General features: G+C 66.2%; 51 protein-coding genes and 1 tRNA gene. 34 read left to right on the top strand and 18 right to left on the bottom strand.

Features of this window, described 5'->3' with window-relative positions:
* Window positions 1-99 precede the first annotated feature (99 nt).
* Together ABE483_RS00260 and ABE483_RS00255 are read right to left on the bottom strand one after the other, a co-directional pair.
* Window positions 100-1137 carry a hypothetical protein gene (locus ABE483_RS00260; protein WP_346480811.1) on the bottom strand — a complete coding sequence of 346 codons (1038 nt, stop codon included), beginning with the start codon at window positions 1135-1137 and terminating at the stop codon, window positions 100-102.
* A gap of 116 nt (window positions 1138-1253) precedes the next feature.
* Window positions 1254-1769, bottom strand: a complete 516-nt coding sequence (locus ABE483_RS00255; RefSeq protein WP_346480810.1) for a hypothetical protein — start codon at window positions 1767-1769, stop codon at window positions 1254-1256.
* 466 nt (window positions 1770-2235) lie between these two features.
* Here ABE483_RS00255 and ABE483_RS00250 point away from each other — a divergent pair, with 466 nt between their 5' ends.
* The 10 genes from ABE483_RS00250 (at window position 2236) to ABE483_RS00205 (ending at window position 14810) form a co-directional block, all read left to right on the top strand.
* Window positions 2236-3585: a TlpA disulfide reductase family protein gene (locus tag ABE483_RS00250; protein ID WP_346480809.1), complete on the top strand. Its 1350-nt coding sequence runs from the start codon at window positions 2236-2238 to the stop codon at window positions 3583-3585.
* 116 nt (window positions 3586-3701) lie between these two features.
* Complete coding sequence (locus tag ABE483_RS00245; RefSeq protein ID WP_346462628.1) at window positions 3702-4283, top strand: YceI family protein; 582 nt, start codon at window positions 3702-3704, stop codon at window positions 4281-4283.
* Entirely contained in the window at window positions 4280-4729 is a 450-nt protein-coding gene (locus tag ABE483_RS00240; protein WP_346480808.1) for a protein-disulfide reductase DsbD domain-containing protein, read from the top strand. The genes ABE483_RS00245 and ABE483_RS00240 overlap by 4 nt, the downstream gene beginning before the upstream one ends.
* 13 nt (window positions 4730-4742) lie before the next feature.
* Entirely contained in the window at window positions 4743-5744 is a 1002-nt protein-coding gene (locus tag ABE483_RS00235) for a cytochrome c peroxidase (RefSeq protein WP_346462630.1), read from the top strand.
* Window positions 5741-6277 (top strand): TlpA disulfide reductase family protein, encoded by a 537-nt coding sequence (locus ABE483_RS00230; protein ID WP_313212658.1) that lies wholly within the window; start codon window positions 5741-5743, stop codon window positions 6275-6277. Before ABE483_RS00235 ends, ABE483_RS00230 begins: the two co-directional genes overlap by 4 nt.
* Before the next feature lie 144 nt (window positions 6278-6421).
* A complete protein-coding gene (locus tag ABE483_RS00225; RefSeq protein ID WP_346480807.1) occupies window positions 6422-8986 on the top strand; it encodes a TonB-dependent receptor in 2565 nt (854 codons plus the stop codon).
* 176 nt (window positions 8987-9162) lie between these two features.
* Window positions 9163-11400 (top strand): ATP-binding protein, encoded by a 2238-nt coding sequence (locus ABE483_RS00220; protein WP_346480806.1) that lies wholly within the window; start codon window positions 9163-9165, stop codon window positions 11398-11400.
* Window positions 11397-11870 carry a response regulator gene (locus tag ABE483_RS00215; RefSeq protein ID WP_346480805.1) on the top strand — a complete coding sequence of 158 codons (474 nt, stop codon included), beginning with the start codon at window positions 11397-11399 and terminating at the stop codon, window positions 11868-11870. Before ABE483_RS00220 ends, ABE483_RS00215 begins: the two co-directional genes overlap by 4 nt.
* Window positions 11863-14286, top strand: a complete 2424-nt coding sequence (locus ABE483_RS00210) for a PAS domain-containing protein (protein WP_346480804.1) — start codon at window positions 11863-11865, stop codon at window positions 14284-14286. Before ABE483_RS00215 ends, ABE483_RS00210 begins: the two co-directional genes overlap by 8 nt.
* Window positions 14287-14498: 212 nt before the next feature.
* Window positions 14499-14810 (top strand): response regulator, encoded by a 312-nt coding sequence (locus tag ABE483_RS00205; protein WP_346480803.1) that lies wholly within the window; start codon window positions 14499-14501, stop codon window positions 14808-14810.
* Window positions 14811-14825: 15 nt separating this feature from the next.
* Here ABE483_RS00205 and ABE483_RS00200 read toward each other — a convergent pair whose 3' ends face one another.
* Window positions 14826-17705: a PAS domain-containing protein gene (locus tag ABE483_RS00200; RefSeq protein ID WP_346465937.1), complete on the bottom strand. Its 2880-nt coding sequence runs from the start codon at window positions 17703-17705 to the stop codon at window positions 14826-14828.
* Between the two features lie 283 nt (window positions 17706-17988).
* Here ABE483_RS00200 and ABE483_RS00195 point away from each other — a divergent pair, with 283 nt between their 5' ends.
* From ABE483_RS00195 to ABE483_RS00185, 3 genes are all read left to right on the top strand, one after another.
* Entirely contained in the window at window positions 17989-18948 is a 960-nt protein-coding gene (locus tag ABE483_RS00195) for a cation diffusion facilitator family transporter (protein WP_313212511.1), read from the top strand.
* Window positions 18949-19023: 75 nt separating this feature from the next.
* Window positions 19024-19767 carry an SOS response-associated peptidase family protein gene (locus ABE483_RS00190; protein ID WP_313212510.1) on the top strand — a complete coding sequence of 248 codons (744 nt, stop codon included), beginning with the start codon at window positions 19024-19026 and terminating at the stop codon, window positions 19765-19767.
* A 147-nt stretch (window positions 19768-19914) separates the two neighbouring features.
* A complete protein-coding gene (locus tag ABE483_RS00185; RefSeq protein WP_019184192.1) occupies window positions 19915-20085 on the top strand; it encodes a CsbD family protein in 171 nt (56 codons plus the stop codon).
* Between the two features lie 51 nt (window positions 20086-20136).
* Here ABE483_RS00185 and ABE483_RS00180 read toward each other — a convergent pair whose 3' ends face one another.
* On the bottom strand, window positions 20137-20823 hold the full coding sequence (locus ABE483_RS00180; protein ID WP_346480802.1) for a class I SAM-dependent methyltransferase: 687 nt from the start codon (window positions 20821-20823) through the stop codon (window positions 20137-20139).
* A 60-nt stretch (window positions 20824-20883) separates the two neighbouring features.
* Complete coding sequence (locus ABE483_RS00175) at window positions 20884-21795, bottom strand: NAD(P)/FAD-dependent oxidoreductase (protein WP_346480801.1); 912 nt, start codon at window positions 21793-21795, stop codon at window positions 20884-20886.
* Window positions 21796-21961: 166 nt separating this feature from the next.
* On the opposite strand from ABE483_RS00175, the gene ABE483_RS00170 reads away from it, so the two are divergent.
* The 6 genes from ABE483_RS00170 to ABE483_RS00145 all read left to right on the top strand — a co-directional run bounded on the left by ABE483_RS00170 (window position 21962) and on the right by ABE483_RS00145 (window position 26839).
* Entirely contained in the window at window positions 21962-22510 is a 549-nt protein-coding gene (locus ABE483_RS00170; RefSeq protein ID WP_313218726.1) for a DUF805 domain-containing protein, read from the top strand.
* 145 nt (window positions 22511-22655) lie between these two features.
* Window positions 22656-22916, top strand: coding sequence for a DUF6624 domain-containing protein (locus tag ABE483_RS00165; RefSeq protein ID WP_346480800.1), 261 nt, complete (start codon window positions 22656-22658; stop codon window positions 22914-22916).
* Window positions 22917-23010: 94 nt separating this feature from the next.
* Window positions 23011-25161: a TonB-dependent siderophore receptor gene (locus tag ABE483_RS00160; protein WP_346480799.1), complete on the top strand. Its 2151-nt coding sequence runs from the start codon at window positions 23011-23013 to the stop codon at window positions 25159-25161.
* An 8-nt stretch (window positions 25162-25169) separates the two neighbouring features.
* Window positions 25170-26300 carry a PepSY-associated TM helix domain-containing protein gene (locus tag ABE483_RS00155; RefSeq protein ID WP_346480798.1) on the top strand — a complete coding sequence of 377 codons (1131 nt, stop codon included), beginning with the start codon at window positions 25170-25172 and terminating at the stop codon, window positions 26298-26300.
* Complete coding sequence (locus ABE483_RS00150) at window positions 26297-26422, top strand: hypothetical protein (protein WP_256774474.1); 126 nt, start codon at window positions 26297-26299, stop codon at window positions 26420-26422. Before ABE483_RS00155 ends, ABE483_RS00150 begins: the two co-directional genes overlap by 4 nt.
* A 54-nt stretch (window positions 26423-26476) precedes the next feature.
* Window positions 26477-26839: a hypothetical protein gene (locus tag ABE483_RS00145; RefSeq protein ID WP_346480797.1), complete on the top strand. Its 363-nt coding sequence runs from the start codon at window positions 26477-26479 to the stop codon at window positions 26837-26839.
* A 5-nt stretch (window positions 26840-26844) separates the two neighbouring features.
* Here ABE483_RS00145 and ABE483_RS00140 read toward each other — a convergent pair whose 3' ends face one another.
* Together ABE483_RS00140 and ABE483_RS00135 are read right to left on the bottom strand one after the other, a co-directional pair.
* The gene (locus tag ABE483_RS00140) at window positions 26845-27528 is read right to left on the bottom strand and encodes a thermonuclease family protein (RefSeq protein WP_346462702.1); all 684 of its coding nucleotides are present in this window, start codon (window positions 27526-27528) and stop codon (window positions 26845-26847) included.
* A 139-nt stretch (window positions 27529-27667) separates the two neighbouring features.
* Window positions 27668-28912, bottom strand: coding sequence for an MFS transporter (locus tag ABE483_RS00135; RefSeq protein ID WP_346480796.1), 1245 nt, complete (start codon window positions 28910-28912; stop codon window positions 27668-27670).
* A gap of 104 nt (window positions 28913-29016) precedes the next feature.
* On the opposite strand from ABE483_RS00135, the gene ABE483_RS00130 reads away from it, so the two are divergent.
* Complete coding sequence (locus ABE483_RS00130) at window positions 29017-30045, top strand: AraC family transcriptional regulator (RefSeq protein ID WP_346480795.1); 1029 nt, start codon at window positions 29017-29019, stop codon at window positions 30043-30045.
* Between the two features lie 834 nt (window positions 30046-30879).
* Here ABE483_RS00130 and ABE483_RS00125 read toward each other — a convergent pair.
* Window positions 30880-31746, bottom strand: a complete 867-nt coding sequence (locus ABE483_RS00125; RefSeq protein WP_313212499.1) for a hypothetical protein — start codon at window positions 31744-31746, stop codon at window positions 30880-30882.
* A gap of 527 nt (window positions 31747-32273) precedes the next feature.
* Between ABE483_RS00125 and ABE483_RS00120 the strand changes: the two genes are divergently transcribed.
* Together ABE483_RS00120 and ABE483_RS00115 are read left to right on the top strand one after the other, a co-directional pair.
* Window positions 32274-33014 carry a hypothetical protein gene (locus ABE483_RS00120; RefSeq protein WP_346480794.1) on the top strand — a complete coding sequence of 247 codons (741 nt, stop codon included), beginning with the start codon at window positions 32274-32276 and terminating at the stop codon, window positions 33012-33014.
* A 189-nt stretch (window positions 33015-33203) separates the two neighbouring features.
* Window positions 33204-34070 (top strand): HNH endonuclease, encoded by an 867-nt coding sequence (locus ABE483_RS00115; RefSeq protein WP_346480793.1) that lies wholly within the window; start codon window positions 33204-33206, stop codon window positions 34068-34070.
* A 125-nt stretch (window positions 34071-34195) separates the two neighbouring features.
* Here the strand turns inward: ABE483_RS00115 and ABE483_RS00110 are convergent.
* A tRNA-Ser gene (locus ABE483_RS00110) sits at window positions 34196-34285 on the bottom strand.
* Window positions 34286-34439: 154 nt separating this feature from the next.
* A complete protein-coding gene (locus tag ABE483_RS00105; RefSeq protein WP_019184298.1) occupies window positions 34440-35432 on the bottom strand; it encodes a LysR substrate-binding domain-containing protein in 993 nt (330 codons plus the stop codon).
* A 123-nt stretch (window positions 35433-35555) separates the two neighbouring features.
* On the opposite strand from ABE483_RS00105, the gene ABE483_RS00100 reads away from it, so the two are divergent.
* Complete coding sequence (locus ABE483_RS00100) at window positions 35556-36137, top strand: NAD(P)H-dependent oxidoreductase (RefSeq protein ID WP_346462644.1); 582 nt, start codon at window positions 35556-35558, stop codon at window positions 36135-36137.
* 103 nt (window positions 36138-36240) lie between these two features.
* Here the strand turns inward: ABE483_RS00100 and ABE483_RS00095 are convergent, their stop codons facing one another.
* On the bottom strand, window positions 36241-36834 hold the full coding sequence (locus ABE483_RS00095) for a hypothetical protein (RefSeq protein WP_346480792.1): 594 nt from the start codon (window positions 36832-36834) through the stop codon (window positions 36241-36243).
* A gap of 381 nt (window positions 36835-37215) precedes the next feature.
* On the opposite strand from ABE483_RS00095, the gene ABE483_RS00090 reads away from it, so the two are divergent.
* Window positions 37216-37575, top strand: a complete 360-nt coding sequence (locus ABE483_RS00090) for an SH3 domain-containing protein (protein ID WP_346462646.1) — start codon at window positions 37216-37218, stop codon at window positions 37573-37575.
* A gap of 126 nt (window positions 37576-37701) precedes the next feature.
* Here the strand turns inward: ABE483_RS00090 and serS are convergent, their stop codons facing one another.
* Entirely contained in the window at window positions 37702-38982 is a 1281-nt protein-coding gene (serS, locus tag ABE483_RS00085; RefSeq protein WP_346480791.1) for a serine--tRNA ligase, read from the bottom strand.
* Between the two features lie 112 nt (window positions 38983-39094).
* Here serS and ABE483_RS00080 point away from each other — a divergent pair, with 112 nt between their 5' ends.
* On the top strand, window positions 39095-39730 hold the full coding sequence (locus tag ABE483_RS00080) for an energy transducer TonB (RefSeq protein ID WP_346480790.1): 636 nt from the start codon (window positions 39095-39097) through the stop codon (window positions 39728-39730).
* 148 nt (window positions 39731-39878) lie between these two features.
* Window positions 39879-40457: an energy transducer TonB gene (locus tag ABE483_RS00075; RefSeq protein WP_346480789.1), complete on the top strand. Its 579-nt coding sequence runs from the start codon at window positions 39879-39881 to the stop codon at window positions 40455-40457.
* A gap of 164 nt (window positions 40458-40621) precedes the next feature.
* Here the strand turns inward: ABE483_RS00075 and aroA are convergent, their stop codons facing one another.
* From aroA to ABE483_RS00055, 4 genes are all read right to left on the bottom strand, one after another.
* Window positions 40622-41935 (bottom strand): 3-phosphoshikimate 1-carboxyvinyltransferase, encoded by a 1314-nt coding sequence (gene aroA / locus ABE483_RS00070; RefSeq protein ID WP_346480788.1) that lies wholly within the window; start codon window positions 41933-41935, stop codon window positions 40622-40624.
* Between the two features lie 117 nt (window positions 41936-42052).
* On the bottom strand, window positions 42053-43249 hold the full coding sequence (gene pheA, locus ABE483_RS00065) for a prephenate dehydratase (RefSeq protein ID WP_102787963.1): 1197 nt from the start codon (window positions 43247-43249) through the stop codon (window positions 42053-42055).
* A gap of 51 nt (window positions 43250-43300) precedes the next feature.
* Complete coding sequence (serC, locus tag ABE483_RS00060) at window positions 43301-44386, bottom strand: 3-phosphoserine/phosphohydroxythreonine transaminase (RefSeq protein ID WP_346480787.1); 1086 nt, start codon at window positions 44384-44386, stop codon at window positions 43301-43303.
* A 251-nt stretch (window positions 44387-44637) separates the two neighbouring features.
* On the bottom strand, window positions 44638-45438 hold the full coding sequence (locus tag ABE483_RS00055; protein WP_346480786.1) for an FHA domain-containing protein: 801 nt from the start codon (window positions 45436-45438) through the stop codon (window positions 44638-44640).
* A gap of 121 nt (window positions 45439-45559) precedes the next feature.
* On the opposite strand from ABE483_RS00055, the gene ABE483_RS00050 reads away from it, so the two are divergent.
* From ABE483_RS00050 to ABE483_RS00040, 3 genes are all read left to right on the top strand, one after another.
* Complete coding sequence (locus ABE483_RS00050; RefSeq protein ID WP_313210757.1) at window positions 45560-45835, top strand: polyhydroxyalkanoic acid system family protein; 276 nt, start codon at window positions 45560-45562, stop codon at window positions 45833-45835.
* A gap of 98 nt (window positions 45836-45933) precedes the next feature.
* Entirely contained in the window at window positions 45934-46428 is a 495-nt protein-coding gene (locus tag ABE483_RS00045; RefSeq protein ID WP_313210755.1) for a phasin family protein, read from the top strand.
* A 274-nt stretch (window positions 46429-46702) separates the two neighbouring features.
* Window positions 46703-47716 (top strand): restriction endonuclease, encoded by a 1014-nt coding sequence (locus tag ABE483_RS00040; RefSeq protein ID WP_346480785.1) that lies wholly within the window; start codon window positions 46703-46705, stop codon window positions 47714-47716.
* A gap of 3 nt (window positions 47717-47719) precedes the next feature.
* Here ABE483_RS00040 and hutC read toward each other — a convergent pair whose 3' ends face one another.
* Window positions 47720-48448 (bottom strand): histidine utilization repressor, encoded by a 729-nt coding sequence (gene hutC / locus ABE483_RS00035; RefSeq protein ID WP_313210751.1) that lies wholly within the window; start codon window positions 48446-48448, stop codon window positions 47720-47722.
* Between the two features lie 27 nt (window positions 48449-48475).
* Complete coding sequence (locus ABE483_RS00030) at window positions 48476-49852, bottom strand: formimidoylglutamate deiminase (RefSeq protein WP_346465929.1); 1377 nt, start codon at window positions 49850-49852, stop codon at window positions 48476-48478.
* Window positions 49853-49915: 63 nt separating this feature from the next.
* Between ABE483_RS00030 and hutI the strand changes: the two genes are divergently transcribed.
* From hutI to ABE483_RS00005, 5 genes are all read left to right on the top strand, one after another.
* Window positions 49916-51115, top strand: coding sequence for an imidazolonepropionase (gene hutI / locus ABE483_RS00025; protein ID WP_313218757.1), 1200 nt, complete (start codon window positions 49916-49918; stop codon window positions 51113-51115).
* A 23-nt stretch (window positions 51116-51138) separates the two neighbouring features.
* Entirely contained in the window at window positions 51139-52680 is a 1542-nt protein-coding gene (gene hutH, locus ABE483_RS00020; RefSeq protein ID WP_346465927.1) for a histidine ammonia-lyase, read from the top strand.
* Window positions 52677-53510: an N-formylglutamate deformylase gene (gene hutG, locus ABE483_RS00015; RefSeq protein WP_313218760.1), complete on the top strand. Its 834-nt coding sequence runs from the start codon at window positions 52677-52679 to the stop codon at window positions 53508-53510. The genes hutH and hutG overlap by 4 nt, the downstream gene beginning before the upstream one ends.
* Window positions 53507-55174: a urocanate hydratase gene (hutU, locus tag ABE483_RS00010; protein WP_346465926.1), complete on the top strand. Its 1668-nt coding sequence runs from the start codon at window positions 53507-53509 to the stop codon at window positions 55172-55174. Before hutG ends, hutU begins: the two co-directional genes overlap by 4 nt.
* 116 nt (window positions 55175-55290) lie before the next feature.
* Complete coding sequence (locus ABE483_RS00005) at window positions 55291-56721, top strand: serine hydrolase domain-containing protein (protein ID WP_346480784.1); 1431 nt, start codon at window positions 55291-55293, stop codon at window positions 56719-56721.
* Window positions 56722-56898 lie beyond the last annotated feature (177 nt).

Genomic DNA, 56898 nt, shown 5'->3' with positions numbered 1-56898 from the left:
CAGCGCAGCAGCGCGAACAACAGCAGCAGCGGAATCGGAATCCCGAGCATCCACAGCAGAATGTACTTCATGGTGTTTCCTCCCTTGAGGTGGTCAGGATCACAGGTCGCGGCGACGGCCGCCCCAGGTGGCGCTCAGGCTGGCGATGAACGCACCGATGAGCAGCGTGATGAACAGCCACAACGCGGCGTAGGCGGTTGCCTTGCGGGCATCGTCAGCCGCCTGCTTGGCCTGCACCTTGGCGTTGTCCAGCGCCGCACGCAGGCGGGTCTGCACATCGGTGACGCGGGCCTGTGCTTCGGCCTGGCTCATGCCGGTCTGCGCCGCCACCAGCTGCCCCAGATACTGGGTGTCGGCCGGGTCCATGGTGTCGGACTTCAGGCTGTTGAGGATGATGCGGTTGACCTCGGTACGCACTTCACCGCTGTCCGGACGACGGTCGGCACCCGGCATCGGGCGCGGCGGCGGCGGTGCACCGTTGGCGACCGGTGCCGGTGCCGACGCGTCGGCCGGGCCGGCCGGCGGCGCGGGCTGCGCAGCGGTCGGGTTGGCACGGAAGAGTGAATCCACCCAGTACTGCACGTCACCCTGGTCGCTGCCCATCGCAGCCGAGCCTGCACCGGCGGCAGCGATACCGCCTGCCGTCGAGGCGGCGGCACCGGCAGTTGCGCCGGCAACCTTGGCACCGGCGCCCAGGATGCCGCCGATGGCCGAGGTCAGCAGTGCGGCAGTGAGCAACGTGGCCACCGCCCAGGAGACGAACCCATGCGCGGTGTCGCGGAAGTAGGTCTCATCCCCGTGGATGTTGCTCCACTTCGTGCGCAGGCGGCCAGCCAGATAGCCACCCAGACCGGACGCGGCGATGGCGGTAAAGGTCAGCCACGCGATGCTGGACCAGCCAAACGTTTCTGCCGTCACGCCTTCAAACGACCACGGCGACACCGACGACAGGCCCAGGCCCACGCCGAGAATCACCAGAATCAGTGACAGCGCAGCGGCGGCAATGGCACCGGCCAGAATCGCGCCCCATGACACCGCGCTATCGCGCGGCAGGTCCACCACGGGCGGTGGGGTGACCACGGCGACGGTCGCCGCAGCGACGGGTTCGGGGTGGGCGTAATCGCCTCGGGTATTCATAGCGTATGGCACTCCTTTTCATGCGCTGCGGATGCAGCTCGCATCGGCAGGCTGCGCTTGAGCTCGTGAAATACGCGAGACGCTGAAAACAAGACCGTGTGGACGCGTTGCCCGGCTCAGACCCGTCGGCCGAGCAGCATGAACATCCCGAACAGCCCACCGAGCGCGCCAACGATCGCCAGCTCGATGGATGGCTCACGCAAGCGCAGCGCCATGACAATGCACACCGCTCCCAGCGCCATGATCACCGCACCGATGGCAGCGGCACGCGCGGAGCCGTAGAAGTGTGTGCGGCGGATCGGCTTACTCAGTGCCGGCTGTTTCCGCTGCCAGGCATCCAACGCCTGCTGGAACTCGCGCAGCAAGCGCTCCCGGCTCTGCAGATCGGCAGCGCTGACCATCAGCGTCGCCCGGCCGGGACGCACCAGCTTCAGATAATCATCGGTGCCCCAGCTGGAGAGCGCATCGAATGGCACCGCGTCGCGGCGCGAGAACATCAGGCCGTCGGGCATGATCATGACCTCGTTGCGGGTAGGGAATCCCTGGAAGGCCAGCAACGGCGGAATCACCAGGCACGCCATGGCGACCACGATCGCGACGCCTACCGGCCCACGATTGAGCGCGATGAACATGAAACTGCCGGCAGCAAGTACGAATGCCAGCGGCACCGCCAACTGGTGCCAACGGGTGTAGACCGACACCTGGATACCTTCCCTGGGCTTCACGATGACTTGCTCCTCTATCGGCACGCGGCGGCGGTGCTACTCGGCCTGCCTGCGGCATTGCGCCCGGCCAGTGGGCGCTTCAGGCCGCCATGGTCTTCGATGTGGCGGGCGGCGGCAAATACGCAACCCGGCAGCACCGGCGCGTGCTGATATCAAAACGGTTATCAGCCTGCCATCGTCGCGCCGCTGAATATGCTGATGAACATGCGTACCAAGCGGCGATGAACTTTTACGACATTCACGTGGCAATAATCCAGTCACGCCAGGGATGGCACGTGACCGGCCAGGGATGGCCTTTCAGCGGATGCAGTGGAACGGGGGCTGCATCGCCGGCGACTTGGCGCGACCAAGGGGATTATCTGGAAGCACTCTCATGACACTGGCATTATCCGGTCGCGTCGTCGCGACCCTGTTGTTCGCTACAAGCCTGGCCTTCGCCCTGCCTGCCGCGGCCGCCGCCAAAGCACCGTTTCCTGCCGAAGGCGTGTGGCGTGGCGAATTCACCATCGATGGCGACCCCATCCCCTTCAACTTCGAAGTAAAGGGCAAGCGCGCGCAGGACGCGACCTTCACCCTGCTCAACGGCACGCGCACGGACAAATTCAAGGTCACCCCGCGCGATGACGGGACATTTTCGGTGCGGATGAACACCTACGATGCCGTCCTGGAAGGCAAGGTCTCCGAGGATGGCAGGCACCTCGTTGGCCAGTACAAGGACCTGGTGCCCAGCCGCAACGGGGCGCGCAACCTTGCCTTCACCGCCGAACAGGGCGCGGCATGGCGCTTCGTCAAGCCAGGCCAGGACGAGGCGCCCGCGGCGGACCTCAGCGGCAAGTGGGCCGTGCAGACCATCGACAAGGCGGCCCGCCAGGACAAGCGCAACCAGGTGGCCCTGCTCAAGCAGGAAGGAAACCGCCTCTCCGGCGTGTTCATGACCGTCGTTGGCGACACCCGCGAGCTGGAAGGCACCGTACAGGGCAACCGCTTCTATCTGTCCGGCTTCAGCGGGCCGAGCCCGTTGCTGATCCGCGGCACGATCGATGAGGACGGCAACATCCAGGGCGCGTTCGGCAGCGGCATTTACAACGTGGTCAAGTTCGAGGCCGAGAAGAGCGACAAGGTGGAGCTGCCCGATCCGTACAAGCTCACCTTCCTCAAGGATGGCCAGGATCGCATTGATTTCAGCTTCCCCGATCTGCAGGGCAAGCCGGTCACGCTTCAGGACGACAAGTACCGCGGCAAGGTGGTGATCGTTGAAGTGATCGGCACCTGGTGCCCCAACTGCACCGACCAGACCTACTTCCTGGCGCCGTGGTTCAAGCAGAACCAGCACCGTGGGGTGGAAGCGGTGGCCGTCGCCTTCGAGCAGGAAGACAACTTCGATTATTTCCAGAAGACCCTGACCACCTTCAAAGATTATTTCGACATCCGTTACGACATCGTGTTCGGCGGTATCGCCGACAAGAAAGTCGCCACCGAGAAACTGAAGGGGCTCAATTACATGGCCGCCTTCCCGACCACGATCATCATCGGCCGCGACGGCAAGGTCCGCGAGATCTATACCGGCTACACCGGCACGGTCACCGGTGAGTATCACCAGGACTACGTGACCCGCTTCAACAGCCTGCTTGATGGGCTGATCGCCGAACCGGATCCGTACGCGGCCAGCGCCGCTGCTCCCGCCGCCCCGGCGACGACCGCATCACTGGCGATCGCCCCGTAACCCGCTGCAGCGGCCAGCGCGTCTGGCCGTTGCTCACCCGCTCCTGCGCTGCCTGCCCGGCACGGCCTCTTCGTGATGCCGCGGGCGGCTGCGCGCCACTGCCCAGAGAACCTCACATGCGTACTGCCCTCCTGTTGGCCCTGTTCACCGCGGCCGCCGTGCCCGCCGTGGCGACCGCCGCACCGGTGACCTATCAGCTCGACCCCACCCACACCGATGTGCTGTTCACCTGGAACCACAACGGCTTCTCCTTCCCGACCGGCCGCGCGGCGATCAGCAGCGGCACGCTCATCTACGATGCGGCCAAGCCCGCTGCGTCGCAGGTGCAGGTGGAGCTGCCGCTGGCCGAGCTGGCCACCCACGTCCCGAAACTGGACGAGATCGTCAAGGGCGACAAGCTGTTCGATGTCGCCAAGCACCCGCAGGCCAGCTTCCGCAGTACCTCGGTCGTGCCGCAAGGCACCGGCCGCCTGAAAATCACCGGTGATCTGACGCTGCATGGGGTGACCCGTCCGGTCGTACTCGACGCCACCCTCAACAAGGTGGGTGAGCATCCCAGCCGCAAGGTGCCCACGATCGGCTTCAACGCCACCGCCGTCATCCGCCGCAGCGAGTTCGGCCTGACCGGGTTCCTGCCCAATATCGCCGACGAGGTGCAGCTGCGCATCACCACCGAGGGCCAGGGGGCGAAGGAGTGAGTCGCAGCCTTTCCCCGTGGGTTGCCGCGTTGCTGCTCATCCCGTTCGGCGCGGCCGCCGCCGACACCCCGAAAGTCGCACTCGATCCGCGCGTGGAAGCGCGCCCCGACGGCACCCGTGAGCTGGTGATCGACGCCCGCATCGAACCGGGTTGGATTCTGTATGCCTCCGATTTCGAGCAACCGCAGATCGGCCCGCGGGCGGCGCGGGTGACCCTGGCCGGTGGCGAACAGGCGCAGGGACCGCTGCACTCGGTCGCGCCGCGCGAAGGGCACGGCCGCAGTTTCGCCGGCGAGTATCGCTATACCTACTTCAGCGAACGCGGTCAGCTGCGCCTGCCGGTCGCCGCCGGCACCGGACCGGTAAACGGCACCCTGCGTGCCCAGGTGTGCTTCGAAGACAGTGGGCTGTGCGAGCTGGTCCAGCAGGAGATCGCCGCGCGTTGAGCGCGGCGCCACCATGCCCCGCCCTGTCCGCTCCCTTGCCCTGCTGGCCGCGCTGATCGGCGTTGCGGTACTGGCGCCGGTGTTCTCCGCCGATGCCCCGACCTACGACGGCGATCTCTCCGACAACCCACGCGCCCAGCTGGGCCGCCAGTTGTTCTTCGATCCCATCCTGTCGCGCGACCGCACGGTGTCGTGCGCCAGCTGCCACCAGCCCGCCCGCGCATTCGCCGATGACCGTGCGCTCAGCCTGGGCGTGGAAGGCCGTGTGGGCACCCGCAATACCCCCAGCGTGATGAACAGTGCCGGGCGGACCCGCTTCTTCTGGGATGGCCGCAGCGAAACCCTGGAAGAGCAGGCCCTGGCGCCGATCGCCAATCCGCTGGAAATGGATCTGCCGGTGGATCAGGCAGTGGCCCGGCTGCTTGCAGACCCGGCGTGGGTCGCGCGCTTCCAGGCGACCTACAACGCCGCACCCAGCCCGCGGACGCTGGGCCGGGCGCTGGGCGCCTACCAGAAGACCCTCAATACCGTGGACAGTCCCTACGACCGCTATGCGCTCGGCCAGGAAGACGCGATCAGCGACGCGGCCAAGCGCGGCCGCCTGCTGTTCATCACCAAGGCCCAGTGCGTGAGCTGCCACGCCGGCGAGGATTTCACCTCGGACCGTTTCAAGAACATCGGCATCTACAACGGCCGCGAGTTCAATGACGAAGGCCGCGGCGGCATCACCGGCGATCCCACGCAGAAGGGCGAGTTCAAGGTACCCGGCCTGCGCAACGTCGCACTGACCGCGCCGTACATGCACAACGGCATGTTCAAGACCCTGCGCGAGGTGATCGTGTACTACGACGACCCCGGCAAGGTGATCCCCGATTCGATCGGCCGTGATGCACAGCTGCGCGATCCGCTGCACCTGACCGAAGCGGAGATCGACGATATCGAACAGTTCCTGCACACCCTGACCGATGACCGCTTCGCGTCGCGTGCTACGTCTTCGACGGCCTCCCCTCCATGACTTCTCCTGCTTCGCATCTGCCGGCGCTGCTGGCCACCGCACTGATGCTCGCGCTGCCCCTGGCATCGCACGCCGCCCCGCCAACACCCCCCGCCCCTGCCGGCCAGGCGGCACCTGCCCTGCACTGGACCGATCTGGACGGCGCCCCGGCGGCGCTGGCGCAATGGCGCGGCCGCCCGGTGCTGCTCAATTACTGGGCCAGCTGGTGCGGGCCCTGCCTGAAGGAGCTGCCGGACCTGCAGCATTTCTCGCAGGCGCAGGCACCGCTGCCGAACGGCGTGCAGGTGGTCGGCATCGCACTGGACGACATCGAGGCTGCCAACGCCCTGCGCGACCAGCTTCAGCTCACCTATCCGCAACTGGTGGAGAGCGACGGCCCCCCCGGCACCGCCGCCTCGTTCGGCAACCGCATCGGCACGCTGCCCTTCTCGGTGTTGATCGATGCGCAGGGCACGGTGCTGCAGGTCCACAACGGACCGCTGCATCCGGCCGATCTCGAGCGCTGGGCCGCTGCCGCGAGGGGCGCGCCGTGATCCACGCCCGGCGCATCGCCGCCGCGGCCGAACGTTGTTGTCCGGGTGCGCTGCGTCACCGCACCTGCTGATCCGGCACTACCGCCGTAGCCTGCCCGCCGCATGCCCCTGCGCATCGGCCTTTCTTCTCCCTGGGGATCTTCCATGCTGTCCACGCACCATCGCCTGCCGTTGGCCCTCGCCATCGTTTCCGCGCTCTCCCTGCCGCTTGCCGCCCACGCAGCGCCGGAGACGAATGCCAGTGCCATCACCGCTACCAGCACCGCCACGCTCGATACCGTCACCGTGACCGGCACCCGCGCGCAAGGCCGCACCGTGCGCGAAAGCGCGTCACCGATCGACGTGCTGTCGGCCGACGACATCCGCGCGGCCAACGCGACGAGCCTGCTGGATGTGCTCAACACCACCGTGCCCAGCTTCAACCTGCCGCTGGAAACCGGCGATCTGAACAGCATGGTGCGCGCCGGACAGCTGCGCGGCCTCAACGCCAGCCACGTGCTGGTGCTGGTGGATGGCAAACGCCGCCACGCCACCGCACTGCTGGGCGCCGGTGGTTTCGGCGGCGCCGCACCGGCCGATCTCGCCCTGATCCCCACCGGGGCGATCGAACGCATCGAAGTGTTGCGCGATGGCGCCTCGGCGATCTATGGCTCGGACGCCATCGCCGGGGTGATCAATATCGTCACCAACAAGGCGGCGCGTGGCGGCAACGTCTCCTACCGCGATGGCACCTACTTCGCCGGCGAGGGTCGCTCCCGCGTGGTGCAGGCCGATGCCGGTTTCGGCATCGGCGACGGCGGCTATCTGCACCTGGCCGCCCAGCTGGACGACCAGCACGCCACCAACTACACCAGCCCCGCCCGCGACACCTTCCTGTACTACTTCCCCAGGGACGCCGCCGGCAATGCGATCCGCCCGGGGGGCAACCAGGCCAGCAACCCGACGCTGCCCGCCGGTGCCACGCCCGATCCGCGCGAAGCGACCCGCGACAACAATGCCTGGCGCAATCGTGGCATCCGCGCGTTCCGCACCAAGACCGCCACCGCCAATGCCAGCCTGCCCCTGGCGGCGACGGTAGAGGCCTACGGGCTGCTGACGCTCGCCCAGCGCGATGCATGGGCACCGCAGAACTTCCGCCAGCCACTGCGCAACGAAGTGGTCCGGGCCATCGATCCGGATGGCTTCGCCCCCACCGAGCACATCGACGAGAACGATGGCGCGCTGACGCTGGGCGTGCGCGGCCAGTTCGGCGAGTGGGATTGGGACCTCAGCAGCGGCTACGGGCGCGATGCGATGGACATCAACCTGCACAACAGCATCAACCCCACTTATGGGCTGGACAGCCAGACCGACTTCTATATCGGCGACCTGCGCTACAGCGCCTGGACCCACAATCTGGATGTGCGCCGCCAGCTGCAGACCGCGTGGCTGGCCGCGCCACTGGAGCTCAGCGCGGGTGCGGAGTACCGCGACGAGCGCTACCGGATCGGCGCCGGCGACGTACAGTCCTATACCCATGGCGGGCAGCGGGTGCTGGATGGTCCGTATGCCGGCACCGTACTGGGCATCGGCCTGGGCGGCTCGCAGGCCCTGCCCGGCTATCGGCCGGAAGATGCGGTGGATGTCAGCCGCGACAGCGGCGCGGTGTACGTGGGCGTCGCTGCCGATCTGGGCACACGCTGGCGCGTGGACCTTGCCGGCCGGCATGAGCGCTACTCCGATTTCGGCAGCGAGAGCACCGGCCGCCTTTCGACCCGCTTTGCCCTGCACCCCCGGCTCGCCCTGCGCGGCACGATCAGCAACGGCTTCCAGGCTCCCTCCTTGGCCGCGCAGGCCTACCGCAACACCTCCAATGGCAATTTCTACACCGACCACATCCTGCAGGCCGGCTCGCCGCAGGCCATCGCCCTGGGCGCGCAGCCACTGCGCCCGGAAACCTCGCGCAGCCTCAGCCTGGGGATCGTGGCCGAGCCGTGGCAGGGCGCATCACTGACCGTGGATGCCTACCGCATCGATGTGGACGATCGCATTGCCCTGTCCACCACATTCCGCGAGGGCCTGTATCCCGGCTCCGGTGCGCTGGTGACCTCGGTCGGGCTCGGTGCGCAGGACGGTGTGCGCTACTTCATCAATGCCGCTGACACCCGCACCGAAGGCGTGGAGGCGACGCTGGAAGGGCGCTGGGATCTTGGCCGCGCCGGTGCCCTACGCTGGACCCTGGCCAGCAGCCATACCCGCGCGAAGATCACCGGCCTGGCCCCCACGCCCGCGGTGTTGGCGGCCTTCAATGTGCCGGTCTTCAGCACCGGCTCGCAGAACGAACTGCTGTACAAGGCGCCGAAGTCCCGCCAGGTGCTTGGCCTGGACTGGTCGCTCGGCCGCTACCGGGTCGGCCTGCGCCAGAGCCGTTATGGCGATATCCAGCGCTATGGCTCCCCCACCACGGTGGCCACCAGCGGGCCGTATGCCGGCCAGGCCGAGATCGCGTATGACATCGGCGGCCTGTGGATCACCGATCTGCAGCTGGGCGCCACCCTGCCCGGTGGCTGGGACGTGGCCTTGAACGCCAACAACGTCTTCGACCGCAAGGTCACGAAACTGCCTGAGCCGCTGCTCGCCGCGAACGAATACTACCGGTACGCCAATGGCGGCCCGGTCGATGGCTCGGGCGGGCTGTGGTCGGCGACGGTGCGTTACCGTTGGGACTAGCATTCCAGCAACGCAAGGAACCCTGTCTCATCCTCACAGATCAGGATGATCGCCTATGCAAAAATGAGGGAACTGTGGCACACCGCGTCGCAGTGGACGGTGTGAGCTCCTGACGACCAGGCGACGCCGTGCCATTCGCGCGGTGGTCACCACTGGCAACGAGCAGGAGTCAATGAATGTCCTCGAGGAATTCCGGCGCAAGCGCCTTGGATCTGTCCAGCTGCGCGCGTGAGCCGATCCGCACCCCTGGCGCGATCCAGCCCTACGGATTGATCCTGGTCCTCGATCACTTCACCTTGACCGTCAAGGCCCGCGCCGTCGCGCGACCGGAGCTCATCGAGGTGCTGGGCGATCCGCTGGGCCAGCCCCTGGAGGCAGTGCTCGGCGGTACGCTGGCCCACTGCAGGCCGCTGCTGGTAGCGCTGGAGCAAGGTGCCTCGCAATTCCTTGGCGCGCATCCGGTCGGCACGGCCGGCCACCACCCTACGGTGGCGCACCGCATCGGGGATGACGTCATCATCGAGCTGGAGGCCCCGGTGCAGGGCGAGCCAGGCTCGCTGGAAGACCTCTATCCCTCGATCCGCCGCTTCATGGCTGCGATCGAGAGGGCGCCCACCACGCAGGCCCTGTGTGAGATCGCCGCCGTGCATATCCGCGAGCTGACCGGCTTCGACCGCACGATGATCTACCAGTTCGACCCGGACTGGAACGGTGCGGTCGTGGCCGAGGACCGCAACAGCGTGTTGCCCTCCTACCTCGATCTGCGCTTCCCGGAATCGGACATTCCCGCGCAGGCGCGTGAGCTGTACCGGCAGAACCGGATCCGGCTGATCGCTGACAGCCACTACACCCCGGTGCCTCTGGTGCGCGTGCCCGCGATCGCCGAGGCGCCGCCCACCGACCTCGGCCCGGCCATGCTGCGCAGCGTCTCCCCGGTGCACCTGCAGTACATGCGCAACATGGGCACCGGTGCATCGATGTCGGTCTCGGTGCTGTGCGAGGGCGAACTGTGGGGCCTGATCTCCTGCCACAACCAGCTCGCGCGCCGCGTGCCGTACCACGTGCGCACGGCCTGCGAGTTCATCGGCCAGATACTGTCGCTGCAGATTTCGCTGAAACAGCGCGCGGTGCTGGTCGAAGAACGCATTGCACGCCGCGCCATCCAGGTGCGGCTGCTCGGCCGGATGGCCGGCGATACCGACTTCATGGCCGCGCTCGGCCGCGATCAACGCAGCCTGCTCGCACTGACCCAATCGGCCGGTGCGGCGATCGTGCACCGTGGCGAATGCATCCTGCACGGCGACTGCCCGAGCCAGCCCCAGGTGATGCAGCTGGTCCAGTGGTTGACCGCCCAGCCGATCGATGGCGACATTTTCTGCACCGACACGCTCGCGCAGCAATGGCAGCACGCCGAAGCCTTCGCCGGCGTCGCCAGTGGCGTGCTGGCCATCTCCATCTCGCAGATCCACGACAGCTTCGTGATCTGGTTCCGGCCGGAGGTCGTCCGCACCGTTCGCTGGGGCGGTGACCCACGCAAGGTAGAGACCGATCAGCCACTGTCGCCACGCACCTCCTTCGAAGGCTGGAAGCAGACGGTGCGCGAGCAGTCGCTGCCCTGGAACGAGGTGGACCGTGATGCCGCGCTGGAGCTGCGCACCGCGATCGTGGACATCGTGCTGCGCAAGGCCGAGGAGATGGCGGCGTTGAATGAACAACTGCTCCGCAGCAACAAGGAGCTCGAAGCGTTCTCCTATTCGGTCAGCCATGACCTGCGGGCGCCGTTCCGCCACATCGTCGGTTACTCGGAACTGCTGTGGTCCTCGGCCGGCGAGCGATTGAACGATTCAGAAAAGAGATTCCTCGAGACCATCGTGGAGTCGGCAAAATCGGCAGGGACGCTGGTGGATGACCTGCTCAGCTTCTCGCAGATGGGCCGCTCGACCATGGGCCAGATCGCGATGGACATGACCGCCCTGGCCGACGACGTGCGCCGCAAGCTCGATATGGAGTACACCGGGCGCGCCATCGACTGGAGGATCGCCGCCCTGCCCAAGGTGCTGGCCGACCCCGGCATGCTGCGGCTGGTCTGGCAGAACCTGCTGTCCAATGCGATCAAGTTCACCCGCGACACGCCCGAGCCACGCATCGAGATCGGACACGAACGCAATGACACGGAAGACATCTTCTTCGTGAAAGACAATGGCTGCGGTTTCGACATGCGCTATGTGGACAAGCTGTTCGGCGTGTTCCAGCGGCTGCATCACGTCGATGAGTACGAAGGCACCGGCATCGGCCTGGCCAACGTGCACCGCATCATCACCCGCCATGGCGGCCGCACCTGGGCCGAAGGCCAGGTAGGCGCCGGCGCCACCTTCTATTTCACCATCCCCTTTGTTACTGGAGACCACCTATGAGAGATCTGCGACCGATCCTGCTCGTAGAAGACAACCCGAAAGACGCTGAGCTGACCATGGCGGCGCTTGCGCGATGCCAGCTGCTCAACGACGTGACCCATGTGCGCGACGGCGTGGAAGCGCTGGAGTATCTCCGCTGCCAGGGTCCCTATGAAGGCGCCATGCACGGTGGCCCGGTGGTGGTGCTGCTGGATTTGAAACTGCCCAAGCTCAATGGCCTGGAAGTGCTCAGGGAAATCCGCAGCGACCGCGCCCTCAGCAGCACCCCGGTGGTGATGCTGACCTCCTCGCGCGAGGAGCAGGACCTGATCCGCAGCTACGAGCTGGGCGTCAACGCCTTCGTGGTCAAGCCGGTGGACTTCAAGGAATTCCTCGAGGCGATCCAGGGCCTGGGCATGTTCTGGGGCATCACCAACCAGCCGCCACCCCACGGCACATTGTTCGGCGGGAAGAGTAGAAACGATGGCTGAGGCCGCCACAACCAAGACCATCAGGATCCTGATGGTCGAAGACAGTGCACTGGATGCAGAGCTGATCACCGCGCAGCTGCGCCGCGCCGGGATCCCGTTCACGGCCCAACGCACCTGGTCGCACCAGGGCATGCTCGATGCCCTGACCACCGCCTCGTTCGATGTGATCCTGGCCGACCACGTGCTGCCAGGCTTCGATGGCGACGCTGCCCTTGCCCTGGCCAGCGAGATCGCCCCCCAGATTCCCTTCCTCTTCGTTTCCGGCACGCTCACCGAAGAGCTCGCCGTGCAGGCGCTCAAGCGCGGCGCGCGCGACTATGTGGTCAAGTCGCGCCTGCAGCGCCTGCCCGATGCCGTTGTCCGGGCCATCCATGAAGCCCAGGAGCGCCGCCGGCTGCTGCGTATCGAGGCCGAACTGCACGACAGCCACCAGCGGCTGAAGCTGATCACCGATTCGCTGCCCGCGCTGATCGCCTACTTCGGTCACGACCATCGCTACCGCTTCGCCAACAATGCCTATGTCGAGTGGCACGGCCGCACGCCCGACAGCCTGATCGGCCGGCACACCCGCGAGGTCGTCGGCGAGGACACTTTCAACAGCATCCAGCAGCATCTCGACCGGGTGCTGCTGGGGGAGAAAGTCAGCTTCGACATGCTCTCCCTGCGCAGCAACGGTGCCGCCCGCCATGCCCAGGTGGACTGCGTACCCGAACTGGCACCGGATGGGTCGGTGCTGGGCTACTACGCGATGGCGCGCGATATCAGCGACCTCAAGCAAGCGCAGTCGTTGCTGAAGGCCAGCAACGAGTCCCTGGAGCGCCAGGTGGATGAGCGGACCTCGGCACTGCACCGGAGCGAAAGCCGGCTGCAGGCGCTGTTCGAATCCAGTTTCCAGCACCAGAACCTGCTGACCCTGGATGGCCACATCATCGACACCAATTCGGCCTCGCTGGCCGCCATCCTGGCGGACAAGCAGGACGTGCGCGGCAACCTGTACTGCGAATCGGCGTGGTTCGCCGACACGCCCGGCGTTCCCGGCGTGGTCTGCACCGCCATCCTGGAGGCTGCGGCGGGCACGGCGTCGCGCCACGAACTGGAACTGCGCCTGCCGACCGGCAAGCGCACGTTCGATTTCTCCTTCCGCCCCCTGTTCGATCATCAGGCACGGATCACCGCCGTCGTCTCCGAGGCCGTGGAAACCACCGCGCGGCGGCAGGCCGAAGAAGCGCTGCGGCACAGCCAGAAAATCGAGGCGGTGGGCCAGCTGACCGGTGGCATCGCGCATGATTTCAACAACATCCTGACCGTCATCGCCGGCAATATCGAGTACGCCAAGATGCTGACCGACCGGCTCGGCGACACGGCAGGCAATTCCTCACGCGCGCTCGACAACGCGATGAAAGGCGTCATGCGTGCGGCCAACGTCACCCAGCGCCTGCTCGCCTTCTCGCGCCGGCAGCCGCTGAAGAACATGCCGGTGGATCTGAACGAAGAGATGCGCGGCATGCGGGACATGCTCAAACGTTCGCTGGGCGAGCTGGTGCAGATCGACATGGTGCACAGCCCGGATATCTGGTGCGTGGAGATCGATCCGAGCCAGCTGGAAGCCTCGATCCTCAACCTGGCGGTGAATGCACGCGATGCCATGCCCGACGGCGGCCGCCTGACCATCGAGATGGACAACATCCACCTGGACAAGGATTACGCGGCGCAGCACCCGGATGTCCCGCCCGGCCAGTACGCCATGGTGCGCGTCCGTGACAGCGGCCAGGGCATGCCGCCGGAGGTCATGGCGCGGGTGTTCGAGCCGTTCTTCACCACCAAGGAGGTTGGCCGTGGCACCGGGTTGGGCCTGTCGATGGTGTATGGCTTCGCCAAGCAGTCCGGCGGGCACGTTCTGCTCGATTCCACCGAGGGCAGCGGCACCACGATCACGCTGTTGTTCCCGCGCTCGGCCGCCGCCCTGCCGAGCGTGCGCCCGGCCGATGCACAGACGCTGGACGCCTTCGAGGTGGAGGCGGAAACGACCGTACTGGTCGCCGAGGACAATGACGATGTGCGCGCCTACACCGTGGATACCCTGCGCCAGCTGGGCTATCGCGTGCTCGAAGCGCATGACGGCCCCTCGGCGCTGCGGTTGCTGGATCGCACCGACGTCAGCGTGGATCTGCTGTTCTCCGACATCGTGATGCCGGGCATGTCCGGCTGGGCCCTGGCCAAGCAGGCACTGGCCCGCAAGCCCGGCCTGCGGGTGCTGTTCACCTCGGGCTATCCGCGCGATATCGACGCAAGCGGCACCGTTGGCCGCACCATCGCCCTGTTGGCCAAGCCCTTCACCCGCAGCGATCTGGCGCGGTCCATCCGCACCGCCCTGTTGGATGAAAGCCCCACCCAGAGCGGCACCGCCTTGAATTGAGGCCGTCGCCGGCGGTGCCGTGACGGGCACCCGCCCCCGGTCATGACATGGGGCTGGCACGCGATGCACGGCCGGCTAACACGCACGGGCGCTAAGGTGGAGATCCGCACAGGTGGCTGCACGCCACGAGGATCTCCGCCCGCAATGACTGCTGCACGAACCCACCCACGATGCCGCGTGCTTCTCGTCGAGACGATGCGCCCATCCGGGAGATGACCAAGGACATCCTCAGCGACGATGGCTTCGATGTCCTCGACGTCGGCGATGCCGAGGCCGCGCTGGGATGCCTCAGGCACGACGGCCCGTTCGACCTGCTGGTCTCCGATGTCGGCCTGCCCGGCATGGACGGCCGCGATCTGGCCACGATCGCCACGACCCTGCATCCGGCCATGCCGATCCTGCTGGTCACCGGCTACGCGGGCCCCGCCGGAGCCCGGCCCGACTTCCGCGGCGAGGACATCAAGCTGCTGCGCAAGCCCTTCACGCTCAAGCAGCTGGTGACCTCGGTCAGGTCGCTGCTCTGACAGCTGCTGACCTGGTCACGACGGGTTCCTGATCGCCAGCAGCGCGCGGGCGCGTCGCTCCAGTTCCGCAGCCGTAAAGGGCTTGGTCAGCACTTCCATGCCGTCCTCCAGCTGGCCCGCGCCCACCGCTGCCGACGCCGCGTAGCCGGTGATGAACAACACCGGCAACGCAGGGCGCACCTGGCGGCCGGCATCAGCGACCTGACGACCATTGAGCCCACCGGTCAGCCCCACATCGGTGATCAACAGGTCGATCGTTTCGTCAGAGCGCAGCAGGTCGATGGCCTGGCCGCCTTCCGGTGCCTGCAACACCCTGTAACCCGCGCCGCCAAGCACCTCGGTCAGCAGCGCGCGGATCGCTTCCTCGTCTTCCACCACCAGAATCGTGCCGACGCTGGGCGCTGAACACGCCGGCAGGTCCTGTAAGGTTTCTTCGGCGGCGTCCGCGGGGGTCTCGCCGATGAAGCGCGGCAGATAGAGTTCCACCGTGGTGCCGTGGCCAACCTGGGAATCGATCCGCACCTGTCCGCCGGATTGGCGGGTGAACCCATAGATCATCGACAGCCCCAGGCCGGTTCCCTGCCCGATCGGCTTGGTGGTGAAGAACGGCTCGAACACCTTTTCGATCACCGCCGCGTCCATGCCGGTTCCTGCGTCCTTGACCGCCAGCCGGACGTAATCGCCGGGCGGCGTATCCAGCGCCGCCGCACTCTCGCCACGCAGGCTCACGTTGGCCGCGCTGATCCATAGCGGGCCCCCCTCGGGCATTGCGTCGCGGGCATTGATGCACAGATTCAGCAGCGCATTTTCCATCTGCGGCACATCCACCAGTACCGCCCAGGGATCGGACGCCAACTGCGTGGAGATCGCGATCGAAGGCCCCAGCGTGCGCGAGATGATATCCAGCATGCCGCGCACCATCGCATCGGCCACTACCGGCGTGGGTGCGAGCGTCTGCCGGCGGGAGAACGCCAGCAGGCGCTGGGTGAGCGCCGTGGCACGCGACGCGCTGGACTGCGCCATCTCCAGGTAGCGGCCGATGTCGTCATAGCGCCGCTGATCGATGCGCAGCTCCAGCAGCTCCAGCCCCACCGAGATGGCGGTCAGCAGGTTGTTGAAGTCATGCGCCAGGCCACCGGTCAACTGACCCACGGCCTCCATCTTCTGACTCTGCCGCAGCCGCTCCTCGGCCACCTGCAACGCGGCGCTGCGGGTCTGCACGCGCTCTTCCAGGGTCAAGGTCAATTCGCGCAGCTGCTCTTCGGCCTGGCGCCGCTCGGTCACATCCGAGGCGGTACCGAACCACTCGGTGATCTCACCGGCGCTGTCCAGCAAGGGCACCGCACGCATCTGCACCCAACGCACACTGCCATCGGCGAGCAGGGTGCGGTGCTCCAGTTCCAGCGGCAGCCGCTGCGCCATCGCACGCGCAATGGCCTGCTCGAGCAGGGCGAGATCATCGGGGTGTACGTAGCGTTCTCGCCAGTCGGTGACCGCAGGCAGGCTCTCGTCCTGTGCCACCGGCCCGGTCGCCAGAATCTGACGCATCTCGCGCCAGTCCGCGGTGACCGCATACAGTGACTGCGAGGAGGCGCTCACCAGCGCGCCGAGGCGGCGCTCGCTATGGGCCAGTGCATCGCTGGCGCGGCGCTCCTGGGTGCGGTCGCCGAGTACCTTGACGAAGCCCAGCACGGCGCCATCTTCATCGCGCAGCACGGTCATCGCCCCGCTGGCCCAGAAGCGCTCGCCGGACCTGCGCGCCAGCCAGCGCTCACCACTGACCCCACCCGATGCGATCGAGACGCCCTGGTTGTGCCGCAAGCGCTGGGCCTGGATATCGTCAGCGGTGTAGATCACCTCCACGTTCTGACCCAGCATCTCCGCCTCGGTCCAGCCGAAGATGTGCTCGGCCCCGGCATTCCACAGGGTCACCCTGCCCTGCAGGTCCGAGGCGACGATCGCGTAATCGCTGGCACTGTCGATGATCTGGCGATTGCGCGCCTCCACCTGCCGCATCGTGCGCTGCAGCTCGATGTGGGAGGTGACGTCCAGGCCCTGCACGAAGACGCCTGCCGTATTGCCATCCTCACCCGCCACCGGCTGGAAGACGATATCCAGCATGCGCCGGGCCGAGGACGGATCGCTCGGGAACGGCGCCTCGTACACCACCTCGCTGCCGATATACGGCTTGCCGGTGCGGTACACCTCGTCCAGCAGCGGCAGGAAGCCCTGCTCGACGATTTCCGGCAGCGCGTCCCGGATCGACTTGCCGAGCACATGGCGATTGCCAACCAGCCGTTGGTAACCCGGATTGGCCAACTCGACCCGATGCTCGGGCCCACTGAGGAAGGCCATGAACATCGGCGACTTGTCGAACAGCGCGATGAGCCGCTCGTTCTCCTGGGCCAGGCGCTGCTGGGCCACGATGATGCTGGTCACCTCGTTGGTCACGCAGAACGCGCCGCCGACCCTGCCATCATCGAGGAAGATCGGCGAAAACGAGAACGTCCACCAGGTCTCTTCAGGCACGCCCTGGCGGCTCATTGACACCGGCAGGTTCTCGTAACGGGAGGATTCACCGGCGAAGGCGTTCTCGATCGGCGCGCGTACAGCGTCCCAGGCATCGGCCCACAGCTCCCTCAACGGTGCGCCCAGCGCGCCCTCCAGGCGGGGCCCCAGAATCGGGCTGTAGGCATCGTTGAAGAAGAATGTCAGGTCATCGCCCCAGACCACGTACATGCTTTCGGGCGAGGCCAGGATCAGATTGACCGCATTGCGCAACGCGCCCGGCCAGGTCTCGATCGGCCCCACCGGTGTCGCCTGCCACGCCAGTGCACGGACCTGCTCGGCCATCGGCCCGGTGCTGCCGGGAAAGCGCCCCGCCACTGCGCTCATGCGCACCGCTCCAGCACCACCGGGGCGCGCGTGCCGCGCAGCTGCGCGGCAGACCAGGGAAGGATGGACATCATCGGGGCACCGAACCTTGAACTGAAGACATTGCAGGAGCTGGGGGAACGGCAGGCAGCGGGGGCCAGCCGGAAGGCGGAAAGCAATGTAAGCCAAGCGGGGCAAATCCATGTCAAGGCCGGGAGCCGGTGCCAGCGTTTGGCGGGATGTGCACGCGCCCGGGACGCACCGTTGGCGATGATGCGCGCACCCTCCCCACCCCACGACTGCCATGGCCAAGCCAACCGGCTCCCGTCTCGTCATCTATGCCGCCCTTGCCGGCAACCTGGCCATCGCCATCGCCAAGTTTGTCGCCGCCGGCATCTCCGGCAGCTCGGCGATGCTCAGCGAGGGCGTCCACTCGCTGGTGGACACCATCAACGAGCTGCTGCTGTTGTACGGCCTGCGCCGTGCCGAGCAGAAGCCGGATACGCTCCATCCCTTCGGCTACGGGCGCGAGCTGTACTTCTGGAGTTTCATCGTGGCGCTGCTGGTGTTCGCAGCCGGTGCCGGTGTATCGGCCTATGAAGGCATCCAGCACATCCGCCACCCCGAGCCGGCCACCAACCACCTGATCAGTTACGTGGTGCTGGGCATCTCCTTTGTCTTCGAAGGCACCTCATGGTGGATCGCGCTGCGCGAGTTCCGCGCCACCAAGGGGGCGATGGGTTACTTCGAGGCGTTCCGCCGCAGCAAGGATCCCTCCACCTTCACCGTGCTGCTGGAAGACAGCGCCGCCCTGCTCGGCCTGGCTTTTGCGCTGGTCGGCCTGCTTGCCGCGCAGTTGCTGGACATGCCGATCCTGGATGGCGTGGCGTCGCTGTGCATCGCCGGCGTGCTGGCGGTCACCGCCTTCCTGCTTGCCCGCGAGACCAAGGGCCTGCTGGTCGGTGAGCCCGCGCACCCGAGTGTCGCCAAACGCATTCTGGCCGTCGCCACCCACGATGCGGACCTGCGCCGCGCCAATGGCGTGACCACGATGCAGATGGGCCCGGACCAGGTGGTCGCGATGCTGAGTGCGGAGTTCGAGGACGATCGCACCACCCCGCAGATCGAGGCCTGCATCACGCGGATTGAAAAGACGGTGAAAGCCGAGTACCCCGAGCTGGTCGCGCTGTTCGTGAAGCCGCAGACGCCGGAAGTGTTCCAGGCGCGGCGGGCAGCGTTGGGGGAACCCCATCCCGACACGTGACCCCCGTGCAACGCGTGCAGCATCGCAGGCGGTGCGCACGACACCGTCACGGATGCCGTTGGATGCTCACCTGCCATGCGCCGTTTCGCACAAGCCATCGCTGATAGCGAGTCACTTCCCGCTGGCCTTCCTGCTGCGCTGGCGCGGACGCTGGCGGCCGCGCCGGACCACTACAACATCGCCAAGGGGGGCGTGGCCACGGTGCTCGCGCGCGACCATGACGGCTCCATCGCCGTGGCCGACATGGTGTGGGGCTTGGTGCCGCGTTGGTCCAAGGAGCCGGCCACGCCGTATACCACGGTGACCGCACGGCTTGACCGCGCGCCACGCAGCCGCATCTACGCGCAGGCCTGGGCGCAGCGCCCGTGCGTGCTGCCCATGACCGGCTACTACAAATGGGATCGCGAGCGCCGGCCCCCCTGGCCCCTGTTCGTGCAGCGCAAGGATGGCCTCGCGCTGCTCGCAGCGGGCTTGTGGGAGCACTGGGAAAGCGACGACGGCCAGCAGCTGGACAGCTTCACCGTATTGACCGGCCCCAACAGCGCGATCCCTTCCCCACTCACACCGGACGGGCCGATCTTCATCGCGCCGGCCACCGCCCTGGACTGGTTGAGTGGCGCCTTCCAGACGCCTGCGGCATTGCGTACCCACGCCTCCACCCCGGCGTTGGAAGCCTATCCGGTCAGCCGCGCGTTTCGTGATCCTTCGCGTGACGATTACACCCTGTTGGAGCCTGTCGATCCGGATACCACCGTAGCCAGCACCGAACCGCAGCCATGGGATGGCGATGGATGGGATGAACGCGATGCGGAGGAGTGACGTGCAGCGCACGTGAGCATCAACCTTTCCGGCGCTTGAATGGATTCCGCGCCCGCGGCGAATTTCACCTTCGCGCCACCGCTGTGTCGTCAGGGTGGAGATGCCCAGCAACACGGGCCCTCTCTCTAACCAATTGTGGAGTCAACCATGGACAAGAATCGCACTGAAGGCGCCAAGAACCAGGTCAAGGGCACCGTAAAGGAAGTCGTGGGCAAGGTCACCGGCGACAAGACGAAAGAAGTGGAAGGCAAGATCCAGAAGGGTGTTGGCGAAGTCCAAAGCGACGTGGGCAAGGCGCGCGACGACGCTCGCCGCTGAGTCTTGACCCCACCGCTCTCTGACCCACCTCGGGCAGAGAGCCGTGGGAGGTTAGCCGTGTGCATCGCCGGCGTACGCCACCCAACCTCTGAATGACAGCGCGGCATAGAACAGATCCGGCCGCTCGAATCCCGCCTCCTCCAGCATCGCGACCTCTTGCTCCGGCGACAACGTGGGCAGCCGGTTGGCGATGCTATCGGCACGTGCAGCTGCCGTCTCTCCCACCAGACCGCGCGCCGCTACGAACGCAGCCCAGCGCTGGAACCACCTGTGTTTGTCCAACGGGTCGCTCGGCACGCTGTGGTGCGCGATGATAAACGGTGCACCTGGCTTGAGGCGGCGCCTCAGTGCGCACAGCGTCTCGAGACGGTCTTCCGCTGACAGGAAATGCAGCGTCAGCAAGCAGGTGGCACCATCGAACGCAGTATCCGGCGTGCTGTCGATATAGCCTTCGATCATCTCCACGCGGGCAGACAGTTCGACTCCCAAGACGCGCTTCGCCAATCCAAGCATCTCGGCGGACGGATCCACGCCGGTGAAGCGCCAGCTGGGACTCGCTTCCGCGAATGCCTTCAGCTCCATGCCACCGCCCGCCCCCAGGACCAATACGCGCCCCTGCGGTGGCACGTGTTCGGCCAGCAGGACGTGGGTCATCTGGTGCAGCGCGTGGACGCCGGGCACCTGACGGACCAGGTTGTCGGCGTACTGGGCGACGGCATCAGGATCAGAGAAGGACATCCGGACCACCTTGGTTGCAGCGAACCTTAATGTAACACACTTAGTTACATTAAGACTGCGTCACTCCAGCAGCCCCATCAGCGAGTGGTGCACCGCCACACCTGCCAGCGCGCCCTCGCCCACTGCCAACGCGATGCTGCCCGCCATCCGGGCCGCATCGCCGCAGGCAAACACGCCCGGCACCGTGGTCTGTTTGGCCGAATCGGTGGTGATGCAGCCGCCATCCTTCAATTCGCAGCCCAACTGCTCGGCGAGATCCGTAGACAGCCGCGAGTGCGGCGAGATGAACAGCGCATCCACCTCCACCCGCCGCCCATCGGCGAGCACCACGGTGGCGGTGTCCTCCACGCGCTGCACCTGGGCCGACTCGATCACGACGCCGCACGCCTCCAGCCGTGCATGCTGCTCCGCATCGATCCTGGCGGATGCCTGGCTGCAGAACAGCGTGATCCGACCCCAGTCGCAGAGCAACAGGGCCTGGGCCGCGCCGCCATCCTTCGCACAGCCAATCACCCCGATGCGCCCTTCGAACACCTCGTAGCCGTGGCAGTACGGGCAATGAAAAACGCTCCGGCCCCAGCGTTCGCCGATGCCGTCGATGTCGGGCAGGTCGTCGGTCACCCCGTGGGCCAGGATCACTCGATCCGCCACGAATGTCTGGCGGTCTTCGACCGTGACCTGGAACCTTCCGCCGTCATCGATCGCCTGCGCCGACACCGCAGTACCGGTGAGCCACCTCAGGGTGGGATAGCGCCGCAGCTCGTCGCGGGCCTGGGAGGCGATGTCTGCCGGCGGCAGGCCTTCCCTGCCGAGGAACCCATGGGCGACGCGCGCATTCCGGTTGCGCGGCTTTCCCCCGTCGATGATCAACACCTTGCGCCTGGCGCGGACCAGCTGCAGCGCTGCGGACATGCCGGCGTAGCTGCCGCCGATGATGACCACATCAAAACGATCAGGACGCAGATCGGCCATGGCGCTGTCCTGCGAGCTCGCAGAGTGACGAATGCGCCAGAGTGCGTGAGGCGGGATCAACGCCGCGCGTACAGCGTGTGAGCCCCTGCATCACAGCGCGCTATCGAGCCGGACACCGAGGTGCCTCTATCGCCGCAGGGCAGTTCAGCAGGCACTGGAATCCGCCATGCTATACAACCGAACAAGCACCGCCTCGGGCGTCGCACAACCCGTGCCGAAGGCAAGCGACAGCACGTATCTGCGCAATGCCGTGTCGCCAACAGGCCATTTGGATGAAGCCCGCATGACATCGATCTTTTCCACGACACCTCTCCGCTGGCCGGGCGTAACCCGCGGCATCGCACTGGCACTTCTCCCGATGAGGCGCTACAGCACGTTCTCCGGCCGCGCCAGCCGCAGGGAATTCTGGGCGTTCGCGCTGCTTGCCTTCGGCGTGCTTGGCGGTTGCTACGCCATGATGATGTGGACCTACAGTGCCGGATGGGTCATCACGGGCATGGTGCTGGCGGCGCTGCTGGCCCCTGTGCTCGTGATTCCCCTGATCGCCGTCACGATCCGGCGGCTTCACGATATCGACGAATCCGGTTGGCTGGCGCTCCTCGTCCTCGTGCCGTTGGGCGTGTTCGTGTTCTTCCCGTTGATGCTGCTTCCCTCTACGCCGGGATCGAACCGCTTTGGCTCGCGTGAACCAGACCTCATGCAACCGGACGCATGACCAAAGCGGCGGGACGAGGGCATGAATTCTCTGGCAGGTAGCGGCTACGTTTCCTGTACGCCCTTCATGGAAGAACTGCGATGCGTTCAAGGTCGATACGCTCTTACCCTCCGACCCGCGCGGCGACGCTCACCAGGCGCACGCGTTGGCGTTGATGCAGAAGGCCAGCGAGGCTGATGATGCCGACCCTGCGGACATGGCACTGCTGACCGATCGGGTGTTGCTGGCGCAGGGGAAGCCGCAGCGTTACGGGACCCAGTTCGCGGACGCCGGGCATGGGGTCATGGAGCTTCGGCCTACCGAGGATCTGACAACCTTGGATGCACGGCGGAGGGCGGTTGGGTTGCAGCCGTTGGACGCGTACAAGGCGATGCTGTCGGAGATGTACGGCAAGCAGGTCAGGTAGGCTGCCGCAGGATCAGCGGCGGTGCCGAGCAACCGTCACTCACCCGCCCTACATGTTAATATTTCTCATTCGCACCTACCCCTCCCCGCGCCCGATGACCCGCCCATCGCTTCGTCTCTCTGCCCTGGGCCTGGCCCTGATCTTGGCCTGCGCGTCGGCCCATGCGGCCCCGCCCTCCTCCTCCCCCTCCTCGCCCGATGTGCGCCAGCTGGACGCCGTGCAGGTGCTCGGTCGCGCCCAGACGCTTTACCGGGTGGACGACGCCACGGTGGGCACGCGGACGGATACGCCGTTGGCGCTGGTGCCGCAGTCCATCCAGGTGGTGCCGCGTGAGCTGATTGAAGACCAGGCGGCCCGCCAGATCACCGACCTGTACCGCAGCATCAGCGGCATCAGTTTCTTCAGCTATGCCGGCGTGACCCTGCGCGGCTTCCGCCAGGAAAACGTGCTGTATGACGGCCTGCGCGGCGACCCCTATGCCGGCTTTTCGGTGCCGCAGCTGTTCAACATCGAGCGTGTGGAAGTCCTGAAGGGACCGGCCGGCGCCCTGTACGGCGGCGGTGACGCTGGCGGCGTCATCAACTACGTGACGCGCAAGCCCAAAGCCACACCCGAGCGCCGTATCGAACTGCAGGCCGGCAACAAGGATTTCCGGGCGGCATCGATCGAGGCCACCGGGCCGCTGAACACCGCGGGCAGCGTGCGTTACCGCGCCGGGCTGTATGGCGACACCGAACAGGGTGTGCGCTGGAACGCGGACAGCGAAAGCGTGATCGGTGATGCGTCGCTGGCCTTCGACGTGGGCGACACCGGCGAGTTGACCCTGCAGTTCACCGACATCACCCAGAACCTGGGCGGCAACCGCCTGCGTGGCGTGCCGGTGGACGACAACGGCAGTTTTCTGACCGACCGGCGCTGGAACCACAACGAAGCCACCGATTTTCTCGACATGCGTGCCAAGGTTGCGCTGGCGCAGTACCGCTTCTCGCCCAGCACCAACCTGGACGTGGATGTGGGTGCGCGCTGGTTCGAGAACAACGAGCATCAGATCTACCACGAGCCGATGGGGCTGATCGACCGCAACCGCGATGGCGTGCCCGAATGGATGACCCGCCAGCTGCGCAACCAGATCCGCGACAACGATGCATTTACCGCCAACGGCAACGCCGTGTGGCGCGTCAGCACCGGCAGCATCGAGCACAAGGTGCTGTTCGGTGCCGATGTGTACCAGCAGGATGCCGACTTCACCGCGCAGACCGCCAACAGCGCGGATCTGGCGCGGGGTGCCGGCCCAGTGCCGGGCATCGACCTGTTCAACCCGGTGTATGGCGCAAGTTCGTGGCGCGACTACACCCTGGCCGCCCTGCCCTGGCGCAGCACGAGCACGCGCAGCAAGCGCTATGGCGGCTACCTGCAGGACGAACTGACGCTGACCGAGCGCTGGCATGTGCTGGCCGGACTGCGTTGGGATGGCTTCAAGGACGATGACCGCATTGCCGGCACCGCCGTGGATGGCAACGACATCAGCTGGCGGCTGGGCAGCACGTACACCGTGCGGGAAGGCGTCAATGTCTACGCCAATATCGCCAGCGGTTTCATGCCCCAGAGCGCGGCCAACCAGAGCGCCGAAGCGGGCGGCCCGTTCGATGCAGAGCGCAGCAAACAATGGGAAGTCGGGTTGAAATCCCTGCTGGCCGAGCGCGTCACCCTGAACCTGGCCGCGTACCGGATCGACCGCAGCAATATCGTGCAGGCCACCGGCGAGATCGTGGACGGCGTCAACCAGCTGGCCGCCCTGGGCCTGGTGCGCAGTACGGGCATGGAGCTGGATCTGCTGGCCGATGTCACCGACCGCTGGGTGCTCAACCTGACCTACGCCTACAACGATGCGCGGGTGAAGGATGCCGGCAGCAACGGCATCACCAATGCTTCGGGTGATCGCTTCGCCAATGCGCAGCAGAACAAGCTCGGCCTGTGGACGCGCTACGATCTGCCGGCGATCAACTCCGCCATCGGCTTCGGCGCCGATTACGTGGATGAGCGCGTCAGCCTGGATGGCCAACGGGTCAAGCCGTACACCGTGTTCGACATGAGCTGGAAGACGCAGTGGCAGCAGTGGCAGTTCCAGGCCAACGTCAAAAACCTGTTCGACAAGGTCTATGCCGCCAGTGGCTTCACCGAGCGCACCGGCCACTTCCCGGGTGAGCCACGCCGCGTATACGTGCAAGCGGCGTACGCCTTCTGAGCCTGCCCATGCGCCAGCCTACGCCAGCGCATCCTGACCGCCCTGCGCGCAGCGGGAGTGGGCGCCGCCTGTGGTTCGACCTGCACAGCTGGCTCGGCCTCAAGCTCTGCCTTTTCATGGGCTTTGTCTGCCTCACCGGCACGCTGGCGGTGTTCTCGCAGGAGATCGACTGGCTGCTGCAGGCCCCCATGCGCGTGGCCGATGGTGGTGAGCACGCCGGCTGGGGGCCGGTCATCCATGCCGCGCAGGCGGCACATCCGGACTGGGAGCTGGAAGGCATCTCCGCCGGCCACACGCGCCTGTTCGCGGCGCGCGCGCAGATGCGCCTGCCCGATGGCAAGCGACGCTTTGTCTGGATCAATCCCTACACCGCGCAGGTGACTGGCGACACGGGCTGGTTCAATACCCAACGGCTGCTGCGCAACACCCACCGCCACCTGATGCTGCCGGTGGCCTGGGGCGTGCCACTGGTGGCGGCGCTGTCCATCCCGTTGCTGCTGTCGCTGTTGAGCAGCCTCTACATCTACAAGAAGTGGTGGCGCGGTTTCTTCAAGCGACCCGATCCCTCACGACCGCGCCGCCTGTGGGGCGATGTCCATCGCTTGGCCGGGGTGTGGTCGCTCTGGTTTCTGCTGCTGATCGGGCTGACCGGGGCGTGGTATCTGATCGAATCCCTCGGCGGCGATGCACCGGCCGCGCCGACCATGCGGCTGGCCAAGGGCGATGACCGCGCTGCCGCGGTCGACCCGGCCGCCGTCGACGCCGCTGTGCAGACCGTCCGCCAGCAATGGCCCCGCCTCGACATCCTCGGCGCCATCTCCGCACGCGATGGCGGGAGCATCCTGTTCATGGGGGAGGCCGACGCCTGGCTGGTGCGGGAACGGGCGAACAATATCGCCGTGGACCTGCGCACCGGGCACGTGATCGGCATGCATGACGGCCGTGCGCTGGGGATCCACCAGCGCATCGCCGAAATGGCTGACCCCCTGCACTTCGGCAGCTTCGGCGGTTGGTCCATCCGACTGCTGTGGTTGCTGGCCGGCACGCTGTTGACCGGCCTGTGCTTCACCGGCGTGTATCTCTACGGACTTCGCACAGTGGATTCGCTGCGATCAGCAGCCAAAAGGCGGCAGACATGAGTCATGAAAAGCTGCCCGGCCCCTGGCGCGCGGCGTGGCACGGCATGGGTCGCTGGCGCTGGCTGTGGCTGGCCCTGCTGCTGGTGTGGGCGTCGCTGGTGCCGCTTGAGGCAATGAAGTAGACGCGCTCGCCCGTCGAACAATGGCATGCTGGATGTTCGTGCAGGAGAGCAACGATGCGGATGACGGGAAATCTTCTTGCAGCCAGTGCTGTCACGCTGAAGGTCGGCGTGGTGTTCTGGGTGCTGGTGGCCTGGCGGACGCCCGGCGGTGAGCCTTGGGACGCGCCTGCGTTCTGGACCGTCGTCTATCCCATCGCACTGGGCATCGCTGCAGTGCTAGGCGCCTGTTTCCCCCGGAAGGCGTGGCTATGGGGACTGTTGCTCATGGCGCTGCAGGTGCCGGTGGTGGCCGTGATGTCCGGCGTTGGACCGTTGTTGCTCGCCGGCCTGGTGTACGCACTTGTACTGGCGGTGCCTGCGATGGCTATCGCGGCAGCAGCGGGCGCGCTGCGTCGCCGCCTGTATGGGAGGGTTTGAGACGCTCAGCGCTTCGCCGGCTGCCACCCCGCTCGCAGTGCATCCGACGCGCTGCAGAACATGCGCTCGCCGTGGCTCAGGTCGATGCTCGTGCGCGCGTAGTCCCGCTGGCCGGGCACGTGGTAGATCTTCCTGCCTTCGCGGGAGATGTTGCCCTTGATGCGGCATCCGCCCGGCGCCGGCTGCGCGGCCACCGGGGCTTGTCGTGCCGTCTGCTCACGTTTGCTGCGACGATAGTCAGCTGGCATCTGGAACGTCCCCTGCCAGAGGTTCCGCTGGTGCTGGCGCGCGTCGGCTTCGTCTGCGATGAATGCCGTCGCGTATTGGCGATACGCGACCGCCCAACCGGCGCGCACCATCCGCTGATTGACCGACTGCCCCTGTACAAAGCACTCCGCCACCACCCGACCGTAGCGGTCCGTGTCCTTGGGCTGGCAACGAACCGTCTTGTCCAGCACATAGCCGTCCAGCGCAGCAGCGGACCGTCGGCCACAGGGCCAAGCACGTCCGTCGTTGGTGGTGCATTGCTGGGCGCTTTCCGGCGCATCGATGCCCCACAGGCGGATGCGCTGCTTCGCCACGATAAGGGTGTCCCCGTCCGTGACCGTCGCGCGGCCGACCAGCTGTGCTGCCACACCAGAAAACGACGCAGAAACCAAAAACACCACCACCAGACCTTTCACCACCATCAACAACAACGTCCTTCAAGTGCACGCTCGGGAGCGAGCGCCAGTTAAAACAAGGCCGAGCACTTTAGCGGAAACGGAGACAGGACGCCGACTACATCGACAGTCCTTCACTCCCGACGTGCATTCCTGGTGTGGTCGCCTAGATATGAAACGCCGGACCTGCCGACAACGCCGACGAGCTCACCCTGACCCGGAACGCGATGAGCAGGCTGGCGAGGAGCATCACCGCCGCGGCAACGACAAGGACTGCAACGATGCCGCCCAGCCCGAACACCACGCCACCCAACGCGGCGCCCGCTGCGATGGAGGACTGCACCGCAGCGACCACCATCCCGCCGGCACTCTCGGCCTGATCGGGTACCGCACGCGCGACCCAGCTCGACCAGGCAACAGGCACGCCACCGAAGGCCAGGCCCCAGAGCGCGACCAGGATCGAAAGCCCGCCAACGCCCACCGGCAACAGCACCATGCCTAGCGCGGCGAGGCCAACCAAGGCAGGCATGATCACCAGGGTGACTTTCAGACTGCGCTCCATGAGCCAGCCGGCCAGGAGGGTGCCGACAAAGTTCGCCACACCGAATCCGAGCAGAATCAGCGCCAGGCCATCAGCGCTTATCTGCCCCAGGCTCTCCAACGTGGGTCGGATGTAAGTAAAGAGCGAGTACTGACCGGTGTGCGCCAGAACGCACCCCAGCATTCCGACTGCAATGCCTGGCCGGCGCAGGAGCCCCACCACCGACTCCGGGGTCGCCGCCTTGCGTGGGGCCATTCGGGGCAGCGTGAACCACTGGAACACAAACGTGAGCCCCCCTACCGCCGTCGCCGCCCAGAAGGCGCTGCGCCAGCCCAGCAGCCCGCCGAGGTAGCTCCCCAACGGAACCGACACCACCGTGCCGACCGCAATCCCGCTGAAGATGATGGACAGCGCGCGAGGCACGCGCTGGGGCGGCACCAACCGCATGGCCACGGCCGCTGCCATGCTCCAGAAGCCGCCCAGCGCGATGCCCAGAAGGACGCGCATCACCAGCAGCACGCCCATGCTGGACGACAACGCCACCAAGGCGTTGGAGAGGATCATCAGGGCCGTGAAACTCAACAGCACCAGGCGCCTGTCGATCGAACGGGTCAGCCGAGGCACAAGCAGGCCAGCGAACAGGGCGACTACAGCGGTGACCGTCACGGCTTGACCGGCCAGCGCCTCCGACACCCCCAGATCCGCCGCCATCGGCGTCAACAGGCTGGCAGGCAGATATTCCGCCGTGAGCAGCCCAAAGACCCCCATGGCCAGCGAAAACACGGCCACCCATGCCGATGAGGACGGCTCCCCGCTCCCCCTCGCCAACGAATCAGGCGTGTTCGCGGCATCAACTACGTTATTGCTCATCACAGATCCCAGTGCATTGGTGCAGCCGAGAGTCTAGGGAGCCAGGTCAGGATGATCTATGATTGTTCGACCTGTATTTTTGATCGAAACCCCGGGCCGCATCAGTGAGCCACGCTGCACACCCGTCCCAGTCCTCCGACCTGATCAGCGAGCTGCTGACCGGCATGCGACTGCATGGCGTTCAATACCGACGCATTCAGACCGGGCCGACCTTTGGGCTTGAATTTGCACAGAAGCCAGGCCATGCCTACTTCCATTACCTGGCCGTGGGCAATGCGATTCTTCGTGGCGCGGACGGCAGCCAACATCTTCTCTCCGCCGGGGATGTCGTGCTGCTTCCCCGCGGAGACGGCCACGCGTTGCTGTCGGGCGAGGACCATCCCGTCCAGTGTCTGGAAACGATAGACGCCGCCCCACTGGGCGACGCGGTGAGCGGGATAGACACATGCCCGAGCACCCATGCCGTGCCAAGCGCTGTGCTCTTCCACGGATGCATGGTGTTCGATCTGGGTGGCATGCAAGGGTTGAGCAAGGTGATGCCGGCGGTGATGCTGGCCGATGGCAACGCCACTCCGTTCACCGGGCTGTTGCCCATGGTCGACGCGATGAAGCGCGAGGTGTGCTCCGGACGTATTGGTTATGCGGGCATACTCGCCCGGCTGGCGGATGCAGTCGCCGCCATGATCGTTCGTGACTGGGTCGAGCGCGGCTGCGACGGCGCATCCGGTCTGGTCATGGCCCTGCGCGACCCTCGTCTATCGCTGTCGTTGCTTGCCCTGCACAGAGACCCTGGGCGTGACTGGACCGTCGAAGCGCTGGCTGCGGAATCCAACAGCTCACGGTCTGTCTTTGCAGACCGGTTCCAGGCCGTCATCGGAACCGCGCCGCTGCGATATGTGACTGAGCTGCGTATGCAATTGGCCAGTCAATGGCTGAGCCAGCAAAGCCTATCCATTGAGGTGGTGGCAGAGCGTCTTGGGTACGCGTCGCAGGCTGCTTTCAGTCGCGCGTACAAGCGTGTCATGGGGCACTCGCCTGGCGCGACTCGGCGGGGGGGGCGTCGCTTACAGGGGTGGAGGGAGGAGGTGCCGAAGCTGGTCTCGAACCGGGCCGCGCTTGCTAAATGCCGCTGAAGGCGCGGCTACCTATCAAGTTCACTCATAAGCGATCTCAGGTCGAAGACCTCAACAGAAACTTCCAACTCGAAGTTCTTCGCATACTTGCGAACCATCGAGTCCACATCAATCGAGTCTTTAGGCTCTTTTGTTACAACTACGGGCGTAAATGCAACATCCTGCGGGTCCCCGTCAGCATCCGTTTGCTTCTCTAACTCGTTTGTTTTTGTTGGAACGATGAACAAAAAAATACGATCGAACCAATTACAAGTATCGCCAGCGGTAGATATCCTTCCATGGTCACAAGCTCTTTCCTGAGAACAAGGCACATTGTCTCAGGCGGGGCATTCGCGAACAATCAGACGCCACGGGCATGAAGCGCCCCCTCCTGAGTCGGCGCTTCACTTTCTGTGCTCCAGGCACCTGCCCTCCAGTCGCCGCGGGGCGTCGCCCAGCGAGCCCCGGCTTGCCGGGATGTGGTCGGCGGGGCCCCACGCAAACTCGACCGGCACCCGGGGGATCACTGCGACTACACCTCGCCATTGGCATCAAGTCCCTAAGGGTTTGCCGTCCTGCCAGCGCCGAAGACCCGGTTCGGGAAGTCGAACAAGCAAGTCGAACAAGTCCTATATCCAAGAGTGACCTAGCGACGTGTGCGGGCCAACTCGGTTGCACGCCCAACGGTGAGCGTAGCAAGGACTCCCACGTGGGTCCTCAGACTCGCGTGCGGGGCCCTCGCCTTGTTGAGCGCTAAGACCTAATGCAGGCCAGGGGATGATTCGAAATAGTCTTCACCGACTCGGCGCACCATGCCCACCCGACCAGAGGCGGGTATGAGAACACGGAAGCACGTCACAGCTTGCTACTGTGGTAGCTCTTGCCGGTGACTATTTCTGCCGTCTGAGACCACCCGTTTCCGTCAGAGAAAGTCACCACCCCGTTCTGTAGCCGCAAGTTGGTAAGGTCGTGCTCGCGCGTAATTTCCTGGTCCGAATTGCCGTTCAGTGAGACCTTCTCACCAGGCTCGCGCGCCGTCGACCAGTAGTGCTTGTAGCTCCAGCCATATGTATCCCCATATAGGTGACTGCGGTAGGCAACTACGTAGTCCTTGTAGCCTTCGCCGCCCAGGTCTTGGCCCACAATGGCATGCGAACTCTCGGCGAAACTGCTGTTGTAACGACTCATGTCCTCAATGATGGCAGCGCTGGCTTCTTCGTCCGTCATGGCGATGGGCGGATTGTCGAGAAACGCTTGCTTGCGTTGCTCCTTACGCTCTGCCTCTGCCTTCGCGCGAAGGTGATTGTTAATTGTGCCATTGACACTTGCACGCATGCGGTTGATGTCACTTTTGCTGGCAAGCACTTGGAAGTCCGAATCACCAGACTCCACTTGGCGCACCTCGTAGTCCATCTGCAGACTTACTTCCTTGTCTTCCGGCAGGGGAATGGTGACCTTGGCGTTGCAGACGAAGGCACCTGTGCTCTTATTCTTTTCTAGAGTCACGATCTCGGTGACCGTTCCCGCGGCAAACGCCTGCAGTGACTCGGCCGTTGGCCCGACGCCGAAGGCGTTTTCCACCATGCTCTCCATTCCCGAGGTCTCGCCGGCCAGCAAGCTCAGCAGTGTCCCATGGACATCACCTGAGTTGCAGTCATGGCTGCCGCAACCAGTGAGCCCGATGACGAACACAGCGACTAACGCAAATCTCCCTTTTGACATATCCCACTCCTGATGTTTCCGATTTCTGTTGTGTACCGACTTACTGACGACAGGCAGTCGCCATAGCGCGGCTAAGCTGGTTAACGGCGGAGGAGCATTGAACTTTAGGCACTTCTATACCGGCGCGGAGCCATTCTTCGATTCGCCGCCCACTGATCGAGCAATGGCACAGACTCGTTGACCTGCCGCACCCACGGCGCTCGAAGCAGGTTGAATGACCGTCCCAGCTGGTAGCACATCGTGCGGCTGCCGGCGTCATCCAACACCCCAACGGGCATCAGAAGCGCGGCATTAGCGGCACGATCCGCTGCGGATGCAGAAGCGCGACCTTCACCGCCTCTTGGGCTTGCAAACGCTTCTTGCAAACGTCATTAAAGAGGATTATGTTTCTCCTCAGGCGACGGCCCGAGTTGTGAGCGACTCCAATCCGTGTTTCACCCCCAACGCATACCCATGTCAACGCTTGGCAAACGCCAACGGAGGCAGACGTAAGCGCTCACCTGCCCCGTTTGATAGGACTTTGCCAAATGACACCTGATATCTATTCGCGCCCGGCCTTTCTAGCCGAGACTGCGTTTCTTTCCTCTGGACTGCCGCTGAAGAAGGGGCAGATCCGCGAACTGATCGCAGCCGTCCATGGCTATCGCTCCCTTGCGGCGATGCAGGCCGAGGAACCCTTGCACGGGCCGATCGAGCCCCGCCACACCTTGGTGTTGATCGACAAGCCCTCGGCTTTGTTGAGAAGCGCAGACCTGCTTCCTGACCATGATGCCGATCGCATCGTTGGGACCCTCATTGAGGTGCTTCAGCGCCACGCCACCCCCGAGCATTTTTACTTGCGGCACAGGGCTGACTTGCCAGATGCCCTCGTCACCTTGGGCAGAATCTGCGCTTTGGCTGACCCTGCCATGGCTGGAGTCGTTGATGATTTGGAGGAACGGGTCGATGCCTCCATCAAGCAGTGGCGGCCAAGTGGCGTGGGCAGTGGTTATCCCGGCGAGGAGATCCTGCGGAAGATGCAGGCCAACGGAGGGCCGGTCCGCATTCTTGAGAACCGGGTGGATGATCACGTGGCCGGATTGCTCGTGCGGCTTTCTGGCACGTATGAAGACGCCGCCAATGAGAGTGGAGTGATCGATGTCCACGTTGTGTTTAAACAGCGAACCGACCACATATTCAACCGCCTCACCGCTGGGTCGCTGTTCACGCCTGGCCGCGATCACTGGATGGATATGAATGCCCACACTCCGGGGCTGGTCGGGCAGTGACTTCCAACGATGCAATGGCTTTTTAAGCGTGGACCCAGAACCATGGCCATAGGTGCTTTCGGAAAGTTGCTGCACCTTCTCGCGAGAGACTTCAGTGTTTCGCAGCCGAGCCGCTAACGCATTAGACAATGTCGGCGATGACCGCCTTCTCACTGAAGCTGTACGAATTACATAGGGACGCGAAAAGCGATGGGAATCAAGGAAGAGTTCAAGAAGTATGGCGCGAAGCTGGACAACATGCGCTGGTCTGTCTCAGCAATTGCGACGAAGCCTCGGCAGGCCGTGATTACCGTCTGGGAAGACCGCTTTCCCAAGAAGGGGAACAAACGGACTTACCGCATTGACACCTCTGGGTGGACGAATCGCGCCGGCCGGACTGGGACTCTCACCCATCTCGCAACCGCTTCCGAGAAGGGGCTTCCTGTCCGTATGGTGATGGTGCGGTGGGCGGACAAGCAAAAAAAGCGCAAGGACTTCGAGGCCCGCACTGAGTGGACCGGCTACGTTCAAGAAGTGAACGAGAGCATCTTCTCCGTCGTCTTTGAGAAAACTGACGCAGAGTCCGGCGAGCCCACAATAGAGGAACGGCTTGTCTTAGCAGCCGAGGCAGGCGCTGAGTTCCTCACGCCTCCAATCGACTCGAGCGAAGATGCCCGCCAGTGGGTACTGACCACCATCGCAATGCGCCGCGGCCAAGCTGGGTTCCGAACGAAGTTGCTCAAGGCCTATGGCGGTAGGTGCGCGATCACAGGCTGCGACGTTACGGCAACATTGGAAGCAGCGCACATCCTGCCATTCCGTGGCGACCATACGAATACCGTCAACAACGGCTTGTTGCTCCGTGCTGACATACACACCCTTTTTGATCTTGGCTTGATCTGGATTGACGCCGATATCAAGACGCAGGTCGCGACCTCGCTGATCGGCACCAGCTACGCGGATCTTCGTGGTCGAGCGCTCTCAGCGCCTGCCAAGAAGTCCAACGCCCCTCGTCAGCAGTATTTGGCAGAACATGCAGAGGCTGCACAGGCAAAACATCCCCGTAAGTCTCGGTAGGGCATCACGCCATCTGGCGACAACCGCATAGGTGATGCGCATGCAAGCGTTTCCTCGACATGCTTCCTGCCTTCTCGTGGACCCAAATCAGGATTTCAATTTCAAATTAATGATTTAAGGGTCAGTGGCGGAGAGAGTGGGATTCGAACCCACGGAAGGAATGACCCTTCGCCGGTTTTCAAGACCGGTGCCTTAAACCGCTCGGCCATCTCTCCGTATCGGCAGCGCTTCCGCGCCCCGCGTGCCCAGGTCATTGCAACCCAGGCAACCGGTCGGGGCAGCGCCCCGTCCGGCATGGCTCCCCGGCATGGGCCGGGGGTCGCATTCTCGCATTTCAGGTGGGATTTGCCCACCCGCCAGCGGTCGGGCTCAGCCCGCATCCACCGCCAAGGCACCCAAGGCACTTGCCTTGATCTTCTCCTTGGCCCGCTCGCACGCGCCACCGCAGTCCAGGCGCGAAGCCTCCAGCTGCGGCGGCAGGTGTTCGGCCAGGAAGTCGATGAACACGCGCACCGCCGGCAGCAGACCGCGGCGGGAGGCGAAGACGGCGTGGCAGATGCCCTGCGGCAGCGACCAGTCCGGCAGCACTACTTCCAGTTCGCCGTTGCGCACGGCGTCGGCACAGACGGTTTCCGGCAGCATGGTGATGCCGAAGCCGTCCTTGACCATGCTCTGCAGCAGCGGGAAATCGAAACCGGCCACGCGCGGCTGCAGGTCCACGCGGCGGACCGCGCCCTCGGGGCCGTGCAGTTCCCAGCGCTGACGGGCTTCGTCTTCGCTGATGCTCAGGGTGACGTGATTGGTCAGCTCGTCCGGGTCTTTCGGGCGGCCGGCGCGATCGAGGTACTTGGGGCTGGCCACCAGCAGTTCCTGCACCTGGCCGAAGCTGCGCATCACCAGGCTGCCATCGTCATCCAGGCGAGAGCGCACGCGCAGGGCGACGTCGTAGCCTTCGTTGATGATGTCCACGCGGCGGTTGCTGATGTTCAGCTGCAGCCGCACCTTGGGGTACTGCGCCAGGAAGATCGGCAGCAGCTTGGGCAGCTGCATCTGCGCGAGCGAGACCGGCACGCTGGCGCGGACGAGGCCACGTGGCTCGGCGCTGAGGCGGTCGACCACCTCACGCGCGGCCTGGGCCTCGGCGAGCATGGTCTGCGCGTGGCGATGCACGCTGGTACCGACGTCGGTCACCGCGAAGCGGCGCGTGGAGCGCTGCAGCAGGCGGACGCCCAGATCGGTTTCCAGCTGGCTGATACGGCGGCTCAGGCGGGATTTGGGGATGCCGAGCGCGCGTTCTGCTGCGGCGAAACCACCATGATCCACCACCATGGCGAAGTAGTAGAGGTCGTTGAGGTCTTGCATACCAAAGTTCCAGATATAGAACAATACGTGGTATTCAACCACCTTTATTCCAAACAGGCAACAACCTAACCTGATCTCCGTCGGCGGCATCTACCGCCCCTCCCCCAGAATCAGGTGATTGCCATGAAGCTTCTTCACATCGACGCCAGCGTGCTTGGCGAAAACTCGGTCTCCCGCCAGCTCTCCGCCGCCGTGGTCCAGCAGTGGCGCGACCAGGTCCCGGGCCTGGAGGTGAGCTACCGCGACCTCGATGCCCAGCCCGTTGCGCACCTGCGCAGCTCGTCCCTGGCCCAGTCCGACCCGGCCGAGGTAGCCGATGCCGAGCAGGTGCTGGAGCAGTTCCTGGCGGCCGACGTGGTGGTCATCGGCTCCCCAATGTACAACTTCAGCGTCGCCTCCACCCTCAAGGCGTGGATTGACCGCCTGGCCGTGGCCGGGCGCACCTTCAAGTACACCGAGAACGGCCCGGTGGGCCTGGCCGGCGGCAAGCGCGTGATCGTGGCCAGCAGCCGCGGCGGCCTGCACACCGGCGCCCCGACCGATTTCCAGGATCCGTACCTGCGCCAGGTCTTCGCCTTCTTCGGCATCGACAACGTCGAATTCGTGCGGGCCGAGGGCATCGCCTACTCGCCGCAGCACCGCACCGACGCGATTGCCCAGGCCCTGGCCGCGCTGCCGCAGCCGGAAGCACTCGCCGCAGCCTGATCCACGCGGGACCCACACCGTTCCCTCCCCCTCGTCGTGACGGTGTGGGTGTGGCAGAGATGGCCCCTTCCGGGGCCATCTTTTTTTTGAACGCGGCCCCGCCCTACTGGAGTTCGCAGTCGCGTGTCACCGGTGATCCCAGGATCATGCCGTTGCCCGTGCAGGCCGCGAGCACAGTGTCGCCTTTGCCGAGCGCGCCGGCCTCTTCCCTGGAGAGGCCGGAGATCATCACCTGGTTGACGCTTCCGGCCTTCAGCTGCACCTGCGGCTTATCCATCAGATCTGTCTGGATGCTGGCAACTTCACCTGAGATCAGCAGTCGCTTGCCTTTGTACAGGACGTCGGCGGCGACCTCATTGGCCTCGTAGTCCCGATAGAGCTGGCGCGCCGTGATTTCGACAGGCGCGACGGGCGCGACCGCGGTGTCCTGCTGGCTACCCTTGTCCGCGTGGGTCTGGGCATCGGGCGCCGGCTGACTGATCGCGCTGACGGCGCCGGCGAATACCACGACGCCCACGAGGTAGACCACCGGGGAGGCGACAAGGGACAGCAATAGCTGGGCGACGCCTTTGCCGGCGCCGCCCTTGGCCATCGCCACGACGGCCAGGATGAAGGCGACCAGATTGAGCGGCCAGCCGAGGAACATCCCGAGCCCCGGAAACGGGATCAGGAAGCACAGCCAGGCGATGCCCAGCATCAGCCATGCAGCGATGCCGGCGGGATTTGAGGATGGGAGGGGTGCAGCCGCTGTATTCACCGGGCGTCCTGTGGAAGTAGAGGTCAGTGCCCAGCCTGTTCGCTGTGTGCCGCAGGAAATGGGCGTCGATCACACCGCGACGTGAGGGCCGTGCGGGCCGCCCACCGGATGCTCAATCCACGAAGCCCCGTGCCTGCCGTCTCTGCGGCCCTCCACGCCGCGTGCCGCCCACTCGGCCGTCAACTTCTCCTACATGTAATCAAGGCACTTTCTGACCTGCCCCTCTTCCTTTCTGGAAGCCGCACCGATGACGCAATCAACGCTGCGGCGTCGCGGGAATGGCCGCTAAGCTGGGGGCCCTTTGCACACAGCTGATTCCGCATGGATTACCGCGTCGTCCAGACCCACCGCAGCGAGTTCCCCCACCCGATCACCCTGCAGCCCGGCGATCCGCTGCAGGTCGGCGAGCGCTACCAGGGGCCCGAAGGCTGGGACAACTGGTATCTGTGCGAGACACCGGGCCAGGCTGCAGGCTGGGTACCGGCGCAGGTGATCGGCAGGAACGCGCAGGGCGATGCGATGGCGGCCGAGGCTTACTGTGCGCGCGAACTGGATGTGGACGTGGGCCAGCACGTGCGCGGTGAGCGCGTGCTCAACAGCTGGGTGTGGTGCGAGCTGGTTGGCGGCACCACGTCCGGCTGGGTGCCGCTGGGCGTGTTGGCGCCGATGACGGACGGGTAGAGCCACCCCATGGGTGGCTGCAGGTGATGCATGACCGGAACGGCAGCCACCCATGGGGTGGCTCTACCGGGGCGCCAACAAAAAACCCGCCGTTCGGCGGGTTTTTTCATGCGTCACGGCGCTGGATCAGCCGATGACGTCCATGCCGCCCATGTAGGGCTTGAGCACGTCCGGCACGGTGATGCTGCCGTCGGCGTTCTGGTAGTTCTCCATCACCGCGATCATCGCGCGGCCAACCGCCACGCCCGAACCGTTGAGCGTGTGCAGCAGCTCGGGCTTGCTGGTCTCCGGGTTGCGCCAGCGGGCCTGCATGCGGCGCGCCTGGAAATCACCGCAGTTCGAGCACGAGGAAATTTCGCGGTAGGTGTCCTGCGAGGGCAGCCACACTTCCAGGTCATAGGTCTTGGTGGCCGAGAAGCCCATGTCGCCGGTGCACAGCAGCACCTTGCGGTACGGCAGGCCGAGCTTTTCCAGCACGACTTCCGCACAGCGGGTCATGCGCTGGTGCTCTTCATCGCTCTGCGCCGGGGTGCACGCGGCGACCAGCTCCACCTTCTCGAACTGGTGCTGGCGGATCATGCCGCGCACGTCGCGGCCGCCACTGCCGGCTTCGGCACGGAAGCACAGCGAATGGGCGGTCATGCGCAGCGGCAGCTGCTCGGCGTCGATGATCTCGTCGCGCACGATGTTGGTCAGCGGCACTTCCGAGGTCGGGATCAGGTAGCGCGTGGATTCGCCCACGGCCGTCTTGAACAGATCGTCCTCGAACTTCGGCAGTTGGCTGGTACCGCGCAGCGACTCGGCATTGACCAGGGCGGGCACGTTGGTTTCTTCATAGCCGTGCTCGCCGGTGTGCAGATCTAGCATGAACTGCGCCAGCGCGCGGTGCAGGCGGGCGATCGGGCCACGCAGCACGGTGAAGCGCGATCCGGACAGCTTGGCCGCGGTCTCGCCATCCAGCCAGCGGTTGCGGGCGCCGAGCTCGACGTGATCCAGCACCGGGAAATCGAACGCGCGCGGGGTGCCCCAGCGCTTCTGTTCGACATTCTCGGATTCATCCTTGCCGGCCGGCACATCCTCGGCGGGCAGGTTCGGAATGCCCAGCGCGATCGCTTCGATCTGCTCGCGCAGCGCATCCAGGGCCACTTCCGAGGCCTTCAGCTCATCGGCGAACGCGGCCACTTCGGCCATGATCGCCGAGACGTCTTCGCCCTTGGCCTTGGCCTGGCCGATGGCCTTGGAACGGCTGTTGCGCAGGCTCTGCAGCTCCTGCGTGCGCACCTGGATGCGCTTGCGATCGGCTTCCAGCGACTCCAGCCCGGAGACATCCAGCTCGAAACCGCGCGAGGTGCGCAGGCGTTCGGCAAGGTCGGCGGGCTGTTGGCGGAGCAGGGCTGGATCGAGCATGGCGGCAGAGGGGTCTACGGATTCGGAGGGGGATTATCGCCTGTTATGCGTTTTTCTGCCGCCGGTTCATCCCGGGCGTGGCAGAATCGCGGTGATCCATACGGTATGCCCCATGTCTGCTCCCCGCTCGACTTCTGGCAAGAACATCACCTTCCACCTGCCCCGCCGCAGCCTCGTGATCGCCGCGATCGCCTTCGGCGTGGGCCTGCTGCTGTTCCTGGTGGTATGGCTGAGCAGCCGCAACAACGACTTCTACAAAGCCGACCCGGCCGCGCAGACCCCCGCCCAGGTGGCCGAGGTGGTGCCGCTGCCCGAGCCTTTGGCCGCTGCCGCCGGCTCCAGCGACATGCCCGACGCCAAGGCCCCGCCGGTCAACGAGGAAAAGCCGCAGCTGGTGGAGACGGCCCCGCCGCCGCCGCCGGCCGCCCCGGCTGCGCCCCCCGCACCCGCCGCGCCCACGGCCATGGCGCCGAGCGACCGCCCGCAGCCGATTGCTGACCAGTCGCCGCCGCCGAGCTACCCGCCGGCCGCCTTGCGCCGCGGTGACAGTGGAACGGTGGTGGTGCGCGTGGATGTGGATGCCACCGGCTATCCTTCGGCCGTGACGTTGATCCAGCGCAGCGGTTCACGCGATCTTGACCGCGCAGCGTCCGATGCGGTGCGTCGCTGGCGTTTCCAGCCGGCGCAGAACAACGGTGTGCCAGTGCCTGGCAGCCTGGAAGTGCCGTTCGACTTCACGCCGCGGTGATTCATCGCCGCCACGTGCGGCGATTGTGCAACGGCTCAGCAAACTGAACCTCGATGGGAATGCAGTCGTCGCGTTGACGGTGCGCTGACACATCCGCAACCGTGTCCGGGCAAGACTGCGGGTGTCACATCGACACCAGGAGTCAGCCATGAGTGTTACCCATGCCCCGGACATGCCCCGCTCGCCGCAGCATCAGCGCGACGTGATCGATGAGCCCGCCCATCGCCGTACGTCACCCTGGTTGTGGGTGGCGTTGATCGTCGCGATGTTCGCCGCTGCGCTGGTGTGGCTGCGTTATGCCGCCCCGGGCGATACCAACGAGGCGCCGGTGGGCCAGCGCATGTTGCCCGCTACCGAGACCGCACCGGTGGCGACCACGCCGGCACCCGCTGCGCGCCAGGCCGCACCGGCCGCCGAGCAGCGCAAGGCGACGCCGGCCGTACGCAACCGTGAGGCCCGCCCGCTGGCGAGCAATGCCAAGCCGGTCTACCCGCGTACGGCGCTGCGCAGCGGCGTGCAGGGCAGCGTGGTGGCCAGCCTCAACGTGGATACCCGTGGCCAGGTGACCGACGCCAACATCGTGCAGCGCAGCGGTACGCGTGATCGCGATCTGGATCGTGCGGTGCTGACCACCGTGCGCGACTGGAAGTTCGAGCCGGCGATGAATAACGGCCGCGCAGTGGCGAGCGTGGTGCGCGTCCCGGTGGACTTCCGTACGGAGCGCTAAGCGGATGCACTGCGGCGGAAACGAAAAGGGAGGCCAATGGCCTCCCTTTTTTGTTGTGCGAAGCACCGCCTCCGCGCGAGGTCAGGGTAGTGCCGCGCGCGCTGCCCGGCAACCACGCATACCTGACATCTGGAAGCAGCAGCCCGGCAGAACCCGGCGCTACCTCAGCCGGCGCGAAGCCCGAAACCCGCACCGGTCGCCAGGCCATCGAAATCCGGGAAGGACGTCGCCACGTTGGCGATGTCATTGACCCGCACTTCGCCGCTGCTGAGCTGGCCGGCAATCGCGAAGGCCATCGCGATGCGGTGGTCGCCGTGGCTCTCGATGGTGCCGCTGCCAAGCACGGCGCCGCCGTGGATCGTGGCGCCATCATCGGTTTCATCGACCTGCACGCCCAGCGTGCGCAGGCCCGTCGCCATTGCGGCCAGACGATCCGATTCCTTGACCCGCAATTCGGCCGCACCGCGCACCACGGTGTTGCCCTGTGCCGCCGCCGCCGCGACGAACAAGGCCGGGAACTCATCGATCATGTCCGGCACCAGTGCTTCGGGAATCTCGGCACCGTGCAGCGGTGCGTAGCGCACCACCAGATCGGCCACCGCTTCCCCACCCTGCTCGGCATGGTTTTCTTCGGTGATGTCCGCGCCCATCAGGCGCAGCGCCGCGAGCAGCCCGGTACGGCGCGGGTTGAGGCCCACCGCACGCAGGCGCAGCTCGGAGCCTGGGATCACGCTCGCCGCCACCAGGAAGAACGCCGCCGAGGAGAAATCGGCCGGCACCACGATATCGGTCGGGCGCAGCCGCTGGCCGCCACGCAGGCGTGCCTTGCCCGGCGAAAACTCGATATCCACACCGAATGCACGCAGCATGCGTTCGCTGTAATCGCGGGTCGGGTGCGGCTCGGTGACAGACGTTTCGCCATCGGCATACAGACCGGCCAGCAGCACGGCGGATTTGACCTGCGCGCTGGCCACCGGCGAGGCGAATGCAATGCCGTGCAGCGTTTGGCCACCATGCACCCGCAGTGGCGGGGTGCCATCGGCCTCGGTATCGATCTTCGCACCCATCTCGGCCAGCGGACCGGTCACGCGGCGCATCGGGCGGCGCGACAGCGATTCGTCGCCGACCATCACCGAGTCAAACGGCTGTGCAGCCAGCAGCCCGGCCAGCAGACGCATGCCGGTGCCGGCATTGCCGCAATCCAGCGGGGCGCCCGGTGCCTTCAGGCCATCCACGCCGACGCCGTGCACGATGCGCTGCGAGGGCGACGGGGTGTCGATGCGCACGCCCATCTGCGAAAAGATCGCGGCGGTGGCGCGGGTGTCTTCGCCCTCCAGGAAGCCATCGATGCGCGACACGCCATCGGCCAGCGCGGCAAACATCACCGAGCGGTGCGAGACGGACTTGTCACCGGGAATGATCAGGCTGCCCTGCAGGGGCTGGCCCTTGTGGGCGATCCAGTACGGAGATGCGGTCATCGGGAATCCTAGGGGGCGGGCCGCCGCAGCGGCGATGCAACGGTGTACGGGAGGGGCCACAGCGCCCACACGGGCGCCGGGCCGGGCGCAGCGCGCGAGGCGGCTGCGCCGTTCGGATCAGGGCACGGCGACCGGATAGGAGCCGAGGATCTTGATCTGCGCCGAGTGGGCTTTCAGTTCGGCCAGGGCCGCCTGCATCGCCTCGTCGTCGACATGGCCGGCCAGATCGATGAAGAAGCCGTACTCCCACTTGGCGTTGTGCGAGGGGCGCGACTCGATCCGGTTCATGCTGATGCCATGCCGCGCGAACGGGCTGAGCACGTCGAACAGTGCACCGGGCTTGTCGTGGATGAACACCAGCACCGAGGTGCGGTCGTGGCCGGAGGTGGGGAAGATGTTGCGGCCGATGACCAGGAAGCGCGTGGTGTTGTCCGCATCGTTCTGGATCGGCTTGGTCACCACCTTCTTCAGGCCGTACACATGCCCGGCACTCTCGCCGCCGATCGCCGCGGCGTCATCGGCATTGCGGGCGCGGCGCGCGCCTTCGGCGTTGCTGGAGACCGGAATCTTCTCGGCCTTGGGCAGGTTGGCGCGCAGCCACGAGGAGGTCTGCATGAACGACTGCGGGTGGCCATACACGCGCTCGACATCCTCCAGCCGACCACTGCGCGACATCAGGTACTGCTGCACGCGCAGCTCCACTTCGCCACAGATCTTCAGGTTGGAGGTCAGGAACATGTCCAGGGTGATCTGGATGGTGCCCTGCCCCGAGTTCTCCACCGGCACCACGCCGAAATCGGCGTTGCCCGCTTCCACTTCCTGGAAGACTTCCTCGATGCTGGCCAGCGGCAGACCCAGCGCCGAGCGCCCGAAGTGCTTGAGCACGGCCTGCTGGCTGAAGGTGCCTTCCGGACCGAGGTAGCCGATCTTCAGTGGCTCCTGCTGGGCCAGGCAGGCCGACATGATTTCGCGGTAGACGTGGACCAGCACTTCATCGCTGAGCGGGCCCTCATTGCGGTCCACCACCATGCGCAGCACCTGCGCTTCGCGCTCGGGGCGGTAGTAATCCACGGCGGCAGCGAGCTTGCCCTTGGCCTTGCCGACCTGGTGGGCGAAGTTGGCGCGCTCGGCGATCAGCGCCTGGATGCTGCGGTCGATATGGTCGATCTTGGCGCGCACGTCCGACAGCACGGGCGCGGCAACGGCCGGCGCGGCATCGCGCTTGGCGGCCTTGGCCTTCTTCGCGGGGGCAGCCGCCTTGGGCGGGGTCGGCGCTGGCTTGGCAGCCTTGGGCTTGGCGGGTTTGGTGGCCATCTGGGTTCCAATTGCGGTGGGGCGGCGAGCGCCCCGGGAAAAACGAATGCGTCAGCCGTTGCGCTGCTGGAAATCGCGCATGAAGGCGGCCAGCGCCTGCGCGCCCTCCACCGGCATGGCGTTGTACAGCGAGGCGCGGATGCCGCCGACCGCCTTGTGGCCCTTCAGCGCCAGCAGGCCGGCCGCTTTGGATTCACTGACGAAACGCGCGTTGAGCGTGTCATCCGGCAGGAAGAACGGGATGTTCATGCGCGAGCGTGCGGCCGGGACGACTTCATTGCGGTAGAAGCCGCCGGACTGGTCGATCGCCCCGTAGATCAGGCCCGACTTGACCGCGTTGCGGCGGGCGAATTCTTCCACGCCGCCTTCGGCCAGCATCCACTGGAACACCAGCCCGGCCAGGTACCAGTTCCAGGTCGGCGGGGTGTTGAGCATGGAATCGCGCGCGACGTGCGAGCGGTAATCGAAAATGTCCGCACGCGGCTGGCCGCTGCGCTCGAGCAGGTCGCGGCGCACGATCACCACCGAGACGCCGACCGGGCCGAGGTTCTTCTGCGCGCCGGCATAGATCAGGCCGTACTGGCTGACATCCAGCGGCTCGCTGGCGATCGAGGAGCTGAAATCGGCGAACAGCGGCACGTCACCCACGTCCGGGGTGTCACGGAACTCGACACCATGGATGGTTTCGTTGGCGGTGATGTGCACGTAGGCCGCGTCATCGGAGAGCTGCCAGCTGGCGCGCGCCGGGATGTCGTGGAAGCCATTGGCTTCGCTGCTCGCGGCGACGTTGACCGTGACGTAAGGGCTGACCTGCTTGATCGCGGTCTTGCCCCAGTGCCCGGTGAGCACGTAATCCACGGTCTGCCCGGGCTGGGCGAAGTTGAGTGCGAGCAGGGCCTGCTGGGTGGTCGCGCCACCGGCCAGGAACAGCACCGCGTAGTCGTCCGGGATGCCGATCAGGCGACGCAGATCGGCCTCGGCCTGGGCGGCGACGGCCATGAACTCCGGGCCGCGGTGGCTCATTTCGACAATGGAGGCGCCCGCGCCGTTCCACTCCAACATCTCTTCCTGCGCCTGGCGCAGGACCGATTCCGGCAACGTTGCAGGGCCGGCACTGAAATTGAACGCGCGCGTCATGTCACACCTATGGGGCAAGACCCCTAGTATGCCGCAGCGCACCAGCCTTTAGGCCTTGCAGGACAAGGCGAATTTGGTTGCAAACGAATCTATCCAGGGTCCGGCTGTCTGCCAGAGCCACCGCCATATGTCTGGAGGCGAGCCCCCTGAGTCAGGGGGCGCCGCGACGGGGCGGGGTCTGGAAGCAATGTCACGCGGGGCCCGTGGTTTGCGTAGCAAATCACGGGGCGTCAGCGCGGATGCGATGACGTTTACCGCGCCCCGAACCAGAGTAGGCCGCTGAGCGCTGCGGCCAGCAGCAACGCACTGGCCAACAGCCACGGCCAGCGACTCACCCGTTTGGGCGCAGCCACCGGTTCCGGGCGCTGGCGTGCCTCGAAGCCGTCGTCCTCTTCGTCGATCACGATGCGCTTGCGGCCGTCGTGTGGGACTTCGAGCACGAAGCGGTGCTGGGCATCGAAGACCAGCTGATCGCCCGGCTGCAGCCAGCAATGGCGAACGGTGACGCCATTGACCCGCGTGGACTCGCCGGCGCCCAGGTCGCGCAGCAGCAGGCGCTCCCCATGCTGCTCCAGGCGGGCGTGTTGTTCGGCGAAGGCAGGGTCGTCGATGACGATGTCCGCCTCCGGCCCCCGCCCGATCACGCGCGGACGATCCAGGGTGAAGCTGCGCCCGTGGTGCTGGCCGCCGACCCCGCGCAACAGGCGCTGGTCGTCGCCGCCATCATCGCTGCGTGGCGGCGCGTGCGCGACAGCTTCGCAATCGCCCTGCACCACCATCTCCACGCCGTCGGCGTAGACGGCGTCGCCGGCGCGCAGCAGCGCCATCCGGCGCACCGGGCGGCCGTTGACGTGGATGCCGCGGATGCCGTTGGCGACCTGCAGCCACAGGCCGCGGTCATCCAGGCAGAACTGGGCCAGCAGCAAGGTGCCGGGGGCGTCATCGCAAAGCCGGACGGTGCCCGATGCATGACGCACGATGCGCCGCACCCCGGGCCGCAGGGGCTGGTCGGGATGTTGGCGTTGAGTAAAGTGAACTAGCAGGTTCTGCACGCGGCGCAGCCTAGCAGGTTGAATGTCAGGGAAGAAGAAGTGTGACGCAGACCTTGGAGTTGTGCCTGAGGATGCGCACAATGCACGCCCAAATCCGCGCCGTTGTCCGCCAGGAGGCTGTATGTCCACCATCGATATCCGTCACGCCCACTCCCTGCCCGCCGAAAATGCGCGCAAAGCCATCGAAGAAGTCGCCGCCAAACTGTCCGAGCGTTTCGGTCTGCAGTCCAACTGGGTGGGCGACGTGTTGAATTTCAGCGGCTCCGGCGTGGACGGCGCGATCGCGCTGCAGCCCGGCCAGGTGCAGGTCACCGCCAAGCTCGGCTTCCTGCTCTCGGCCATGAAGGGCATGGTGGAAAGCGAGATCCAGCGCGTGTTGCAGGAAAAGCTCGGCTGAACCGACGCCCGGCCCGGCGCTGCACAGGCGCCGGCCATCACACCGCTTGAAGCCGGCGATGCATACGATCCAAGGGTGTCCACCCAAGGGATCGCCCCATGCATTCACCCAACGACTTCGACGATCGCATCCCCGGCGAGAAGCCCTCGCTGCAGGATCAGGCCGAGCGCTTCTCGCGCAAGCTGACCGATTCGGCCCAGCAGATATGGCTGGCGGGTCTGGGCGCCTTCGGGCGTGCGCAGGCCGAAGGCAGCCGTGTCTTCGACAACCTGGTCAAGGAAGGCGAGAACATCGAGGCCCGCAACCGCGAGCAGACCGGCGATACACCGCGCTGGCGCGACAATGTCGAGGAACACCTCGGCGAGGCCCGTGAAAAGGCCAGCGGCACCTGGGACAAGGTCGAGAAGGCCTTCGATGACCGGGTCCAGGGCGTGCTGAAGCGTCTGCACATCCCGACCGCCGAGGATGTCGCCGCGCTCAATGCCCGGATCGATGCGCTCAACACCCGGGTCAACCGTGCCGAGGCCCGCAACGCCTCGCCGTCGGCCGATCCGTCGCCGGGTACGCACCAGTCGCCGACCTCCGACGCCTGACTGAACTGATCCGACCACGTTTGTTGCAAAGCAGCACGACTTTGTTGACAATCGAAATCGACCCGCCAATCGCTTCCACCGCCGTTTGTTCCCTCCCCTCACGGCTCTGGATTGGCGGGTTTTTTGTGGGCGCTGCTACCGCAAGGCCCCGCAAAGTGAGACGGCCGTCACCGACGTGACCGCCGGATGCGAACCGGCTCGAAAACGACGCGCCGCTGACGTGCAAAGGCGCATATAAACTGTCTATCGCACTTCCCTGTTCATATCCCCCTGCATGCTCTCCTGGATTCTGGCCCTGCTGTTGGCCCTCATCGTCTGGTTCCTGGCCACGGCCTACTTCTGGCTGATCAAACGGAAGCGCAAGGAGACCCAGCTCGGCCTGAATGCCTTGGCCGGCATGCACTGGCGCGAGTTTTCCCTGATCGTGCGGCGCGCGATGCACGAGCAGCGCGGGCTGCAGGACGTGCCGGACGAGGCCGTGGACAGCCGCGAACCCCGTAGCGATTTCCTGATGCACGACGGGCCGCAGCGCTGGCTGCTCTCCTGCAAGCACGGGCGCGCCTACCGGATCGGCACGGCGGCGGTGAACGAACTGGGCGCCGCCGCGCGCCTGGCCGGTGCGCGTGGCGGCATCCTGATCACCGAGGGCAAGGTCGAGCGCGATGGACGCATCGCCGCTGAAAAACAGAGCGTCGAGGTCCTCGATGGCCCGCTGCTGTGGCCGTTGCTGAAACCCTACCTGCCGGGCGACATGGAGGCCCGTGTCGAGGCCGGTGCCCGTGGCGAAGCTCTCCGCCGTATCTCGATCGCGGCACTGGGCGCGGCGACGCTGGGCCTGATGGTCGGGCTGGGCTCGCTGACCGCCGGGCTGGAAACGGAGTGGGCCGACGACGAAACCGGGGTGGCCGCGCCGGCTGCAGCAAAAGCACCCGCGCCGGCCGGCACCCAGCCCACGCCTGCGACACCGGCCCCCGCGGCCCCCGAGACCGCTGGCCGCGCCGCCGACGCCGCCCCGCCTGCAATGGAAGCGAACCCGGACGACGCCACGCTGGACCGCTATCAGCAGGAACTGTCACGCAACGTGGCCAGCCGCCCCGGCGTGGCCAGTGGCATCTGGCTGACCCGGCAGACGCTGGCGATCAACCGCACCGGCGAAATCGATGCGATCTGGCCGCTGATCTGCGAGGAAGTGACCCGCTACCCGGCGCTGCGCACCGTGCGCATCCAGCTCAACCCGCGCCCCGGCGTGGATGAGCCGGTCCGCTGGCGGCAGTGCACCACACTGTAAGGCTCAGCGCGCGCCCGGCGAGAAACGGGCAACCAGATCGTAGGCATCGCCCAGGAACATCTGCCGCACGCAGGTGATCGGCTGCTCGCCGCGCCAGGTAAGGCGGTCGATGACCAGGCACGCCGTGCCGGGTTTGACCTGCAGCAGCGTGGCGGCCGCCTCATCCGCGCCCCAGGCACTGATCCGGTGCTGGGCGCGTGTCCACGAGACGTTCTGCAGCAGCCAGCTGCCCGGCGCCGTGGTCTCGAAATCCACCGCCAACACCTCCGGCACGCCGACCGGGCTGATCAGGCGGTGCTCCAGCGCCAGCGGCCGGCCATCGGCCAGGTGCAGGCAGCGGATCGCCAGCAGCTTCTCGCCGCCGGCCAGGGTGGTTTCCTCCGCTACCTGCTCGCGCGGTCGCCGGTAGGCACGCTCCAGCAGCTGGTAGCCATAGACGTGCCCGCGCGCTTCCACCGCCATCGCGATGTCGGGAATCTCCAGCGCCACCTGTTCCAGGTGCGGCGGCTGGCGCGCGACGAACGAGCCCGCACGGCGGCGGCGCTCGATCATGCCGCTCTCGGCCAACGCGGTCAGCACCTTGTTCACGGTCATCCGCGAGCAGCCGTACTGCTCCATCAGCTCGTGTTCGTAGGGGATGCGGAAGCCAGGCTCCCACTGTCCACTGAGGATGCGGCTTTCCAGATCAGCACGGATGCGCTGATTGAGGGTTGCTGCTTTCTTGCCCGTCACTCTGGATTCCTGCATGGGAGGGTCTGATCAGACCCTCAACAACGGTCGAAGTGCCGCGGCGAACCGTGCGGCCACCGCCTCGCGTTGCGGGTGGCGACCATCACGGACCCACTGGCGCCCTTGGCGCCACACCGATCGCACGGCGCCATTACGTGCGGCGAACACCCAGCTGTCAAGCAAGGCGTCGCCGTCGCGGGCGATCAGCGCCGGGTGATCCGGATCGAGTTCGACCAGGTCGGCCGGCGCACCGGCCTGCAGCCCGGTGGTCACGCCCAGCGCCTGCGCAGCACCGTTCAACGACTGTTCGTACAGCCAGCGGCCGGTGGACTGACCATCGCCCGGGGCCAGCACATTGCGCCCGCGCAGTTGCAGGCGCTGGCCGTACTCGAGCAGGCGCAGTTCTTCGGCCGCGTCGATCAGCACGTTGGAATCCGAGCCCACGCCGAACCGGCCACCGGCACGTGCGAAGGCCTGCATCGGGAACAGGCCGTCACCCAGGTTCGCCTCGGTGATCGGGCACAGCCCGGCCACCGCACGGCTGGCGACGATCTGCTGCATCTCCGCTTCGGTGATGTGGGTGGCATGCACCAGGCACCAGCGCGCATCCACCGGCGCGTGTTCGTACAGCCACTGCACCGGCCGCATGCCGCTCCAGGCGACGCAGGCATCGACCTCGCGGGTCTGTTCGGCGATGTGGATGTGGACGGGCCCGCTATTGAGCGGCAGCAACGCCGACAATTCCTCGCCGGTCACCGCGCGCAGGCTGTGCGGGGCGAAACCGAGCACCGCATCGTCCTGGTCCTGCAGCGCGCGCGTGCAGCCCTGCAGCAGCGCAGCAAACCCGTCGACATCGTGGATCAGCCGGCGCTGGGCCGGATTTGGCGCGGCGCCGCCGAAATCGGCATGCGCGTAGAACACCGGCAGCAGGGTCAGGCCGATGCCGCTGGACCGGGCAGCGGCCGCGATACGCTCGGCCATCTCGGCACGGTTGGCATAGGCCGCGCCGTCCGGGCCATGGTGCAGGTAATGGAACTCGCCGACCCGGGTGAAGCCGGATTCCAGCATTTCCACATACGCCTGCTCGGCGATCGCCTGCATGGCCTCGGGCTGCAGATGCGCCAGGAAGCGGTACATCAGCTCACGCCAGCTCCAGAAGCTGTCGCCGCTGTTGCCGCCGATCTCGGTCAGTCCGGCCATGCCGCGCTGGAAAGCGTGGCTGTGCAGGTTGCCCAGGCCCGGCACCGCGATCGCCAACGCGGTATCGCCCGGCGCGGCCGACACACCTTCGGTCACCTCGATGAACCTGCCGCCCTGGCTGAGGATGCGCACATCGCGCGCCCAGCCATGTGGCAGCAGCGCATGAGCGGCGTGGAAACGAAGGATCGGTGCGGGGGTGGCTGGCATTACTGGACATCCCGGAAGAGGCGTCTATATTGTATAGACATATACACCGATGTGGTTGCTGCCATGCACTGTGACACCCTCTGGTACCACGCCAACCTGATCACCGTCGACGGCCCGGGCCTGGGCGTGATCGAGGAGGGCGTCATCGCCGCGACCGATGGGCGCATCGTGCATGTCGGTGCGGCCGGATCTGCCGATCACCTGCAGCCGGTCCAGCGTATCGACTGCGCCGGGCGCTGGATCAGCCCCGGCCTGATCGACTGCCACACCCACCTGGTCTATGCCGGCAACCGCGCCGGCGAGTTCGAGCAGCGCCTGCAGGGCGTGAGCTATGCCGACATCGCCCGCGCCGGCGGCGGCATCGTCTCCACCGTGCGGGCCACCCGCGCCGCCAGCGAGGCCGACCTGCTCGCCGCGAGCCTGCCCCGGCTGGACGCCATGCTGGCCGAAGGCATCACCACGCTCGAGATCAAATCCGGTTACGGGTTGACCCTGGCCGATGAGACCAAGCAGCTGACCGTCGCGCGCGAACTGGGCCGCCAGCGCGCGGTCGAGATCGTGCCGACCTTCCTCGGCGCGCATGCGATCCCGCCGGGCCGCGAAGCGCAGGAGTACATCGACGAGGTCTGCAACGTCATGATTCCGGCCGTTTCGGCGGCCGGGCTGGCCGAGGCGGTAGACGTGTTCTGCGAGAACATCGCCTTCAGCGCCGCACAGGCCGAGCAGGTCTTCCTCGCCGCGCAGCAACACGGGCTGGCGATCAAGATCCATGCCGAGCAGCTCAGCAACCAGCACGGTGCCGCCCTGGCGGCACGTCACGGCGCACTGTCGGCCGACCATATCGAACACCTCGACGCCGACGGCATCGCCGCGATGCGCAGCGCCGGCACCGTGGCGGTGCTGCTGCCGGGCGCGTTCTATTTCACCCGCGATACCACCCTGCCCCCGATCGCCGACCTGCGGGCGGCCGGCGTACCACTGGCGCTGGCCACCGATTCCAACCCCGGCACCTCGCCGCTGACCAGCCCGCTGCTGGCGATGAACATGGCCGCCACCCTGTTCCGCATGACCGTGGCGGAGTGCATCGCCGGCTTCACCCGTGAAGCGGCGCGCGCCCTTGGCCGGCAGGACCGGATCGGCCGGCTCGCCGTCGGCCTGGACTGCAACCTCGCCCTGTGGGACATCGAGGCGCCTGCCGACCTCGTCTACCGCATGGGTTTCAACCCCCTGCACGGCCGCGTGATGCGCGGCCAACCCGTCTGAATCTAGTGATGTCTGGAGATTTCATGAGCACTACCCTGACCCTGCACCCCGGCGCCGTCACGCTGGCGCAATGGCGCGCGATCCATGACGGCGCGCGGGTGCGGCTGGACCCGGCCTCGGCCGCGGCCGTGCTGCGCAGCGCGCAGACCGTGGCCGACATCGTCGCCAAGGGCGCACCGGTGTACGGCATCAATACCGGCTTCGGCAAGTTGGCCAGCGTGCGCATCGAGCGCGACGACCTGGAAACCCTGCAGCGCAATATCGTGCTTTCGCATGCCGCCGGCGTCGGCGAGCCGATGCCCGCACCGGTGGTGCGCCTGATGATGGCGTTGAAGCTGGCCAGCCTCGCCCAGGGCGCCTCGGGGATCCGCCCGCAGACGCTGGCCCTGCTGGAAGCCTTCCTGCAGCACGACTTCATTCCGGTGATTCCGTGCCAGGGCTCGGTCGGTGCCTCCGGCGATCTGGCCCCGCTCTCGCACCTGGCCAGCGTGATGATCGGCGTGGGCGAAGCCTTCGTGTCGGGCGAGCGCCTGCCGGCGGCCGAGGCGCTGGCCAAGGTCGGCCTGGCCCCGCTGGTACTGGGCGCGAAGGAAGGCCTGGCGCTGCTCAACGGCACCCAGTACTCCACCGCCTATGCACTGGCCGGTCTGTTCGCGATCGATACCGTGTTCCGCGCGGCGCTGGTCACCGGCGCGCTGTCGGTGGAAGCGGCCAAGGGCTCGGACACCCCGTTCGATCCGCGCATCCACAGCATCCGTGGCCAGCGCGGGCAGATCGCCACCGCCGCCGCGCTGCGCACCCTGATGCAGGGCTCGGCGATCCGCGAATCGCACCGCGACAACGACGTGCGCGTGCAGGATCCGTACTGCCTGCGCTGTCAGCCGCAGGTCATGGGCGCCGCGTTCGACGTGATGCGCCAGGCCGCCACCACGCTGGCGATCGAAGCCAACGGCGTGTCCGACAATCCGCTGGTATTCACCGATACCAATGAGGCACTGAGCGGCGGCAATTTCCACGCCGAGCCGGTCGCTTTCGCGGCGGACATGCTGGCGATGGCCGTGTGCGAAATCGGCTCGATCAGCGAGCGCCGCACCGCGATGCTGGTCGACCCGGCCCTGTCCGGGCTGCCGGCCTTCCTCACCCCGAAGCCCGGCTTGAATTCCGGTTTCATGATTCCGCAGGTCACCGCCGCGGCGCTGGTCTCGGAAAACAAGCAGCGCGCCTACCCGGCCAGCGTCGACTCGATCCCGACCTCGGCCAACCAGGAAGATCACGTCTCGATGGCCGCGCACGGTGCACGCCGCCTGATGGCGATGGCCGAGAACGCGGCCAATGTGATCGGCATCGAGCTGCTCGCCGCTGCACAGGGCTGCGATTTCCATGCCCCGCTGCGCTCCAGCGATGCGCTGGAAGCGGTGCGCCAGCGCCTGCGCGCACAGGTGCCGACGCTGGAAGACGACCGTTACTTCCACCCGGACATGGTGGCCGCGACCGACCTGGTGCGCAGTGGCGTTCTGGCTGAAGGGCTGGCCGACATCCTGCCGCCGCTGGAGCCGCTGGCATGACGACCCCACCGGATTGGCTGCAGATCCACCGCGGCGATGTGCCGTTGATCGTCAGCTTCCCGCACACCGGCACCGAGCTGCCCGATGCACTGGCCGCGCAGTTCGTGTCGCCGTGGCTGGCCCGCCGCGACGCCGACTGGTGGGTGCATGAGCTGTACGGCTTCGCGCAGCAGATGGGCGCCACCACGGTGCGCACCGCGGTGTCGCGCTCGGTCATCGACGTCAACCGCGACCCCAGCGGCACCTCGCTGTACCCGGGCCAGAACACCACCGGCCTGTGCCCGCTGACCACCTTCGACAACCAGCCGCTGTACCGCGATGGCCACGGCCCGGACGAAGCGGAAATCGCGCGCCGCCGCGATACCTGGTTCGCGCCCTACCACGACGCCCTCGCCGCGGAGATCGCGCGCCTGCGTGCCCTGCACGGCACCGTGGTGGTGTATGACGCGCACTCGATCCGCTCGCACATCCCGCACCTCTTCGATGGCCAGCTGCCGCAGTTCAACCTCGGCACCAACGGCGATACCACCTGCGACAACGCGCTGACCGACGTGGTCGACAACCTGTGCGCGATGAGCGGCATGAGCCATGTGCGCAACGGCCGCTTCAAGGGCGGCTACATCACCCGCCATTACAGCGACATCCCCGGCGGCGTGCATACGCTGCAGATGGAGCTGGCCTGCCGCGGCTACCTGCACGAGCCCGAGGCCGTGGATGAGCACAGCTGGCCCACGCCATTGGATCCCGATCACGCCGCCCCGCTGCGCGCCACGCTGCAGCAGGTGCTCGATGCCTGTCTCGACTTCGCTACGTCCCGGAGTGCTGCATGACCCGTCTCGATTCCACCCGCACCATCCTCGCCCCGACCGGCACCACGCTGACCTGCAAGAGCTGGCTGACCGAAGCCCCGCTGCGCATGCTGATGAACAACCTGCACCCGGACGTGGCCGAGCGCCCGCAGGAGCTGGTGGTCTACGGTGGCATCGGCCGCGCGGCGCGCGACTGGGAGAGCTACGACAAAATCATCGAGACCCTGCAGCGGCTCGAAGATGACCAGACCCTGCTGGTGCAGTCCGGCAAGCCGGTCGGCGTGTTCCGCACCCACGTGGATGCCCCGCGCGTGCTGATCGCCAACTCCAACCTGGTGCCGCGGTGGGCCAACTGGGACCACTTCAACGAGCTCGACAAGAAGGGCCTCGCGATGTACGGCCAGATGACCGCGGGCAGCTGGATCTACATCGGCGCCCAGGGCATCGTGCAGGGCACTTACGAGACCTTCGTGGAAATGGGCCGCCAGCATTACAACGGCAGCCTGGCCGGCAAGTGGCTGTTCACTGGTGGGCTCGGTGGAATGGGCGGCGCACAGCCGCTGGCCGCGGTGATGGCCGGCGCCTCCTGCCTGGCGGTGGAATGCCGCAAGAGCAGCATCGAGATGCGTCTGCGCACCGGGTATCTGGACACCTGGACCGACGACCTCGACGAAGCGCTGCGCCTGATCGAGGCATCCTGCACCGCGAAGAAGCCGCTCTCGGTCGGCCTGCTCGGCAATGTCGCCGACGTGCTGGACGAGCTGCTGATCCGCGGCGTCAAGCCGGACCTGCTGACCGACCAGACCTCCGCGCACGACCCGGTCAACGGCTACCTGCCGCAGGGCTGGACGGTGGAAGAATGGGACGACAAGCGCGTCTCCGCACCGAAGGAAGTGGAAGCGGCCGCGCGCGAATCGATGGCCAACCACATCCGCGCCATGCTTGGTTTCCACTCGCTCGGCGTACCGACCGTGGACTACGGCAACAACCTGCGCCAGATGGCGCTGGAAGAAGGTGTGGAAGATGCCTTCGACTTCCCCGGCTTCGTGCCCGCCTACATCCGCCCGCTGTTCTGCCGCGGCATCGGCCCGTTCCGCTGGGCCGCGCTGAGCGGCGATCCGGAGGACATCGCCAAGACCGATGCGAAGGTCAAGGAACTGATCCCGGACAACCCGCACCTGCACCGCTGGCTGGACATGGCCGCCGAGAAGATCAAGTTCCAGGGCCTGCCCGCGCGCATCTGCTGGGTTGGCCTGGGCGATCGTGATCGACTGGGCCTTGCCTTCAACGAGATGGTCGCCAATGGCGAGCTGAAGGCGCCGGTGGTGATCGGCCGTGATCACCTGGACTCGGGCAGCGTCGCCTCGCCCAACCGCGAAACCGAGGCCATGCAGGACGGTTCCGATGCCGTCTCCGACTGGCCGCTGCTCAACGCCCTGCTCAACACCGCCAGCGGTGCCACCTGGGTCTCGCTGCACCACGGCGGCGGCGTCGGCATGGGCTTCTCGCAGCATTCGGGCATGGTCATCGTCTGCGATGGCACCGAAGCCGCGGCCAAGCGCATCGCGCGCGTGCTGTGGAACGACCCGGCCACGGGCGTGATGCGGCATGCCGACGCGGGGTATGACATCGCGGTGGAGTGTGCGAAGGACAAGGGCCTGGATCTGCCTGGGATTCTGGGCTGATGTGGGTAGGCCCCGGCCGACGGTCGGGGCCTTTCACGACCAGGGGTGACTTCCGCCGCATTGACCGGGGTGCCAGCGCTTCCTACTGTGCGGGCTCACCCACGAGGATGCCCGCAATGCGTCGTTTCGCCTTTGTCGCGGTCCTGCTGCTCGCGGTATCGACGCCGTCCGGCGCCACTCGTGCCGATGACCTCGACGCTCGGATCTCCCGGCAGCTCCATGCCAACGCGGAGCGCTATGGCATCGCCGGGCAGTCGGTGCTGATACGGCACAACGGCGCGCTTCTCGCACAGGCCGTCGCCGGAGAGGCCGACGTCACCACGCATCGGGCGGTGACCGCCGAAACGGTGTTCAATGCTTACTCCCTGGCCAAACTGCTGGTCAGCGCTCTGGTCATGCAACGGGTGGAGGCCGGCAGGGTCGAGCTGGATGCACCGGCCAGCCGCTATCTTCCCGATCTGCCCGAGCCCTGGCAGGCGATCACCGTGCGGCAGTTCCTCAACCATGCGTCCGGCGTTCCCGAGTACTTCCAGTATCGGGAAGGTGAGGTGATCACCTCGCAGGGCAACCGCTTCCCGACCACGGCGGCGGAGGTGTTCAAGGCACTCGCCGGCGCACCACTGCAGTTCACGCCGGGCACTGCCAATCGGTATGCGCAGACAAACTATCTGGTCCTCACCGCGCTGTTGGAAGCGCAGTACCAGCAGCCCTATGCGCAGATCGTCCAAGACCGCGTGCTTCGTCCGCTGTCGATGACGCACACCTCGCTGGGCCCGGCAACGGATGTGCCGCACGCCATTGCCATCGCCTATATCGGCAAACAGGGCGCCCTGCAGCGCGAAGACGACATCGCCTGGCCATCCTATGCCTACGGGCATGCCGCACTGCATACCACCGTCGGTGATCTGGACCGCTTCCTGATGGCCCTGACCCGCGGTGAGCTGGTGGGGCGTGCCACGCTGCAGCAGCTGTGGCAGCCACAGTTGCTGGACAACGGACGGCGCAGCGGCTTCTCCACGGGTTGGGAATTCGAAGAAAGCGGCGAGTACCGCTTCGTGGGGCATGACGGTGGCACGCGGGTACGTGCACGGATAGCCTTCCTGGACGGCTTGGGCGGGGATACCTACAGCTTTATCTACCTCACCAACGGCAGTGCGACGAATGTGTGGTCGCGCACGCTGGTGGACAGCACCATGGCGGTGGTGGCCCCGATGCAGTTCCCTCGCGAGGCCTTGTCGGAAAGGCTGATCACCTACGCACTGGAGCCGCAGACGGCCGCACGCACAACCGCGTTGAAACAGTGGCTCATCACTACCGGGCGCGGTGATCAGCCGATGCTGGAGCAGGACATCAACCGCGTGGGCTACGCGGTGGCCGAGAACCTGGGCCATGCCACCGCGCTGCCGCTGTTCGCCTTCAATGCGACGCTGTTCCCGCGCTCGGCCAATGCCTGGGACAGCCTGGCAGAAACGTATGCCGCCTTGGGCGACGCGAAGCAGGCCGAACGGCTGTACGCCAAGTCGAAAGCGCTGGCAGCGGCCCGGTAGTGCCGGCCGCTGGCCGGCACCCACGCGATCATGGGTCTCACGCGACTGGATCGCGTAGATCCTGGCGAGCCGGCCAGCGGCCGGCACTACCGACATCCCGCCGTCGGGGGTGGGGAACCCACACCCCCCCCACAGGGTGGGGAGCCCCCCCCGACCGGAAAACTGGGGGCCCCCACA

The organism is Stenotrophomonas sp. TWI602, assembly GCF_039674045.1.
Classification (GTDB): domain Bacteria; phylum Pseudomonadota; class Gammaproteobacteria; order Xanthomonadales; family Xanthomonadaceae; genus Stenotrophomonas.
This window is presented reverse-complemented; position numbering and strand designations above follow the sequence as displayed.

Coding starts and splice junctions, on each gene's coding strand:
- ABE483_RS00260 (WP_346480811.1), bottom strand. CDS start 1,137: ATGAATACCCGAGGCGATTACGCCCACCCCGAACCCGTCGCTGCGGCG.
- ABE483_RS00255 (WP_346480810.1), bottom strand. CDS start 1,769: ATGTTCATCGCGCTCAATCGTGGGCCGGTAGGCGTCGCGATCGTGGTC.
- ABE483_RS00250 (WP_346480809.1), top strand. CDS start 2,236: ATGACACTGGCATTATCCGGTCGCGTCGTCGCGACCCTGTTGTTCGCT.
- ABE483_RS00245 (WP_346462628.1), top strand. CDS start 3,702: ATGCGTACTGCCCTCCTGTTGGCCCTGTTCACCGCGGCCGCCGTGCCC.
- ABE483_RS00235 (WP_346462630.1), top strand. CDS start 4,743: ATGCCCCGCCCTGTCCGCTCCCTTGCCCTGCTGGCCGCGCTGATCGGC.
- ABE483_RS00230 (WP_313212658.1), top strand. CDS start 5,741: ATGACTTCTCCTGCTTCGCATCTGCCGGCGCTGCTGGCCACCGCACTG.
- ABE483_RS00225 (WP_346480807.1), top strand. CDS start 6,422: ATGCTGTCCACGCACCATCGCCTGCCGTTGGCCCTCGCCATCGTTTCC.
- ABE483_RS00220 (WP_346480806.1), top strand. CDS start 9,163: ATGTCCTCGAGGAATTCCGGCGCAAGCGCCTTGGATCTGTCCAGCTGC.
- ABE483_RS00215 (WP_346480805.1), top strand. CDS start 11,397: ATGAGAGATCTGCGACCGATCCTGCTCGTAGAAGACAACCCGAAAGAC.
- ABE483_RS00210 (WP_346480804.1), top strand. CDS start 11,863: ATGGCTGAGGCCGCCACAACCAAGACCATCAGGATCCTGATGGTCGAA.
- ABE483_RS00205 (WP_346480803.1), top strand. CDS start 14,499: ATGACCAAGGACATCCTCAGCGACGATGGCTTCGATGTCCTCGACGTC.
- ABE483_RS00200 (WP_346465937.1), bottom strand. CDS start 17,705: ATGAGCGCAGTGGCGGGGCGCTTTCCCGGCAGCACCGGGCCGATGGCC.
- ABE483_RS00195 (WP_313212511.1), top strand. CDS start 17,989: ATGGCCAAGCCAACCGGCTCCCGTCTCGTCATCTATGCCGCCCTTGCC.
- ABE483_RS00190 (WP_313212510.1), top strand. CDS start 19,024: ATGCGCCGTTTCGCACAAGCCATCGCTGATAGCGAGTCACTTCCCGCT.
- ABE483_RS00185 (WP_019184192.1), top strand. CDS start 19,915: ATGGACAAGAATCGCACTGAAGGCGCCAAGAACCAGGTCAAGGGCACC.
- ABE483_RS00180 (WP_346480802.1), bottom strand. CDS start 20,823: ATGTCCTTCTCTGATCCTGATGCCGTCGCCCAGTACGCCGACAACCTG.
- ABE483_RS00175 (WP_346480801.1), bottom strand. CDS start 21,795: ATGGCCGATCTGCGTCCTGATCGTTTTGATGTGGTCATCATCGGCGGC.
- ABE483_RS00170 (WP_313218726.1), top strand. CDS start 21,962: ATGCTATACAACCGAACAAGCACCGCCTCGGGCGTCGCACAACCCGTG.
- ABE483_RS00160 (WP_346480799.1), top strand. CDS start 23,011: ATGACCCGCCCATCGCTTCGTCTCTCTGCCCTGGGCCTGGCCCTGATC.
- ABE483_RS00155 (WP_346480798.1), top strand. CDS start 25,170: ATGCGCCAGCCTACGCCAGCGCATCCTGACCGCCCTGCGCGCAGCGGG.
- ABE483_RS00150 (WP_256774474.1), top strand. CDS start 26,297: ATGAGTCATGAAAAGCTGCCCGGCCCCTGGCGCGCGGCGTGGCACGGC.
- ABE483_RS00145 (WP_346480797.1), top strand. CDS start 26,477: ATGCGGATGACGGGAAATCTTCTTGCAGCCAGTGCTGTCACGCTGAAG.
- ABE483_RS00140 (WP_346462702.1), bottom strand. CDS start 27,528: ATGGTGGTGAAAGGTCTGGTGGTGGTGTTTTTGGTTTCTGCGTCGTTT.
- ABE483_RS00135 (WP_346480796.1), bottom strand. CDS start 28,912: ATGAGCAATAACGTAGTTGATGCCGCGAACACGCCTGATTCGTTGGCG.
- ABE483_RS00125 (WP_313212499.1), bottom strand. CDS start 31,746: ATGTCAAAAGGGAGATTTGCGTTAGTCGCTGTGTTCGTCATCGGGCTC.
- ABE483_RS00120 (WP_346480794.1), top strand. CDS start 32,274: ATGACACCTGATATCTATTCGCGCCCGGCCTTTCTAGCCGAGACTGCG.
- ABE483_RS00115 (WP_346480793.1), top strand. CDS start 33,204: ATGGGAATCAAGGAAGAGTTCAAGAAGTATGGCGCGAAGCTGGACAAC.
- ABE483_RS00105 (WP_019184298.1), bottom strand. CDS start 35,432: ATGCAAGACCTCAACGACCTCTACTACTTCGCCATGGTGGTGGATCAT.
- ABE483_RS00100 (WP_346462644.1), top strand. CDS start 35,556: ATGAAGCTTCTTCACATCGACGCCAGCGTGCTTGGCGAAAACTCGGTC.
- ABE483_RS00095 (WP_346480792.1), bottom strand. CDS start 36,834: ATGCTGGGCATCGCCTGGCTGTGCTTCCTGATCCCGTTTCCGGGGCTC.
- ABE483_RS00090 (WP_346462646.1), top strand. CDS start 37,216: ATGGATTACCGCGTCGTCCAGACCCACCGCAGCGAGTTCCCCCACCCG.
- serS (WP_346480791.1), bottom strand. CDS start 38,982: ATGCTCGATCCAGCCCTGCTCCGCCAACAGCCCGCCGACCTTGCCGAA.
- ABE483_RS00080 (WP_346480790.1), top strand. CDS start 39,095: ATGTCTGCTCCCCGCTCGACTTCTGGCAAGAACATCACCTTCCACCTG.
- ABE483_RS00075 (WP_346480789.1), top strand. CDS start 39,879: ATGAGTGTTACCCATGCCCCGGACATGCCCCGCTCGCCGCAGCATCAG.
- aroA (WP_346480788.1), bottom strand. CDS start 41,935: ATGACCGCATCTCCGTACTGGATCGCCCACAAGGGCCAGCCCCTGCAG.
- pheA (WP_102787963.1), bottom strand. CDS start 43,249: ATGGCCACCAAACCCGCCAAGCCCAAGGCTGCCAAGCCAGCGCCGACC.
- serC (WP_346480787.1), bottom strand. CDS start 44,386: ATGACGCGCGCGTTCAATTTCAGTGCCGGCCCTGCAACGTTGCCGGAA.
- ABE483_RS00050 (WP_313210757.1), top strand. CDS start 45,560: ATGTCCACCATCGATATCCGTCACGCCCACTCCCTGCCCGCCGAAAAT.
- ABE483_RS00045 (WP_313210755.1), top strand. CDS start 45,934: ATGCATTCACCCAACGACTTCGACGATCGCATCCCCGGCGAGAAGCCC.
- ABE483_RS00040 (WP_346480785.1), top strand. CDS start 46,703: ATGCTCTCCTGGATTCTGGCCCTGCTGTTGGCCCTCATCGTCTGGTTC.
- ABE483_RS00030 (WP_346465929.1), bottom strand. CDS start 49,852: ATGCCAGCCACCCCCGCACCGATCCTTCGTTTCCACGCCGCTCATGCG.
- hutI (WP_313218757.1), top strand. CDS start 49,916: ATGCACTGTGACACCCTCTGGTACCACGCCAACCTGATCACCGTCGAC.
- hutH (WP_346465927.1), top strand. CDS start 51,139: ATGAGCACTACCCTGACCCTGCACCCCGGCGCCGTCACGCTGGCGCAA.
- hutG (WP_313218760.1), top strand. CDS start 52,677: ATGACGACCCCACCGGATTGGCTGCAGATCCACCGCGGCGATGTGCCG.
- hutU (WP_346465926.1), top strand. CDS start 53,507: ATGACCCGTCTCGATTCCACCCGCACCATCCTCGCCCCGACCGGCACC.
- ABE483_RS00005 (WP_346480784.1), top strand. CDS start 55,291: ATGCGTCGTTTCGCCTTTGTCGCGGTCCTGCTGCTCGCGGTATCGACG.